Origin of the sequence: Aquimarina amphilecti, assembly GCF_900109375.1 — a bacterium.
GTDB classification, from domain to species: Bacteria; Bacteroidota; Bacteroidia; order Flavobacteriales; family Flavobacteriaceae; genus Aquimarina; species Aquimarina amphilecti.
This window is the reverse complement of sequence record NZ_FOAB01000004.1, coordinates 173014-230684: the sequence shown is the minus strand read 5'-3', so window position 1 is coordinate 230684 and position 57671 is coordinate 173014. Positions and strand designations below refer to the sequence as shown.

Annotated in this window: 61 protein-coding genes (1 of these 61 running past the window's edge); 46 read left to right on the top strand and 15 right to left on the bottom strand. The window is 31.6% G+C overall.

Features of this window, described 5'->3' with window-relative positions; all coding sequences use genetic code 11:
• Nucleotides 1-584 carry the 5' portion of a hypothetical protein gene (locus tag BMY33_RS11705; RefSeq protein WP_091408588.1) on the bottom strand. 40 nt of this gene lie to the left of the window's left edge, so the window shows 584 of its 624 coding nt (coding positions 1-584); its start codon is at nt 582-584; the stop codon falls past the left edge of the window.
• 2 nt (nt 585-586) lie between these two features.
• Nucleotides 587-1081: an RNA polymerase sigma factor gene (locus BMY33_RS11700; protein WP_091408586.1), complete on the bottom strand. Its 495-nt coding sequence runs from the start codon at nt 1079-1081 to the stop codon at nt 587-589.
• Nucleotides 1082-1290: 209 nt separating this feature from the next.
• Here BMY33_RS11700 and BMY33_RS11695 point away from each other — a divergent pair, with 209 nt between their 5' ends.
• On the top strand, nt 1291-2589 hold the full coding sequence (locus BMY33_RS11695) for an NAD(P)/FAD-dependent oxidoreductase (protein WP_091408585.1): 1299 nt from the start codon (nt 1291-1293) through the stop codon (nt 2587-2589).
• Nucleotides 2590-2606: 17 nt separating this feature from the next.
• Here BMY33_RS11695 and BMY33_RS11690 read toward each other — a convergent pair whose 3' ends face one another.
• From BMY33_RS11690 to BMY33_RS11680, 3 genes are all read right to left on the bottom strand, one after another.
• Nucleotides 2607-3470, bottom strand: a complete 864-nt coding sequence (locus BMY33_RS11690) for a GLPGLI family protein (protein WP_091408583.1) — start codon at nt 3468-3470, stop codon at nt 2607-2609.
• A 149-nt stretch (nt 3471-3619) separates the two neighbouring features.
• On the bottom strand, nt 3620-4495 hold the full coding sequence (locus tag BMY33_RS11685; protein ID WP_091408581.1) for a GLPGLI family protein: 876 nt from the start codon (nt 4493-4495) through the stop codon (nt 3620-3622).
• A 118-nt stretch (nt 4496-4613) separates the two neighbouring features.
• Nucleotides 4614-5420 (bottom strand): GLPGLI family protein, encoded by an 807-nt coding sequence (locus BMY33_RS11680; RefSeq protein WP_091408578.1) that lies wholly within the window; start codon nt 5418-5420, stop codon nt 4614-4616.
• A 198-nt stretch (nt 5421-5618) separates the two neighbouring features.
• Between BMY33_RS11680 and BMY33_RS11675 the strand changes: the two genes are divergently transcribed.
• The 15 genes from BMY33_RS11675 (at nt 5619) to BMY33_RS11620 (ending at nt 16555) form a co-directional block, all read left to right on the top strand.
• Nucleotides 5619-7772, top strand: a complete 2154-nt coding sequence (locus BMY33_RS11675) for a TonB-dependent receptor (protein ID WP_091408576.1) — start codon at nt 5619-5621, stop codon at nt 7770-7772.
• A 98-nt stretch (nt 7773-7870) separates the two neighbouring features.
• Nucleotides 7871-8491 carry a hypothetical protein gene (locus BMY33_RS11670; protein WP_091408573.1) on the top strand — a complete coding sequence of 207 codons (621 nt, stop codon included), beginning with the start codon at nt 7871-7873 and terminating at the stop codon, nt 8489-8491.
• 31 nt (nt 8492-8522) lie between these two features.
• A complete protein-coding gene (locus BMY33_RS11665) occupies nt 8523-9875 on the top strand; it encodes a 2TM domain-containing protein (RefSeq protein ID WP_091408571.1) in 1353 nt (450 codons plus the stop codon).
• Nucleotides 9847-10212, top strand: coding sequence for a 2TM domain-containing protein (locus BMY33_RS11660; protein ID WP_091408569.1), 366 nt, complete (start codon nt 9847-9849; stop codon nt 10210-10212). The genes BMY33_RS11665 and BMY33_RS11660 overlap by 29 nt, the downstream gene beginning before the upstream one ends.
• Before the next feature lie 10 nt (nt 10213-10222).
• Nucleotides 10223-10555, top strand: coding sequence for a 2TM domain-containing protein (locus tag BMY33_RS11655; RefSeq protein WP_091408567.1), 333 nt, complete (start codon nt 10223-10225; stop codon nt 10553-10555).
• Between the two features lie 11 nt (nt 10556-10566).
• Nucleotides 10567-10881 carry a 2TM domain-containing protein gene (locus tag BMY33_RS11650; protein ID WP_091408564.1) on the top strand — a complete coding sequence of 105 codons (315 nt, stop codon included), beginning with the start codon at nt 10567-10569 and terminating at the stop codon, nt 10879-10881.
• Between the two features lie 49 nt (nt 10882-10930).
• Nucleotides 10931-11245: a 2TM domain-containing protein gene (locus BMY33_RS11645; RefSeq protein WP_091408562.1), complete on the top strand. Its 315-nt coding sequence runs from the start codon at nt 10931-10933 to the stop codon at nt 11243-11245.
• A gap of 35 nt (nt 11246-11280) precedes the next feature.
• Entirely contained in the window at nt 11281-11586 is a 306-nt protein-coding gene (locus BMY33_RS11640; RefSeq protein WP_035084596.1) for a 2TM domain-containing protein, read from the top strand.
• Nucleotides 11587-11649: 63 nt separating this feature from the next.
• Nucleotides 11650-12789, top strand: coding sequence for an amidohydrolase family protein (locus BMY33_RS11635; protein WP_091408559.1), 1140 nt, complete (start codon nt 11650-11652; stop codon nt 12787-12789).
• Between the two features lie 13 nt (nt 12790-12802).
• Entirely contained in the window at nt 12803-13558 is a 756-nt protein-coding gene (locus BMY33_RS11630) for a LytR/AlgR family response regulator transcription factor (RefSeq protein WP_091408556.1), read from the top strand.
• Nucleotides 13559-13682: 124 nt separating this feature from the next.
• Complete coding sequence (locus BMY33_RS11625) at nt 13683-15305, top strand: AraC family transcriptional regulator (RefSeq protein WP_091408553.1); 1623 nt, start codon at nt 13683-13685, stop codon at nt 15303-15305.
• Nucleotides 15306-15449: 144 nt separating this feature from the next.
• Complete coding sequence (locus tag BMY33_RS23475) at nt 15450-15620, top strand: hypothetical protein (RefSeq protein WP_170837065.1); 171 nt, start codon at nt 15450-15452, stop codon at nt 15618-15620.
• A gap of 204 nt (nt 15621-15824) precedes the next feature.
• Nucleotides 15825-15977: a hypothetical protein gene (locus tag BMY33_RS23470; protein WP_170837064.1), complete on the top strand. Its 153-nt coding sequence runs from the start codon at nt 15825-15827 to the stop codon at nt 15975-15977.
• 68 nt (nt 15978-16045) lie between these two features.
• Entirely contained in the window at nt 16046-16246 is a 201-nt protein-coding gene (locus tag BMY33_RS23270) for a hypothetical protein (protein ID WP_139195641.1), read from the top strand.
• A gap of 126 nt (nt 16247-16372) precedes the next feature.
• Complete coding sequence (locus tag BMY33_RS11620) at nt 16373-16555, top strand: hypothetical protein (RefSeq protein ID WP_091408551.1); 183 nt, start codon at nt 16373-16375, stop codon at nt 16553-16555.
• A gap of 100 nt (nt 16556-16655) precedes the next feature.
• Here BMY33_RS11620 and BMY33_RS11615 read toward each other — a convergent pair whose 3' ends face one another.
• Nucleotides 16656-18071: a lactonase family protein gene (locus tag BMY33_RS11615; protein ID WP_091408548.1), complete on the bottom strand. Its 1416-nt coding sequence runs from the start codon at nt 18069-18071 to the stop codon at nt 16656-16658.
• A 562-nt stretch (nt 18072-18633) separates the two neighbouring features.
• Between BMY33_RS11615 and BMY33_RS11610 the strand changes: the two genes are divergently transcribed.
• Nucleotides 18634-19053, top strand: coding sequence for a hypothetical protein (locus tag BMY33_RS11610; protein ID WP_091408545.1), 420 nt, complete (start codon nt 18634-18636; stop codon nt 19051-19053).
• 118 nt (nt 19054-19171) lie between these two features.
• Here the strand turns inward: BMY33_RS11610 and BMY33_RS11605 are convergent, their stop codons facing one another.
• Both BMY33_RS11605 and BMY33_RS11600 read right to left on the bottom strand, forming a co-directional pair.
• Nucleotides 19172-19975, bottom strand: a complete 804-nt coding sequence (locus BMY33_RS11605) for a lysophospholipid acyltransferase family protein (RefSeq protein ID WP_091408542.1) — start codon at nt 19973-19975, stop codon at nt 19172-19174.
• A 167-nt stretch (nt 19976-20142) separates the two neighbouring features.
• Nucleotides 20143-20787: an NUDIX hydrolase gene (locus tag BMY33_RS11600; RefSeq protein WP_091408540.1), complete on the bottom strand. Its 645-nt coding sequence runs from the start codon at nt 20785-20787 to the stop codon at nt 20143-20145.
• Between BMY33_RS11600 and BMY33_RS11595 the strand changes: the two genes are divergently transcribed.
• Nucleotides 20781-21539 carry a peptidylprolyl isomerase gene (locus BMY33_RS11595; protein ID WP_091408537.1) on the top strand — a complete coding sequence of 253 codons (759 nt, stop codon included), beginning with the start codon at nt 20781-20783 and terminating at the stop codon, nt 21537-21539. The two genes, BMY33_RS11600 and BMY33_RS11595, sit on opposite strands and share 7 nt — an antisense overlap.
• 48 nt (nt 21540-21587) lie before the next feature.
• On the opposite strand, the gene BMY33_RS23465 is transcribed toward BMY33_RS11595, so the two are convergent.
• On the bottom strand, nt 21588-21749 hold the full coding sequence (locus BMY33_RS23465) for a hypothetical protein (RefSeq protein WP_170837063.1): 162 nt from the start codon (nt 21747-21749) through the stop codon (nt 21588-21590).
• A 78-nt stretch (nt 21750-21827) separates the two neighbouring features.
• Complete coding sequence (locus tag BMY33_RS11590; RefSeq protein WP_091408534.1) at nt 21828-22541, bottom strand: RDD family protein; 714 nt, start codon at nt 22539-22541, stop codon at nt 21828-21830.
• 36 nt (nt 22542-22577) lie between these two features.
• On the opposite strand from BMY33_RS11590, the gene BMY33_RS11585 reads away from it, so the two are divergent.
• From BMY33_RS11585 to BMY33_RS11555, 7 genes are all read left to right on the top strand, one after another.
• Entirely contained in the window at nt 22578-23549 is a 972-nt protein-coding gene (locus BMY33_RS11585; protein ID WP_091408531.1) for a stage II sporulation protein M, read from the top strand.
• Nucleotides 23539-24426, top strand: coding sequence for a hypothetical protein (locus BMY33_RS11580; protein ID WP_091408529.1), 888 nt, complete (start codon nt 23539-23541; stop codon nt 24424-24426). Before BMY33_RS11585 ends, BMY33_RS11580 begins: the two co-directional genes overlap by 11 nt.
• A gap of 1 nt (nt 24427) precedes the next feature.
• Nucleotides 24428-25180: a DUF4129 domain-containing protein gene (locus tag BMY33_RS11575; RefSeq protein WP_091408527.1), complete on the top strand. Its 753-nt coding sequence runs from the start codon at nt 24428-24430 to the stop codon at nt 25178-25180.
• Between the two features lies 1 nt (nt 25181).
• Complete coding sequence (locus BMY33_RS11570) at nt 25182-26396, top strand: DUF4350 domain-containing protein (protein ID WP_091408525.1); 1215 nt, start codon at nt 25182-25184, stop codon at nt 26394-26396.
• Between the two features lie 48 nt (nt 26397-26444).
• On the top strand, nt 26445-27536 hold the full coding sequence (locus tag BMY33_RS11565; RefSeq protein ID WP_091408522.1) for an AAA family ATPase: 1092 nt from the start codon (nt 26445-26447) through the stop codon (nt 27534-27536).
• Nucleotides 27537-27541: 5 nt separating this feature from the next.
• Nucleotides 27542-28873 carry a DUF58 domain-containing protein gene (locus BMY33_RS11560; RefSeq protein WP_091409455.1) on the top strand — a complete coding sequence of 444 codons (1332 nt, stop codon included), beginning with the start codon at nt 27542-27544 and terminating at the stop codon, nt 28871-28873.
• A 135-nt stretch (nt 28874-29008) separates the two neighbouring features.
• Complete coding sequence (locus tag BMY33_RS11555; RefSeq protein WP_091408520.1) at nt 29009-29428, top strand: DUF2141 domain-containing protein; 420 nt, start codon at nt 29009-29011, stop codon at nt 29426-29428.
• A gap of 85 nt (nt 29429-29513) precedes the next feature.
• On the opposite strand, the gene BMY33_RS11550 is transcribed toward BMY33_RS11555, so the two are convergent.
• Nucleotides 29514-29813, bottom strand: a complete 300-nt coding sequence (locus BMY33_RS11550) for a hypothetical protein (protein WP_091408518.1) — start codon at nt 29811-29813, stop codon at nt 29514-29516.
• 163 nt (nt 29814-29976) lie between these two features.
• Here BMY33_RS11550 and BMY33_RS11545 point away from each other — a divergent pair, with 163 nt between their 5' ends.
• Complete coding sequence (locus BMY33_RS11545; RefSeq protein ID WP_091408515.1) at nt 29977-30927, top strand: LysR family transcriptional regulator; 951 nt, start codon at nt 29977-29979, stop codon at nt 30925-30927.
• 18 nt (nt 30928-30945) lie between these two features.
• Here BMY33_RS11545 and BMY33_RS11540 read toward each other — a convergent pair whose 3' ends face one another.
• The 3 genes from BMY33_RS11540 to BMY33_RS11530 all read right to left on the bottom strand — a co-directional run bounded on the left by BMY33_RS11540 (nt 30946) and on the right by BMY33_RS11530 (nt 32656).
• A complete protein-coding gene (locus tag BMY33_RS11540; RefSeq protein ID WP_027392192.1) occupies nt 30946-31143 on the bottom strand; it encodes a hypothetical protein in 198 nt (65 codons plus the stop codon).
• A gap of 132 nt (nt 31144-31275) precedes the next feature.
• Nucleotides 31276-32076 carry a TIGR00266 family protein gene (locus BMY33_RS11535; protein ID WP_091408513.1) on the bottom strand — a complete coding sequence of 267 codons (801 nt, stop codon included), beginning with the start codon at nt 32074-32076 and terminating at the stop codon, nt 31276-31278.
• Between the two features lie 115 nt (nt 32077-32191).
• Nucleotides 32192-32656 (bottom strand): DUF4442 domain-containing protein, encoded by a 465-nt coding sequence (locus BMY33_RS11530; protein WP_091409454.1) that lies wholly within the window; start codon nt 32654-32656, stop codon nt 32192-32194.
• Nucleotides 32657-32810: 154 nt separating this feature from the next.
• On the opposite strand from BMY33_RS11530, the gene BMY33_RS11525 reads away from it, so the two are divergent.
• The 8 genes from BMY33_RS11525 to BMY33_RS11490 all read left to right on the top strand — a co-directional run bounded on the left by BMY33_RS11525 (nt 32811) and on the right by BMY33_RS11490 (nt 39311).
• Nucleotides 32811-33263 (top strand): DUF4870 domain-containing protein, encoded by a 453-nt coding sequence (locus BMY33_RS11525; protein WP_091408511.1) that lies wholly within the window; start codon nt 32811-32813, stop codon nt 33261-33263.
• 6 nt (nt 33264-33269) lie between these two features.
• The gene (locus BMY33_RS11520; RefSeq protein ID WP_139195640.1) at nt 33270-33803 is read left to right on the top strand and encodes a zinc metalloprotease; all 534 of its coding nucleotides are present in this window, start codon (nt 33270-33272) and stop codon (nt 33801-33803) included.
• 60 nt (nt 33804-33863) lie between these two features.
• Complete coding sequence (locus BMY33_RS11515) at nt 33864-34205, top strand: PadR family transcriptional regulator (RefSeq protein ID WP_091408506.1); 342 nt, start codon at nt 33864-33866, stop codon at nt 34203-34205.
• Nucleotides 34202-35962 carry a PspC domain-containing protein gene (locus tag BMY33_RS11510; protein ID WP_091408504.1) on the top strand — a complete coding sequence of 587 codons (1761 nt, stop codon included), beginning with the start codon at nt 34202-34204 and terminating at the stop codon, nt 35960-35962. Before BMY33_RS11515 ends, BMY33_RS11510 begins: the two co-directional genes overlap by 4 nt.
• Nucleotides 35963-36008: 46 nt before the next feature.
• Nucleotides 36009-36728: a head GIN domain-containing protein gene (locus tag BMY33_RS11505; protein WP_091408501.1), complete on the top strand. Its 720-nt coding sequence runs from the start codon at nt 36009-36011 to the stop codon at nt 36726-36728.
• Nucleotides 36729-36890: 162 nt separating this feature from the next.
• Nucleotides 36891-37436, top strand: a complete 546-nt coding sequence (locus BMY33_RS11500) for a hypothetical protein (protein ID WP_091408500.1) — start codon at nt 36891-36893, stop codon at nt 37434-37436.
• A gap of 21 nt (nt 37437-37457) precedes the next feature.
• On the top strand, nt 37458-38234 hold the full coding sequence (locus BMY33_RS11495) for a nuclear transport factor 2 family protein (RefSeq protein WP_091408497.1): 777 nt from the start codon (nt 37458-37460) through the stop codon (nt 38232-38234).
• A 216-nt stretch (nt 38235-38450) separates the two neighbouring features.
• A complete protein-coding gene (locus BMY33_RS11490; RefSeq protein WP_091408495.1) occupies nt 38451-39311 on the top strand; it encodes a GIN domain-containing protein in 861 nt (286 codons plus the stop codon).
• Nucleotides 39312-39375: 64 nt separating this feature from the next.
• Here BMY33_RS11490 and trxB read toward each other — a convergent pair whose 3' ends face one another.
• Complete coding sequence (trxB, locus tag BMY33_RS11485; RefSeq protein WP_091408493.1) at nt 39376-40344, bottom strand: thioredoxin-disulfide reductase; 969 nt, start codon at nt 40342-40344, stop codon at nt 39376-39378.
• 174 nt (nt 40345-40518) lie between these two features.
• Between trxB and BMY33_RS11480 the strand changes: the two genes are divergently transcribed.
• The 12 genes from BMY33_RS11480 (at nt 40519) to BMY33_RS11425 (ending at nt 57473) form a co-directional block, all read left to right on the top strand.
• Nucleotides 40519-41130 carry a trimeric intracellular cation channel family protein gene (locus tag BMY33_RS11480; protein ID WP_091408491.1) on the top strand — a complete coding sequence of 204 codons (612 nt, stop codon included), beginning with the start codon at nt 40519-40521 and terminating at the stop codon, nt 41128-41130.
• 11 nt (nt 41131-41141) lie between these two features.
• Nucleotides 41142-41555, top strand: coding sequence for a hypothetical protein (locus BMY33_RS11475; RefSeq protein ID WP_091408488.1), 414 nt, complete (start codon nt 41142-41144; stop codon nt 41553-41555).
• Between the two features lie 169 nt (nt 41556-41724).
• Entirely contained in the window at nt 41725-42918 is a 1194-nt protein-coding gene (gene fabV / locus BMY33_RS11470; RefSeq protein WP_091408487.1) for an enoyl-ACP reductase FabV, read from the top strand.
• Nucleotides 42919-43196: 278 nt separating this feature from the next.
• A complete protein-coding gene (locus tag BMY33_RS11465) occupies nt 43197-45086 on the top strand; it encodes an OstA-like protein (RefSeq protein ID WP_244543008.1) in 1890 nt (629 codons plus the stop codon).
• Between the two features lie 98 nt (nt 45087-45184).
• On the top strand, nt 45185-46393 hold the full coding sequence (locus BMY33_RS11460; RefSeq protein WP_091408482.1) for an aspartate aminotransferase family protein: 1209 nt from the start codon (nt 45185-45187) through the stop codon (nt 46391-46393).
• Between the two features lie 310 nt (nt 46394-46703).
• The gene (locus BMY33_RS11455; protein WP_091408479.1) at nt 46704-48101 is read left to right on the top strand and encodes a tetratricopeptide repeat protein; all 1398 of its coding nucleotides are present in this window, start codon (nt 46704-46706) and stop codon (nt 48099-48101) included.
• Nucleotides 48102-48224: 123 nt separating this feature from the next.
• Nucleotides 48225-49190, top strand: coding sequence for a DUF368 domain-containing protein (locus tag BMY33_RS11450; RefSeq protein WP_091408477.1), 966 nt, complete (start codon nt 48225-48227; stop codon nt 49188-49190).
• Nucleotides 49191-49193: 3 nt separating this feature from the next.
• The gene (locus tag BMY33_RS11445; protein WP_091408475.1) at nt 49194-50222 is read left to right on the top strand and encodes a DUF368 domain-containing protein; all 1029 of its coding nucleotides are present in this window, start codon (nt 49194-49196) and stop codon (nt 50220-50222) included.
• Entirely contained in the window at nt 50219-50947 is a 729-nt protein-coding gene (locus BMY33_RS11440; RefSeq protein ID WP_091408472.1) for a shikimate dehydrogenase family protein, read from the top strand. The genes BMY33_RS11445 and BMY33_RS11440 overlap by 4 nt, the downstream gene beginning before the upstream one ends.
• Nucleotides 50948-51086: 139 nt before the next feature.
• The gene (locus BMY33_RS11435) at nt 51087-53126 is read left to right on the top strand and encodes a DUF349 domain-containing protein (RefSeq protein ID WP_091408470.1); all 2040 of its coding nucleotides are present in this window, start codon (nt 51087-51089) and stop codon (nt 53124-53126) included.
• Between the two features lie 9 nt (nt 53127-53135).
• Nucleotides 53136-53762, top strand: a complete 627-nt coding sequence (locus tag BMY33_RS11430; protein ID WP_091408468.1) for a class I SAM-dependent methyltransferase — start codon at nt 53136-53138, stop codon at nt 53760-53762.
• A 267-nt stretch (nt 53763-54029) separates the two neighbouring features.
• Nucleotides 54030-57473 (top strand): starch-binding protein, encoded by a 3444-nt coding sequence (locus BMY33_RS11425; protein ID WP_091408465.1) that lies wholly within the window; start codon nt 54030-54032, stop codon nt 57471-57473.
• The last annotated feature ends 198 nt before the right edge of the window (nt 57474-57671 follow it).

Genomic DNA, 57671 nt, shown 5'->3' with positions numbered 1-57671 from the left:
AGCTTTCTTGTTAATATTCCGTAAATCAATCTATATAACAACGCTAAGAGTCCTATAAAAATAGCTAATACAATTACTGAGGTAATTATTATCAAATATACTGGGACTTCTTGATCTGCTGATTTACTGGTATATGAATCCGTATAAAATGCCATATAAGTGATAACAACCATTGTGGTCAATGCAAGAAAACTTATATTAATCCATACATATTGTTTTACTGTTCTTCTTGTATTTAAAATATTTTTCATCAAAACAGCTGCAGAATCTGTGGTTTGAATATTTCTATAATTTAGGTAAAACCTAATCATAAAATATATCAATATACCATATGATAATATCGTTGTAAATATCGAAAAACCTTCTAATCCAAAAACTTCTAATTCTTCATACTGACCACTTAATCTGACTATAATGTCAATTGAAGACCATAAAATAAATTCTAACACACTAATGATAAAAATCCATTTTACCATTGAAGAAGATTTCTTTAAAATCATCTTGTAGATCTCATTATATGATAATTTTGGAAGCGCTTCGTCTTGATTCTTCCAGTCTTTTTTTAATAATTCTAATTCATCCATACTTATGGGTTTAATATTTTTTTCAACTTCGTCTTCACTCTATTCATTTTCACTCTTGCATTTACTTCAGAGATCCCCATAGTCTCTGCTATTTCTTTATATGATTTGTCTTCCAGATATAAAAAAACTAACGCTTTTTCTATATCATTTAATTGTTTTACTGCTGCATACATCAACTTAAGTTGTTGTTCTATCTCATCATCGTATTCCTCCGCTTTAATTTTGAAATCCATCGCATCAAAATCAGAAGTCTTAATACTTCTTTTGGATTTACGATATAACGTAATAGCTGTATTCAAAGAAACCCTATACATCCAGGTACTAAACTTAGAATCTCCTCTAAATTTAGGATACGCCTTCCATAGCTGGATAGTTATCTCCTGAAACAAATCATTGTGCGATTCTGCATCATTCGTATATATCCTGCATACCTTGTGCACAATATTTTGATTTTGCTCAAGATTGGTTACAAAACTATGTTCTAATTCTTTATTCACTTCAGTTAGTTACACCTAATAAGTAGGTAATAAAACAAATACGTTACACATTAAAAATTAAATTTTATCCATATTCCGATTTTCTATTAACAAAACACTACAATATACTCTTAATAATCAGATAGTTTATCACATTAAAACAACAAAAATAAATATTCTGTAGGGTATATGATATTATCATTTTATCTTTGTAAAACAACACTTTATTTATGAACATTCCTTATACTAATTTACCAAGATTAGTGATTATTGGAGGTGGTTTTGCTGGAGTTGCATTAGCCAGAAAAATGGTAAAAGAAAATGTGCAACTTGTACTATTAGACAGACACAATTATCACACATTTCAGCCTTTATTATATCAAGTTTCTACTTCATCTTTAGAACCCGATTCCATTGCTTATCCGTTAAGAAAAATAATAAAACGTGGTAAAAACACATACTTTAGGATGACCGAGGTAACTTCTATAGATTCTAATGAAAAAAAAGTGCATACTGCTATTGGAAGCATTACCTATGATTACTTAGTGATTGCCACTGGAGCACGAACTAATTTCTTTGGTAATGAAACTATAGAAAAAAATTCAATGCGAATGAAAAATTTACCGCAAGCATTGAATTTACGAAGTTTGTTATTAGAAAACCTCGAACAAGCAGTTATTACAACTGATCCAGAAAAGAGAAAAGAATTATTACGTTTCGTATTAGCCGGTGCGGGACCTACGGGTGTAGAATTAGCAGGAGGAATTGCTGAACTACAACTTAATGTACTTCCTCGTGACTATCCTGATATGGATTTTAGCGAAATGGAAATTCATTTAATAGAAGGTGCAGATCGCGTTTTACCTCCTATGAGTACAAATGCTTCTGAAAAAGCTTCTAAATTTCTTGAGAAAATGGGAGTTCATATTCATACAAATACACAAGTAACTAATTATGAATCAAACTTGGTATCTACCAATACTGATCTTTCTTTAAAAACTGCAACTTTCATCTGGTCAGCAGGAGTTACTGGTGCTCCTGTAAAAGGTTTAAACGCAGATACTATTATTCCTAGAGCAAATAGATATAAGGTAAATGAATATAATCAAATCGAAGGTTATAATGATGTATATGCTATTGGGGATATTGCTTTAATGCAAACGGATGAATATCCAAAGGGACATCCTATGGTTGCGCAACCAGCGATACAACAAGGAAATCATCTCGTAAAGAACCTTAAAAGGCATCTAAAAGGAAAACCTATGGTTCCTTTTAAGTATTTTGACAAAGGCTCTATGGCTACTATTGGTCGTAATAAAGCAGTTGTAGATTTAGGTAAATTCCGTTTTGGTGGATTCTTTGCTTGGTTTGTTTGGATGTTTATTCACTTATGGTTCTTGGTAGGTTTTAGAAACCGTTTTGTAACTTTCTTTAACTGGACTTATAATTACATCAATTATGATAAGGCTGCAAGATTAATTGTAAGACCTTTTAAGAATAAAGAAGAAAATGCTATTGAGCGTGTTTAGTATTTAATCATACTGTTCTAGTACTGATTAAATAACTTAGAAGGTAAATCTTTAAGTTCTTCTCTAGTAATTTTTTCTCCTTCGGTTGGTGGTTTAATATCTATAGTATCCGAAGAAAGTAACTGAATCTTATGAAAACGGACTGTTTTTTTGCCTTCTTTTAATTCTAGAATAAGACCTGGTAATCCAAAATATCCTTTTGGACCATGATTAGCTTTAATATCCTTAGTATACCAGGCTTCTACCTTTTTATTATAGTTGTTTAGCACAGCTTTATAACATATATATTGATCAATTCTTTTTGTCTCTTTTGTTAGCGCCCACTCTTGCTTATCCAATACCTCTTCAATCAAAAATTCTCTTCCCCTAAAATCAAATTCATGTACTTTTAAATAGCTTGTTTTCTTATTTTGTGATTGGTCTATGTAAATTATTTCAGAGTCATAATAGTTAATTCGTACATTTTTAAAATTATTTCCTTTTTCATTAGTTCCTTCCTCTGAAATTGTATCATTACCCGCCTTATTCTGTGGATAATACAATGCCTTTTTGTTCTCTAATTTCAATACGGTAATATAATCGTACTCGGGTATTTTCAATGATTTTTGTTTATTTCTCACAGTATGGACCTTTAATTTCGATAAAAGATCTTGCATTTTTTGCTCATACACTTGAATAGAATCTTTATTTTTTTCTGCTTTCATTGCGGCTTTTAATTGTATTATCTCAATAGCAAGCAATTCAATTTCTTTCTCACCAGAATGATCATATCTCGTATTTACCTGAGACGGCATACGTTTCTCTTTATAAAATACAGTCATCTGCTGAGATTGCATAGTAATAGAGGATAAAACAATAATTAACAACAATAGTTTTTTCATTTTTTATTTTTGATGAGCTTAGAGATCGTTTAATCAATTTGGCTCCCAAAGCTGAAATAATTTTCTTTTTATGATTATGATTATGATTATGATTATGATAAAGTAATATGCGTTCTTAAATCCGAAGAAAATACTACCATAATATCTATTTAATACTGATTAAATAACTTAGAAGGTAAATCTTTAAGTTCTTCTCTAGTAATTTTTTCTCCTTCGGTTGGCGGCTGTATTTCAAAACCTTCTTCCGGAATTAAATGGATTTTGTGAAAACCGACTGTTTTTTTACCTTCTTTTAATTCTAAAATTAGACCTGGTAATCCATAATATCCTTTTGGGCCATGATTTGCTATAATCTCCTTAGTGTACCAAGCCTCTATCTTTTTATCAGAGTTGTTTAGTACAGCTTTATAACATATATATTGATCGATTTTTTTTGTCTCTTTTGTTAGCGTCCACTGCAACTCCATTAACTTTTCCTCTATCAAAAACTGTCTACCTCTCTGATCAAATTCATAAATCTTTAGCGAGCTAATTTTTTGATCTTTCTTATGATTTACATAAATAATTTCTGAATTATTATAATTAACCCGTTCATCTACAAATTCACGGCCTGTTTTATTTGTTCTGGTATAGGATACGGTATCATTACTAACCTTTTCTTGTGGATAATACAATGAATTTTCATTCTTGATTTTTAGAACAGTAACAAAATCATATGCTGGAATATCCAAAGATTTCTTCTTAGTTTCTTTAAAAATTTTCATAGCATGAGCAGACATTTTATTCGCTTGCTCCTGCATCATTTGACGAAATATATCAGTAGAATCTTTATCCTTATCAGCTATACTAGCAGCTTTGATTCTTTTTATTTCATCCATGTAAACCTTAAAATGTTCTGTATCCATCGGTGCATGACGTCTCGAAACCTGAGCAGGTTTTCTTTTCTCTTTATAAAAAACAGTAATTTCCTGACTTTTTCCTAAAAAGGAAATAAAGAAAATGATTAGGAATAGTTTAATTTTCATCCGTTTCTAATTTCTATTATAACTATAGTATATATCTAAGTGTTATATTCTTTAAAAATGTTACCCTTTAATACTTATAATTTACCTGTAACATCTATTTTACATTTAAAAAAATCAATCAATGTTCATTAAAAAGTAACATCGGAATATCTTCTAATTCTTCTCTAGTAATTTTTTCTCCTGTATTCGGTGGTTTTACTTTAAAGCCGTCTAGTGTATACAATATTCTATCTATAACGATAACTGCATCGTCCTCCACCACTTTTACTATTAATCCCGGTAAGCCCCAATATCCAGCTGGACCAAATGAACTATCTATATCTTCTGTATACCATACTTCTACAGGTTTTTGGTTTTTGGTAGTATATACCCCGTAAGATCCAGTAAATTCTTTTTTTAACGATTTAAACAATAATGCTTTTTTACAAGTATACCCAAACATTTTTTTGGTTTCATTGGTTTTTTTCCAATTTAATTTAGATAACTTTTCTTCAATTAAATATTCTTTTCCATACGCATATTCAACACTTGATTTTTTCTTCTTACGCTCATTGATATAAACAACTTTATACTCTTTTTCTGATGTTTCTCTACTTATAAAAACTCGCTTACCTCCTTTTCCATAAGTAACTGAATTGTTTATTGTGTCATTATATTGCCGTTCAATGGGATAATAGATTGACTTATTACCATCTATTCTTAGCACACTGCTGTATTCATAACTTTTCAATTCTTTACTATGGTCTTTTGCTTTATCTCTTATCAACGATATATCATCCTCTGTCCTTGGAATAATATCTAACATAGAAGATCTTAACTGACGATAATCTGCTTTTCGTACTTCGTTATAGAAAATGGTAAATTCTTGTGCATAATTCCCCATGCATGCAAACAGAAAAATTAATAATATACGTATAGTTTTCATAAAGAGATTTGTGATCAAAAAAACAAAACTAAGAAATTAGTTAAATGATTCAACTAATTTCTTAGTTTATTTTATTGTTATCATTTTTCCTGCAAACAACATTCCATCCCATTATTTCGACAGTTGGGTTCTATTCTGTTTTATCATCTAATCTTTTAGCTCAATTTTGGTGTATCAATCAAAACAATAAGCTAACAGATGAAATCAATATTAACCACAATCTTCCTACTCACAATAGCATTTTCAAATGCTCAAACCACAATTACAGGAATCGTTACAGATCCTTCAGGAAACCCTATTCCTGGCGCAAACATTTATTTAGAGGGTACCTACGATGGAGCATCATCAGCTGATGATGGCACGTTCACTTTTACAACCTCAGAAACAGGAGAACAAATGTTGGTAGTCTCTTTTCTTTCTTTCGAAACTTATGTATTCAGTAACTCTGTAAACAAAATGAAAGATCTAAAAATAGTATTAAGAGAAGATGTAAATTCTTTAGGAAGCGTTATTCTTAATGCAGGTACTTTTTCTGCAGGAGACAATAGTAAAGCATCGGTACTTACACCATTAGATATTGTTACCACCGCAGGTGCAGCTGGTGATTATATTGGTGCTTTCCAAACCTTACCAGGTACATCTACTGTAGCAGAGGATGGTCGGTTATTTGTTAGAGGTGGTGATGCTAATGAAGCTAATGTTTATATAGATGGGCTAAGAGTTTTTCAGCCTTTTTCGGCAACGGCTAATAATATTCCTACTCGTGGTCGTTTCTCCCCTTTTCTTTTTAAGGGAACCAACTTTTCTACAGGTGGATATTCTGCGGAATATGGAGATGCTTTATCGAGTGTACTGCTCCTCAATACAATTAATGAACCTGAACAAGAAAAAACTGATTTATCTTTTATAACTGTAGGTCTTGGTGTAGGAAACACACAAAAATGGGAGAAAAATTCCTTAAGTATCAACGCATTTTACCTTAATCTAAAACCATATCAGGAAATCATTTCTCAACGTGTAGATTGGATTAAACCTTTTGAATCCCTATCAGGAGAAGCTGTTTATAGACATCATTTTGATAATGGTTTATTCAAATTATATGGAGGACTAAATTATTCAGATTTTCAATTAATACAAGAAGATATAAATGTATCAGAAGGAATCAGTTTTGGTCTTACTAATAGAAATCTTTACTTAAATGCTTCTTATAAAGGGGATCTAAAGAATGATTGGTCATTGGCTACGGGTGTAAGTTTCTCTAATGATCATAATGACATAAAAATTGAAGAAACAAATATTGACAATGATGATAACAGTGCTCACATTAAAGTAAAACTTAGAAAAAGATTTAGTAATAGATTTAAACTAAGCTTTGGAGCAGAACAATTCTTAGGAGATTTTAAAGAGGATATAAATGCTACTTCTTTTGGAAACTTTCAGAGTAGTTTCAAAAACAATAGTACAGCAGCTTTTTCTGAGGCTAACATATTTTTCAACAAAAAACTAGCTATGCAAGTTGGAGTAAGAGCTACACATAATACATTACTGGATTTTACTAAAGTATCTCCAAGAGCATCTTTAGCATACAAAATAGCAGAGAAATCCCAAGTTTCTTTAGCATATGGTGATTTTTATCAATCACCTCAACAAGATATTTTAAAATACAACAGTTCATTAGATCCTGAAAAATCATCTCATTATATACTCAATTACTTATACCAAAATGATGGGAGAACTTTAAGAGCAGAAGCTTATTACAAAAATTATAATAGTTTGGTGAAATTTAATACTGAATTACCAGAATTTGATAGTTTTTACAATAACAATGGAGATGGATATGCTACTGGACTAGATATTTATTGGAGAGATAATAAATCCATTAAGAATTTTGAGTACTGGACGAGTTATTCCTATTTAGATACTAAAAGAAATTATAGAAATTACCCAGAACGTGCCACTCCCAATTTTGCCGCAAAACATAATCTATCCGTTGTAGGGAAATATTGGGCTGAGGATTGGAAGTCGCTAATTAGTGCTACTTATAACTTTGCTTCTGGTCGTCCATATACTGATCCAAACACCACGGATTTCTTGGGTAAAAAAACAAAAACATTCAATTCTTTAAATATGAGCTGGGCGTATCTTATTAGCCAACAAAAGATTTTATTTGTTTCTGTATCCAATGTTCTTGGTTTTGATAATGTATTCAACTATCAATATACTAATGCACCTAACGTAAATGGTGATTTTGCGAGGCGTGCTATTAGACCAACTGCTGATCGTTTCTTTATTGTAGGATTCTTCTGGACAATCAGTGATAATAAAAAAGATAATCAATTAAACAATCTGTAATACAATTCAGCATAAAAAAACTACAGTTCGGTACTATTTAATTCCAAAACACTGGGTTTTAAAAGATCTTTATACTATTAAACAAAACAACTGTCACTATGAAAACAATTCTTATGATACTTAGCCTTTTTACAATTAACACAGCTATTGCTCAATCAGCTTACGAAAAAGGAATGGGAAAAGCTTTTGAACTTTGGGGAAGTCAAAAAAATGATGAAGCTGCTAATTTATTTGAAAGAATTGGTCAAGCAGAAAAAGACAACTGGTTACCATTTTACTATGCTGCTCAGATCCATATTGTAAAGACGTTTGGAACTAAAAATGCAGAAGAAGTAGAATCTCGTTTAACAAAAGCGCAAAACTATCTTAACGAAGCTAAAACTCATTCTAAAAATAATGCAGAAATTCTAATTATGGAAGCTATGCTTAATACAGCATATGTAGTATATGATGGAGCAAAATATGGAATGACGCATTCTGCTAAAGTGGAGGAATTATATCAAATAGCAAAAAGTATAGAACCAGAAAACCCAAGAGCAGTATTATATCATGCCGAGTGGCAAATGGGCGCTGCAAAATTCTGGGGTAAAGACCCGAAAGCCTTTTGTCCTGAAATAGAAAAAGCTATCTTGTACTTTGAAAAAGCGTCTTCTACTATACCATTTTACCCTGATTGGGGAAAAGATCAAATAGAAAGAATACAACAAAACTGTAAGTAATAATTTACTGAAAAATAATTAAGAAAAAGATATGAAGGATACAAAAAGAATAGCCATTATTTCTATCGGTGTTTCCATTGGAATAGCAATAGTTACCTTATTTGCTAATGGATTTGAATTTGATAGATTTCTGACTATACAATATTGGATCATCAACCTTCTATATAGCTTTTTTCTTACCTATATCAACATCTTATATTTTAGATTAATTAATTACAAATTCGAATGGAAAAATAAAGGGTTACAACGCATACTAATAGGAACAGGAGGTTCAATTATCGTAACAATGATTGGGTATTTTCTTTGCGAGCTTCTAGCAAGTGTAGTGGTTTTACAAAGACAAACATTTGCAGAGTTCATTACAGATCAATCTTTTAAAAACTATCTATTCCCACTATTATTAACAGCAATAATTTCATTGTTTTTTCATACCGTTTATTTCTATAAAGCGTTACAAGAAAAAAAGGTCACCGAACAAAAAATAATTGCAGGAACAGCTTCTGCTAAGTTTGATGCTTTAAAAAATCAGCTAGATCCGCACTTTTTGTTTAACAGTCTAAATGTATTGACATCTTTAATAGATGAAAATCCTAGAATGGCGCAAAAATTTACTACATCGTTATCTAAAGTATATCGATACGTTTTAGAACAAAAAGATAAAGAATTAGTAACTATTGATGAGGAATTAAAATTTGCTAAAACCTATATGACTCTATTAAAGTTAAGGTTTGAAGATAGTATCATTTTTGAAATGCCCGAATCTGCAACTAATTCTGAAGCAAAGGTAGTACCACTATCATTACAGATTTTATTAGAAAACACGATCAAACATAATGTGGTTATGCCAGACAGGCCGCTTCATATAAAGATCTATGAAGATGATGGTTTTCTAATTGTAGAAAACAACTTACAACCTAAAGAAGTTATAAAGCAAAGTAGTGGCGTAGGTTTAGGTAATGTACAACAACGATACGGATTACTTACTAAAAGAGAGTTTTCTGTATTCAAAACAGAAACAGCTTTCATTGCAAAGCTTCCAATTTTAACAAAAAAAATAACATCAATCGATATGACAACATCACAAAATATAGAAATCGTAAAGGACCTAAAATATAAAAGAGCAAAGGACAGAGTAAAAAAGATTAAAGAATTCTATGGCAGTCTTACTGCGTATTGCATTGTAATTCCCTTTTTAATATTCATTAATTACAGAACTACTGGTTTTAGTCTACCCTGGTTTATATTCCCAATGGCTGGATGGGGATTAGGATTGCTTTTCCACTATTCTGAAGCTTTTGATCATCATCCAATATTTGGTAAAGATTGGGAAAAGAAAAAAATCAGAAAGTATATGGATGAATCTAATAGAAGGAATTATGAATGATCACGATAAGATAAAAGCATACAAAAAAGCAAAAAAAAGAATCGTCGAAGAAAGATCTTTTTACTCTCACGTTGCGATATATATAGTAATGAATATTGTCATCTTTATTTTTAAAATAAAGATTGGAGATTATGTAAACGATGAAGGCTATGACAATTACCTGCCCTGGAATTTAATTACTACTCCACTACTATGGGGCTTAGGTTTACTGGGACATGGATTATGGACATTTAGAGAAAAAAATGGATTAGGAAAATTATTTAACAAATCCATATTTAGCAAAAAATGGGAAAATCAAAAAATTAAAGAGTTCATGGATGAGCAAGACAACATTTAAAAAATAAAAAATGGAAAACTCCGAACTACAAAAAAAATATAGAAATGCTAAAAAAAGAGTTCAAGAAGAACAATCCTTTTATACTCATCTAAGTATATACATAGTTATAAATATTGCTATTATCATTGTAATTCTTCAACTAAAAGATTATTTCTATGATGGTTACTTAATCCCTAATTTAATTAGTTCTCCTTTACTATGGGGTATCTTCTTACTAGGTCATGGATTGTGGACATTCAGAAAGAAAAACGGCCTAGGACAACTTTTTAAAAAATCCATTTTCAGTAAAAAATGGGAAGAGAAGAAGATTAAAGAGTTAATAAACAATAATAAAAACCTTTAAAAGAACAGACAATGGAAAAATTTGAACGACAAACAAAATATAGAATAGCTAAAAAACGTGTTGAAGAAGAAAAAGGGTTTTATAACCATTTTACAGCGTATGTAATTGTAAATGTTTTTCTACTTTTTATAAATTCTGATTTCATCGATGAAGGATTCAATAATTGGCTAAACTGGAACTTATATATTACTCCTTTTTTCTGGGGAATTGGTTTATTCTTTCATTGGGTAAAGGTTTTTAATCCAAATATAATTTTTAGTAAGCAATGGGAAAAACGAAAAATCAAAGAACTAATGAATGAAGATAATACTATAGATTATCTATAGTGATCAAAATCATTAATCAAAAAACAACAACAATTTAAAACTATTCATTATGCAAGACTATGAAGAAAAAGACAGATATGAACTAGCTAAAAAAAGAGTGGATGATGAACGAGGTTTTTATACACACCTAACGTTTTATATTGTTATTAACATAGTTATATTAATCATCAACACTAATTCGGACAATCAAGGTTTTAAAAGCTGGTCACAATGGCACTTATACATTACCCCTGCACTCTGGGGAATAGGGTTATTGTTTCACGGATTAAAAGTCTTTAAACGTAATTTTATTTTTGGAAAGAACTGGGAAGAACAAAAAATAAAAAAGCTAATGGACGAGGATGATACTCTAGATGTATCATAAAAGCAATCAAAACTAACACTAAAAAACTAATCATCATGAAAGATTTCGAAGAGCAAAAAAGATATGAACGTGCTAAAGAGCGAGTAGACGAATTAAAGAAATTTTACAATAACCTATTTTCCTATGTTATTGTGATAGGCTTCTTAGCTGGTCTAAATTACTATCAAAATGAATGGCGTTATGCTTGGTTCTTATGGGCTGCATTTGGTTGGGGAATCGGTTTAGCTTTCCACGCTGTTAAAGCATATAGAATTAATCCTATGTTTGATAAAGATTGGGAAGAACGTAGAATCAGAAAATATATGGATGAAGAAGATAAAGAAAAGCAACTTTGGGAGTAAATTATGCTCTTCCTATATTGTTTATATAATCCAATTTTGATAATGAAATTAAAGTAGGTAAAAATGAAAACACTCATCCATCTTATTATTATATTTTTTATAGGTTTACTTAATGCTCAAGAATCCTTTATCATTAAAGATGTAACCATTTTTGATGGTGAGAAAGTGATCCCAAAAACATCCATTCTTGTAGAAAATGGAACTATCTCTAAAGTTGCCAAATCAATAAATCACAAGACTACTGTTATTGATGGAAATGGTAAATTTTTAATGCCTGCAATGACTAATTGTCACGTACACGCTTGGGGAGTTCCTATTTTACAACAAGCGGCAGGAGCTGGTGTATTTAATCTATTGGATATGCATGGTGTTGAACCATACCAAGGAATGATGAAGACCTATAGAGATTCTACAAATTATGCTCGTTTTTTTGTAGCTGGATATGCTGCTACCGCTCCGGAAGGACACGGTACACAATATGGTTTCCCTGTTCCTACCCTAACTAAACCAGAGGATGCATTAAAATTTGTTACTGATAGAATAAAAGCAGGTGTAGACCATATTAAAATCATTGTAGAACCTTGGAAACCTACATTATCTCACGAAACCGTAAAAGCGATTATTGATGAAGGTCATAAAAACAAAAAAAAGGTAGTAGTACACGTTTCTAAAATGAATGACGGATATCAAGTACTAACTAATAATGCCGATGGATTGGTACATATTTGGAGGGATACTCCAATGCCCGAAGATCAATTACAACAATTAGCTAAAGAAAAAGATTTTTTTGTGATCCCAACACTTCTTGTATCAATAGAAGTCCAAAAGAAACGAAGAAAAAAAACAGCAGAAGAAATTAAACAAGTAGAATCATTTTTAAAAAAAGAAGTAAAACGATTATACGATGCAGGAGTATCTATTTTGGCAGGAACCGATCCTCCAAATGTAGATATTAACTATGGAACCGATCTTTATAAAGAGTTAATCCTGATGTCAGAAGCAGGTATCCCAAATAAAGAAGTTCTAAAAGGAACTACCTCCTTACCTGCGGATAAATTCGAATTAGGAAAAATAGGATATGTAAAAGAAGGGTATATTGCAGATCTTTTATTATTAGATAAAAACCCAATAGAAGATATTAAACATATAAATACTATAGCTTCTATGTGGAAAGCTGGAAAAGAAGTACAAATAAAAAAGTAATTATAACCAAACTATGAATGTAATAATAATCGAAGACGAAAAACCAGCTGCTAGGAGATTAGGGCGCATGCTAGATGATCTAGATATTAAGATCGATACAATGCTTCATTCTGTAAGTGAGTCTATTGAATGGTTTAGTAATAATGAACATCCTGATTTGATATTTTTAGATATCCAATTAAGTGATGGTTTATCGTTCGAAATTTTTGATGCTATTACAATTAAAAGTTCGATTATTTTTACAACTGCCTATGATGAATATGCGTTAAAAGCCTTTAAGCTAAATAGCATTGATTACCTACTAAAGCCAATTGATGATGAAGAATTAGAAGCTGCTGTAAAAAAGTACAAAGATCAGATATCACCAGGTCAATCTATCCAAGTAGATTTTGAAGATATTAAGAAACTACTAGTCAACCCAATAGATCGTGTATATAAAAAACGTTTTACCGCTCGTGTCGGTCAGCATCTTAAAATCTTTTCTGTAGAGGATATTGAATGTTTTTATTCAGAAAACAAAGGAACATATCTCCATACTAAAGAAAATAGAAACTACCTTATCGATACTACATTAGAATCTCTTGAAGACGAATTGAATCCACAACAATTTTATAGAGTGAATCGCAAATTCTATATAAATATAAATGCGATAAAAGACATTATCTCTTATACCAATTCTAGATTACAAATCAAGTTGAATCATTTTAGTGAGCAAGAAATCATTGTAGCACGAGAACGTGTAAAAGATTTTAAGGATTGGTTGGAGTAAGTAAAAAATAGTCTTCATTTTTGAAATTAGGATAATATAAATCTGCTCTGTTTAACTCTCAATGATAGATAATATTCTAGAAAACAAAAGTATTGCTTACTTTTAGACATACACATCTATCAGAATGACAATTTACAGTAACCCTTTATTAGGTAAGTACCTTATTTTTTCTTTGTTTTTTTTCTGGCTAAATTCTTTCAATATTTCTGCTCAAGAATATGACACCAATGATCTTAAGGAGTTGGAAAAACAAGGAATGATATTCTACAAGACAGAAGAATATGAAAAAAGCATCGCAACCTATAACAAGCTAGAAACTACAGCAAAAAAATTGAATAATGCTTCACTAGTATGCATCTCTAATATAATGAAAGGGCATATATATTGTAGGAATGGAAAAAATAAAGAAGCTTTAGAAAATTACTATAATGCCCTCGATATTATTGAAAAAACAGGGAATGTAAAAAATGAAATCATAGTCAATTCTGGGCTTATTATTGTTCTTTCAAGAATGAATCAAAATACCAAAGCAAAAAAAATTGCACTGCGTTCTCTAAAAGCTATCCCAAGTACCACCTACCATAATAAAGAAAATCATGTTAGATTCTTAACTACTCTTAGTGATATATATCTAGATGCAGAGCAATATGACTCCGTATTACACTATGCCAAACAAGGTGTCGAGATGAGTAAGTCTCTTAAACTAGATGAATTGTATGTAGACCTTTTAATCAAGAAAGGGATGGTCTTCTATTACCAAAAAGAGTATAACAAATCTTTAGAATATTTGTTTGAGGCGAAAGAAATACTTAATAACAAACAAATTAACAACAAATCTTATCCAACTATTAGAACTAATTATTTTATTGCGAATTGTTATTATCAAAAACAGTCCTATGATAAAGCAATTAATGTATTACTAAATAGTATAAATTCCTTTGAAGAGAGTGATAAGTTTAAACCTCCTGCAATCAGATCACATTTATTATTAGTCAACTGTTACAACCAAAAGGGCGACTATAAGGAGGCAATGCTTTGGAATACTAAATATACAGCATTAAATGAATACTATCTAAAAGATAAAGACCAAACGGTGGATATCATTCATCAAAAAGAAACTAATAAACTTGAACAAGAAATAATAATCCTAGAAGCAAAACAAACAGAAGAGAGGCAAGCAAAAAATCGAATATTCTGGATTCTTTTAGGTACCGCAATAGCATTAATTTGTAGTGTCTTCTTATATTTTAGAAAGCTACGATCCAACAAAACGATATTTCACAAGTTAATGCAAGAAATCGATATTTTAGAAGCTAGCAAACAAAATCCAATTCACAAGGAAGAATTAAAAAAAGAAATCACTATTGATGATCAGAAGGTCAATGAAATCATCAAAGGATTAGAAAAACTAGAAATGCAGGAGTATTTTCTACGATCGGACTGCAATCTACGATCCATGGCAAAAAAGCTAAAAACCAATGCTACATATTTATCTAAAACAATCAACACACACAAAGAAAAAAACTTTACAGAGTATATCAATGACCTTAGAATTGAGTATGTGCTCAACAGATTAAAAGATGATAAAAAATTTCGATCATATGCCATTCAATCGATCGCTACAGAGATTGGATACAAGAGTAGTTATTCGTTAGTAAAGCATTTTAAAGCAAAAACAGGTATCAATCCGTCTTATTATATCAAAAGTCTTGATAAGCAATTTGAAGCATCAGAAATTAAGGTGTAACCTATGGCTATTTTAAACAATTTAGCCATGTGTTATTATTACAAATCCTTGAAATCAAATATATTTCTATGAAATACATTTTTTATTGCAAGTCATTCTCAGAAAACTGAAAAAAGACTTAACTAACAATTAAACAATCATAAAATGAAAAAAGACGGAACACAAAAAATCAAACTAAAAAAGTTAACAATAGCAAGGATTAACATAGATACCATGCGAAAAATAGAAGGAGGATCTAGTGGAACTACGTTACCAACAGACATTATCAATTTAGATGGAGAACCTTGGAATATTTGCGCTTTAGGTATTAAATAGTATTACTTTTTTTTGTACACTAATCACCCTGCCAATATGCAGGGTTTTTTTATGGCTATTTTGTTTAAAATAGTCAACCTTCCTTTTTAATTCCTCTGATCACGGTTTACTTTAGTATCAGCATCAAAATACAGATAGCCGTACATTTTGATCAAGGGGCAACCGAAAACCTTAATATAGAGTAGGTAGTTAAAACAAATCATTATGCTTAATAATATTTTAAACTTAAAAGGAGTATCTCAATTGAACAAAAAAGAACAACAAACGATTAAAGCCGGAACGTATTACGGAGATCTATGTCTTAGACTTTGTAGCGGAAGTTGTTCTTTCGGACATTGTTTTGAGCAAATTGATTAAATATTATTTCTCCCGAGAGTTCTTCTCGGGATTTTTTCATCGTATTTCTAATTTAAAAATAACGCAAAATGATTCACAAAATCTTAAACTTAAACGGAGTTACTATTCTTAAAAAAGAGCGTCAAAAATCAATCCACGGAGGTACATATGGTTGTCAGAACATAGCAAGAAGATGTATAGATGATAGTGATTGTTGTTCTGGAAGTTGTGGGGTAGAGAAAATCATCAACGGAAACATTATCACTCTCTCTATATGCTCATTTACCTAAACACTCTATATCTCTTTTAAAATAAGGCAAATGAAAAGTTCATAAACTCTAATCGAGAATAGACAGAAAACTGCAACTGTCTTAAAATGTTTGCTATTAAACTAAAATCACTTAATTTCTAACAAAATGAAAAAATTAATGCAACTAAAAGGAGCTCAGGTTTTAAATAAAAAAGAGCAAAAAACTATTAATGGAGGTAACACAGGCATGCAATGTCGTAGTCATTCAGATTGTAGTGCTCTAAATGGAATTCCTGGTTTTGAATATGAAGAATTCTTTTGTCATTGGGGATATTGTCAAATCATGTAAATATTATAAATATTTATAAGTTGTAATAAAAAAAGCCTGGAGTCAAATAACTTCCAGGCTTTTTCGGTAAATAATAATAAATAAAACTACAATTATTCTTCTATATCGCTACAATTCCTTGTGTATTCGTATCCGGAAGATTTCCTGACTCTTCTCCTATTGGGGTAAGCGTTTGTCCATTAACTCCAAAGATTCCAATAGTACCATCTAATCCATATAACTGGTATAAGAAAGCTCCATCATCAGAAATCCACATATCAATCCATCCTTCTGTAGTTCCGAATGCAGCTCCTGGATCTGTAGTATTACCTGTAGCTCCCACACCTTGAGCAGCTGTTTGATCTAACAAGGTTACGACACCATTAGTAAAGCTAAAGGATGCCAATCCAGCTTCTATAGCATTTGACACAAAAAATGTATTTTCATCTGACGTAAAATCTAACCAACAAGCTGTTCTTCCTGTATTTCCTTCACCTGATCGAACATCTAAGTTAACATCTACAAGTTGATCTCCATCAATTCTCCACGTAGAAACAGAACCATCTTGTAAAGCTGGGAATGCTGGTGGTGCTCCATTATATTGAAATTCTCTAGCTTCGGTAACAACTGCGTATAATTCTCCATCTGTTCCTCTAACAATTTGAGACCCAATTGCTGAAGGAAGGTTCCTTTGCTCTGCATTTCCTCGTAAAGTAGAAGTAGCACCATCTAATCTAGTAAGTGAACCTCCATTAATACCAAATAAAACTACTTCGTCTTGATTACCCACTGCAGTACTTCCTGTTCCTAAATTATCTGTAGCACCTACATCTAAACCAGCAGCTCCTGCATTAATAGAAGCAACGATCGCATACGCTCCACCAGGAGCAATATACACACAAGATGGTCTGTTATCTAGATTAACAGAAGCTCCAGCAGATTGAAAAGTTCCATCATCTAATAACCAAAAAGAATCTAAAGTACCTCTATGCATTGGCTCTCCTCCATCCAAAAACTCTGAGCGCGTAATATTGGTTACTAAAACCAAACTATTTACTCCTGTCATACTTTCTGGAGCAGGATAAGAATCTATACTATTTGGACCTTGGGCGGAAGTTGTCTGAAGGACAGGATTTCCTAAAGAGAAATCATCGTTTACTGGCAATGCAGAAATTGTATTACTACCTGCGTTTACTGCTAAAACAAATGCATTATCTCTTGTTTTGGTAATTGCATATGCTGAGATTAAAGGATCTAATCCTTCTCCTCCATCAAAATCACCACCATTTCCTCCTGTAGCAACGGGTCCTATCGGCGTAAGTGTCCCATCTACATTTCTACCATAAGTTACAATAGTATTAGGTCCCTGTTCTACCCCATCTACCTGTCCTTCTCCATTTGTCATTGCGTATACCGCTCCTACAAAATTATTAGTTTCTTCTCCCCCATCCGGAACGAAATTATCATCATCGTTACACGAAGTGAATATTAATGTTGAGGCCAATAGTATATATAAGCTAAATTTTAGATTTTTCATTTTGTTTCTTTTTTTGAGTTTTGAGTTTATGTTTACGTCAAACTTTGCACATTGCCTTTTCATAAAACAAGACAATGATTAATTGCTTTTACACACCTTTATTCGGCCGAATACAATGCAAAATCAAGAAATGAAGTATTTTAATTTTTAAGTTTCTTGACTGATATTTGGTACGCTTTATACTTTCCGTACTTACAAGTCTAAAAGAGTCTATCGAACATAAAAAGAAATTAAAAAGGTAACAACAAAACACGTAAAACCTTAAAAATCAAAATCTTAATTAAGAATAAAATATTTACACAAGAATTGTAAAATCTATAGTTTTTAAAATAACATTAACATTTATGTTAGATATCTTTAACAAATAAGTTTTCTTAGGAATGTTAGCTAGCTAACATAAGTCACTATCAATTCACCTTCAAAACATACTAATACTTAGAATAAAAAAGATTTTAATACAATCAAATAGAAATTCTTCTTTTTAAGTCTTAATATTCTAAGTAGTTCTAAAATTTTGCGCAACCATTTCAATTTTTCACATCTTATAAAAAAGCAAAAGACAATGAACAAACCATTCAAATTAATCGTTATCGTAATATCTTTATTATTAACGAATGTACATATGTCTTGTAATGATACTGATAATTGCGAAGAGGCAATTTGCACATTAGTTTTGGTTAGGATTTCAATATCAATAACTGATCAGGATCAAAAACCTGTTATTCTAGACTCCTACGAAGTGATTAACCTAGAGAATGGGGAAAACATTACTGTTTCACTGTCTCCAACAGAACAGGAACAAACATTCCAATCTGGACGATACCTATTAATAGAAGATAATGTTCTTGGAGTAAATCAAGAGCAACAAATTCAGTTTAGAGGATTTATTAATGATCAACAAGTTATTAGCAGTGATTATATTGTTAGTACTGATTGTTGTCACGTAAGTTTAGTTTCAGGAGATGTAGAACTTACTCTATAAATAATGTAAAAAAACAACTGATCAAATATTAATTAAGAACCAGCTTTAGAACCTTAGTTATTGATTTTAAATCTTAATTCTAGAATTTTTCATCAAATTGGAAATTTAAAAACAGAATCTAATATTCCCACTGCCTTTTCTTATTCAATTCTTCTTCTGCATCTAATTCTTCTTGCGGAATTACTTTAAGAAAAGAAGAATGTTGCTCAATAGCAAATTCTAATTTACTAACAATATCGTCTACAGTATCATTCTCGTAATCAAATTGCAGTGGTTCTTTAATAACCATTGATTGAAGAATACCCCGTTTTTTGATTCTAATACCTTTTTTATCAAAAGATCTTCTAAAACCGTCAATTACTATTGGGATTACTATAGGCTTATATTGCCTAATAATATGAGCAGTTCCTTTACGAATTGGTTTAAATGGTTTAGTAGTTCCCTGCGGAAATGTAATTACCCAACCATCTTCTAAGGCTCTTTTTATATTAGTAATATCACTCATCTTTACCTGACGATTGACATCCTGACCCTTATCTCTCCAAGTTCTTTCTACAGTAATAGCGCCTGCATATGCTAATATTCTTGCAAGTAAACCTGCGTTCATAGTTTCTTTAGCGGCTACATAATAAAGATTAAGTTTTGGTTTCCATAAATACCCAATATTTTTTATTGAATCCGTACGACCACTTAAACTAGCATTGAAAACGTGGAACATGGCCACTACATCCGCAAAATAGGTTTGATGATTAGAAACAAATAGTACATTATTATCAGGAAGTTCTTTAAAAATTTCACTTCCCTCTATTTGTAATTCATTAAAACCTCTATAACGACGATGCGTCATAGATCCCATAATTCTAATAAGCCATTTTTTCAGGAATAATATATGTCCAAAAGGATTTCTTTTAAATAATCCCATAAATAATTTTAGTTTATTAGCATCTATTATTTTCAAGCGGAAAACTTACCGCTTCTGATTATCAGTTAGTTATACTTAAAACTAAATACAATTAATTAAATAATAGATAACAATTCAGTTAAATTCTTCTAAATATTAAGAAGAAAATGGGAGCCAAATATACAAAATCATCGCTCTAACGCAGATTTTATAAACATTTTAAGTTCACTAAGCATCATCGCTGTAGCACCCCAAACAACGTAACCATTTAATTCAAAGGAAGGTACTTCGATATTTTCCGCATAAGAAGTTGACAATTTTTTAGAAATTACATTACTTTCATCTAACAATTGAGATATAGGTACCTCTATTATTTCAGCTACTTCTTCTTCTTGTTTTATGAAATTTGGTAATTCGTTGGAAACTCCCATGAACGGATGGACCCAAAAATTAGATGGAGGTATATATACTTTGGTCAACTGTTTTAAAACTTCGATTAAATCAGAATTTACCCCTATTTCCTCTCTAGTTTCACGTAATGCAGCTTCTTCATAGTTTTTATCAAACTCTTCTACCTTACCACCGGGTAAGGCCACTTGTCCAGAATGTACTCCTTCATATGTTGGGCGTAGAATTAATGCTAAATGTGTTATACCTTCTTTAGGGTAAAAAAGCATCATAACCGCTGCATTTCTTGGATTTCTCTCCTCTATCTTAATTTTATAAAGCTCTTGTTTTCTTATTTCTGGAGCCATAATAAAATGAGAAGATTCTCCAGGCACCGACATTTTCTGTATTTTTGAAATTAATTTTTTAAATGTTTCGAATGTCATTTACCCGAGTAATTTTAGTATTAGGTTTTGCTAGTCTTTTTATCTTCTATAGTTGTGAAGATACACAATCTAAAAAAACTAAACAGTCTGTTGTGGAAAATGAAAACGACATTTCTAAGGAAAGTACTATCAATCAGAAAGATTCACTAAAAAAGAAAAAAACAGAAAAAATTGAGACTGCTAAGGCTTTAGATGAAGAACCATTTAAACTTACTAACTCTAATATGAAGGAGTTCTTATTACAATATGGTAAAGAAAATCCTGAAACTCTAGTTCGTATAAGTACAAAATTTGGAGATATCCACATTAAACTTTATAAAGAATCTCCTATGCATCGCGCTAACTTTATTTATCTAGTTAAACAAAAGTATTTTGATGAGACTTTCTTTTACAGAGTGGCAAAAGGTTTTGTTATTCAGGGTGGAAATAGTGATCGTACTCAAATGGCTCAAAAGCGTCATGACATTGGGGATTACACATTACCTCAAGAACCAATAAAAGGTCTTAAACATAACCGAGGATCAGTAGCTTTATCCAAACAATGGGTTAACAACCCTTCTAATCGTTCTACGCCTTATGAGTTTTTTATTGTAATCGCCAAAGAAGGAGCTCCTCATTTAAATGGAGAACATACAATTTTTGGAAAAGTTGTAAAAGGTATGGGCGTGGCAGATAAAATCTCTAATGTTCCTGTAGATGGTAGTGAATGGCCCAAAGAAAATATATTCATAAAAGCAGAGGTGATTAGATAAATAGCTGCCTATAAAATCATCATCCTACAGACAGCTATTATCAATAGTTTAGCAAGGGTCAGCTATTGTTTCACACTGACAGGTATTACGAGTACCTACTGCATGCTTCACGCGCTCTTTATACGGTCCCATAGGATGTGCTAATCCTCCTTTTAACCTTGAAATAGTTTCTTTACGTAATTCTAAGTGCTTAAAATTCTTTGACTTCATGATATTTGATTTTATGATTTATATCAATATATCAATCATCCCAAAAAATTGTTACCCTAAAAAGAATAGATAAATATTCTATTTCTGGGTATAATAATTGTAATCCTCCAATACCTTAGATATAAATTGGATGGGTTTTTCTTGTGGAGTAACTTGCATAATACTGCTTACCTTATTAGAAAGCTGCAGAATAACGTTATGATTCCCATTTCTTTTTGCATCTTGGTAGATACCTTTAATTTTGCGCATCTCACTATCATCAAATACAGTTACCTGCGGATATAATGGTTTATAATCATCTGGAATATCGACTAAAATAGTTTGATGAAATTTCACCTTTTGTTTTTCACTAATTACTGTAGTTCCTGCGGCCATATCTCCTAGCCTTTGACCAGTTCCTTTAAATAAAATCGCCACAACTGCTATTCCTCCAGAAGCTAACGTAATATCTATCAATCGTAATAACCATCTTATCAAATAACCAGAAAAAGCTGGTCGAGATCCATCTAGACGCACAACTCGTATCTTCATTGTTGCTTTTCCGGGAGTTCTTCCATCCCAGAAAGTTTCCCATAATAGATAATAAAGAAAAGGGGGAAGACCAATTACCATCCAGAATGCCCATTCATCTGCCATTCCTAAATCTAAAGCGGCTACAATTAAGATTACAACAATAAAATAGGCGATGATTATTAACAAGTCTACTAAATATGCTAAGATTCGTTCCCCTATTCCAGCAGTATTTTGCTGTATACTCACATTTTGAGCTGTTTCTATTTGAAAATTATCCATTAATTATGTTTCTTTGAAGCTCCTAATTTTTGATCCATGCGTGAGGCGGCTTTTGTGAAGCAAAATAAAGATAAATGGTTAAAATTTGAAAGTGTTCTGCTTAATAATGCGCAAATTACTCCAGATGAACTCTCTAGTTTATATATTGAGATCACCGATCACCTAAGTTACGCAAGAACCTTTTACCCTAGTAGTCAAACATTTAACTACTTAAACGGATTAGCTTCTAACGCTCATCAAAAAATTTATAAGACTAAAAAAGAAAAAAAGAATCGATTTTATTCTTTTTGGGTTAAAGAGTTTCCTTTAGAATTTTACAACTATCAACGACAACTCCTTATTGCCTTTTTGATTTCGGCCCTTTTTACAGCGATTGGTGTTTATTCTTCCGCAACTGATGGCGCATTTGTAAGATCAATATTGGGTGACGGCTATGTTAATATGACATTAGAAAATATCGAAAATGGGGATCCAATGGCGGTTTATAAGAAAATGGAAGAAACTGATATGTTCTTAGGTATCACCATTAATAACATAAGAGTAGCTCTAAACTGTTTTATTCTTGGTATCCTTTTAGGCATTGGAACGATCTATATGTTAATGCAAAACTTCATTATGTTAGGTTCTTTTCAATACTTTTTCTACGAAAAAGGACTTCTTTGGGAGAGTGCTAGAACTATTTGGATACATGGAACCATAGAAATTTCTGTTATTATTATAGCTGGATGTGCCGGACTGGTAGTCGGTAATTCTATTTTATTCCCAAAAACTTATACCAGACTTACCTCTTTTGTAAGAGGAATAAAAGCAGGGTTAAAAATTGTAATAAGTACCGTTCCATTTTTTATCATTGCAGGCTTTTTAGAAGGCTTTGTAACCCGACATACTGAAATGCCAGATTGGTTAGCAATTTTTATAATCGCAACTTCTTTAGGCTTAATTTTGTTTTATTACGTAATCTACCCTAGACAATTATATAAAAAATCAATTTCTACAGATGAACAATAATTATATTGAATTTAAGAAGAAAAGAGAATTAGGTGATATTCTAACCGATGTTTTTGTGTTTTTAAGAACCAATTTTAAACCTCTATTTTCCGTCTTATTTAAGACAACAGGAATCGTTTTGGTTATCCTTCTTTTATCTATTGCATATTACACCCATGCAACTTCTAATTTCATGGATCCTTTTGCCCTTGGTGGAGGCGCTGGTAATCTAAACATGTTTAATTCTGGATCTTTTTTAATATCAGCTTTTGTAATGATAATTAGCATTCTAATCTTTTATGGATTAGTTTTTGGTACCGTTCTACATTACATAAAAGAATATACAGATAATCAAGGAGTAGTGTTACAACAAAATGTTATCGACGGAGTGAAAAAAGATTTAGGAAGTATCATAGGGCTTTCTATTCTTTCTTCTATAATGTTACTTGTAGGATTTATGCTGTGTGTGATCCCTGGAATATATTTATACGTGCCATTAAGTCTTATTTTCCCTATTTTAGTTTTTAGAAAATCTGCAGTTTTTGATACTATTAGCGAAAGTTTTGAATTAGTAAAAAATGAATGGTGGATAACTTTTGCTACGCTTCTTGTTATTGGGCTGTTATCTTACGTAATAAGTATGGTATTTTCTATCCCTGCCATTATGTATACATTCTTTAAAACCTTTACCGCTGCATCAGAAGGCAGTTTCTCGGATCCTTCTAGTATGTTTGATTGGGTTTTCATTTTATTAAACACAATCGCATCTGTTCTTCAATATATTATTATCTATCTCTTTACTGCAATTTCTACTGCTTTCATTTACTTTAATCTAAACGAAAGAAAGCATCATACAGGAACATTAGAACAGATTGATTCTTTAGGTAAAACCGAATAACTTGAAACAACTAAGCTACTTTCTTCTTTTTATAATACCTTTTTCTATTTCTGCTAAGATTCAGGACAGTACGTCTATAGAACAGGCAGAAGAGATTATTTATGATTTAGACTCTAGTAAAGAAATTAGAGAGTTTAATGCTGATAAAATTAAAGAGCTAAGAAATGAGGAAGATTTCAACTATACAGAATATGAAGAGCCCGATAATATTTGGACGCAATTTAAACGCTGGGTTGGACAACTATGGAGTCGGTTTCTACAATGGGTATTTGGTGTAGGAGAAGTAACTGGTTTCTGGGCTGTTTTATTCAAACTTTTACCTTATTTAGTTATTATAGGTGTATTATTTTTGTTAGGTTGGTTATTTATGAGAGTAAACCCAAGAGATATGCTTTTTGAAAAACAAGAGGCGCCTCAAATTATACTTACAGAGGATGAAGATATCATCCAAAATCAAAATATAGAACAATTAATCCAACAAGCTTTGAAAACTAATAACTATAGATTAGCTATCCGGTATTATTATCTATCTGTACTTAAACAATTATCCGAAAACGAATTAATAAACTGGGAGTCGCAAAAAACAAATACCGATTATTTAAAGGAACTAACTGATAATTCATTAAAAAATAAATTTCAGAATATCACAAGACTATATGACTTTATTTGGTACGGAAGTTTTGATATTAACCAAACATCGTTTGAACAAGCAGAACAAAAATTTAAATCGATTACTAATAGTATAAGATCCTAATTTGTTAACTAAAAAGACTAAAATATTCATTATTGTAATTATTGCCTTAATAGGTCTTCTTACTTTTTTGGAAGCTAGTGAACCAGAACCTATTAATTGGTTTCCTAGTTACGCTAAAACAGATAAAATTCCGCTAGGGACATTTGTCTCCTATAATATGATTAAAGAGACTTTTAATAAAAGTATATTAAAGGATATAAATCAACCTCCTTATGAGTTTTTATTAGACAATGATACGATTAGTGGGACATATTTTTTTGTAAATGGATCTATCAATTTTGATGAAGCTGAGTTAGACAGAATATTAAATTGGGTAGAGAAAGGAAATACATTATTTGTATCATCAAAATCTATTAGTGATAAACTATTAGACACTTTATCTATTAAAACAGACAACTTAGTATTCTTAGATGATATTTCTACACAACCAATGGTAGAATTAGTGAACAAAAACCTAAAAGTAGACAAACCATATCATTATGACCGTGATACATACAATCCTTATTTTAGTGAGATAGACACTACAAACACAACAGTTCTGGGACTTACTCAATTATACAATGATACATTACAAATTAAAGATCCAAAACTGAACTATATAAAGCAACCTTTTGGAGAAGGTGAAATACTGCTACACTCCTTTCCGGAAGCCTTTGGAAACTATTTTATGTTAACCGATAACAATTATGAATATACCCAAAATTTATTGAGCTATATTGACTTTAAAAAAGATATTCTTTGGGACAATCATTACAAATCAGGAAAAACATTCTATAGCTCTCCTTTGTTTTTCTTATTACAAAATAGATACTTAAAATGGGCTTATTACATCTTACTGATTGGAGTGTTACTTTTTGTGATTTTTGAAGGAAAAAGAAAACAAAGAAGTATCCCAATTATAACACCTCTTAAAAATCAGACATTAGCGTTTACTAGAACGATTAGTGCAATGTATTTTGAGAAGGAAAAGCATAAAGAAATTGTAGAAAAACAAAATCTTCTTTTCTTAGATTATGTTCATCATGATCTAAGAATACCTACAAATACTTTAGATGAAAAAACCTTGTTAGACATTTCTGCAAGAAGTAATAACGATTATGAAGATACCAAAACGTTATTTACATACTTTGAAGAACTTAGTAGAAAAAAATTGATAACAAAAGAGGAATTAATGCGACTATATAATATGATTAGCGAATTTAAAAGTAAATCATAATTAAAACGATATAAAAAAATACTCTTAAAAGAGAATAAATAAAATCATATGGAAAACGAAGAGTTACAAAATGATGCTTTAGCAAATGATGCTCAAAAAGCTGCCGAGGATACCACTCCTGTGAAAGCTTCGCAAGAGGATACTGTTTCTACAGAAGCTGCTTCAGAAAAAATCAGCTTTGAGAATCGTATTGATCTTAGCGAATTACAACAAGCAGTAGAAAAACTAAAATCTGAACTTGCTAAAGTAATTATTGGTCAACAGGATTTTATTGAATTACTAATCGTTTCTCTATTATCCAATGGTCATGTTCTTATCGAAGGAGTGCCGGGAATTGCTAAAACAGTAACTGCTAAGTTATTTGCAAAAACCTTAGAAACTAATTTTAATAGAATTCAATTTACTCCAGATTTAATGCCTAGTGATGTATTAGGAACTTCAGTACTCAATATGAAAACTAGTGATTTTGAGTTTAAGAAAGGGCCTATATTTTCTAACATGGTTTTAATTGATGAGATCAATCGTGCACCTGCAAAAACTCAAGCTGCTTTGTTCGAAGTGATGGAAGAACGTCAAGTCACTATTGATGGCATTAGATATGTTATGGAACCGCCATTTATGGTATTAGCAACACAGAATCCTATCGAACAAGAGGGAACTTATGCGCTACCTGAAGCACAATTAGATCGTTTTTTGTTTAAAATAAAAGTAGATTATCCTTCATTAGAGGAAGAAGTAAATATTCTAAAAACACATCACGAAAGAAAGACACTAAAACCATTAGAAATGGTTAATTCCGTAATGACTCCTGAAAAACTTGCAGAATACAAGAAAAAAACACAAGAGGTTATTATTGAAGAAAAGATCATAGGATATATTGCAGAAATTGTTACTAAAACCAGAACACATCCTCACCTCTATCTTGGGGGTTCGCCACGTGCTTCTATAGCTGTAATGAATGCTTCCAAGGCATTTGCCGCAATTAATGGTAGAGATTTTGTAACTCCAGAGGATATTAAAAAATCCCTGTATCCAGTTTTACGACACCGTATTATATTATCCCCAGAACGAGAAATGGAGGGAATGACTACAGAAGATGTTATTGAAATGATTATCCAATCAGTAGAAATACCTCGTTAATTGTGATCAAATTTTACAAATCCTTATATCTAAGTTCGCGAGTATTTTATATCCTCGCTATACTATCCGTGCTTTTTTTAGCATCTTATTGGTTCAATGTATTGTATCCAATAGCTTGGTTATTATTATGGGGATTAGTAGTTACCTTTTTATTTGATATTGTTATTTTATTTAACATAAAAAAAGGTATTGAAGCAAGTAGGTTGTTGCCCGAAAAATTTTCTAATAGTGATCTTAATGCAATACCTGTACGAGTTAAAAGTAACTATGCGTTTACAACATATACAGAAATAATAGATGAGATCCCTATCCAATTTCAAAAACGTGACTTTCTAAAAACTGGAGTAATACCTCCAAAATCAACTTTAGATTTTGAGTATTCGTTAAGACCGGTTAAAAGAGGTGAATATATTTTTGGTCATCTACACGTGTACACTATGACTAAAATCAATTTGGTCAAAAAAAGATATAGCTTTGATAAATCTGCTATGGTAAAGGTATACCCTTCCTTTATACAAATGAAAAAGTATGATTTTTTAGCTATTGACAACAAATTGACTCAATTTGGACTTAAAAAAATAAGACGCATTGGTCATACAATGGAGTTTGAACAGATTAAAGAATATGTAGTTGGTGATGATGTAAGAACGATCAATTGGAAAGCAACTGCAAAGCATGGAAATCTAATGATCAATCAATTTCAGGATGAAAAATCACAACCAATATATTCTATAATTGATGAGAGTCGAGTAATGAAAATGCCTTTTAAAGAGTTAAGTCTATTGGATTATGCAGTCAATAGCACATTAGCTTTTTCTAACATCGCTCTTAAAAAAAATGATAAAGTAGGAATGCTTACTTTCTCCAATTCAGTTAGCAACTTTTTACCGGCAAGTAGAAAGAAAACATATATTAATAATGTATCTGAAACCTTATACAATATTAAAACACAGTTTCTAGATTCGGATTTTGGATTATTATACACCCACGTAAAAAGACAAATCAATCATCGTAGCTTACTTTTATTCTACACCAACTTTGAACATATTTCGGCATTAAAAAGACAACTTCCTTATTTACAAGCATTAGCAAAAAAACATTTATTGGTAGTCATTTTCTTTGAAAATACCGAATTACATCAATTGATACACCAGAATGCGGAAGATATCCAAGCTATCTATGATCAAACTATTGCACAACAATTTGCATACGATAAAAAAATCATGGTAAAAGAACTACAAAGGCATGGTATCCAAACGGTTTTGACATCACCAGAAGATTTAACTGTAAACACCATTAATAAATATTTAGAGATCAAAGCTAGAGGGCTTTTATAATTACTCAATCAAACACTATTTACATTTCATCCATTAAATTCTACAATTGGGTGATATACTTTATAAGAGTATCCAAGATTTATAGACTTTTGAACCATCAAAACGAAATAATAAAAATCAAAAAACTAAACTCTTATGAAAACTCTAGTATTATTTTTAGCATTGACAGCCATACACTTTGTAACTAATGCTCAAGACACTAAAGGTATCTCAATCACAGTAACCGTACCTAATGTATCGAGCTCTGATGGTGCCGTACTTTTTGGATTATATGATGAAGCTACTTTTATGAAAGCTGCTCCGATTAAATCAACAAAAGGCGAAATAAAAAATGGTGTAGCCAAAATAACCTTTACCAACATTCCTGCTGGAGAATATGGTATCTCCTGTGTACACGATGCTAATAGCAATGAAAGAATGGATTTTGAAGAAAACGGAATGCCAAAAGAAAGTTATGGTGTATCTAATAACAATATGAGCTACGGGCCACCAATGTGGAGCGATGCAAAATTTGAAGTAGGTAACGAAGATTTAGAACTAGAAATTAGATTCTAATATCTAAATAACATATTCATCAATCAAAAAAAGGGTTTTACTTTATAATATAAGTAGAACCCTTTTATATAGTAACTACTAAATATTAATCTTCACAATTTGTTTCACTAGCATCTCTCAATGCTTCTTCCAAGTCAGCATCTTCAATAAGTGGACAATCGTCCAATGCACTCAAATATGCTATCGATGCAGCTTTTAAAGATTCACAATTTTCTACACTAGGATCATTTCCATATCGCTCTAGTGCAGCACTATAATTTTCAATTGCATTAATAGCGATACAACCTCCTGTAAGATCTTCTAAAATTTCTTCCTCTGAACAAGAAGTTAATAAAGCTCCAATACTTAATCCCAATATCACTAAAGATTTACTTACTATTTTCATTTGTTAAATTTTTAATTATTATAAGTTTTACTGTTTAGTATCATAAAATGAAAAGAGGTAAACATTTTTTTATAAAAACTTCAATAGAAAAAATAAATTTTTAGCATATCCTTAATAAGTTTTATCAATAGCTTTTCTATTTTTGTCATCCAAAATTAACAACATGACCATTACACAGCTACGATATGTATTAGCAGTTGCTGAACATCAAAACTTCACTAAAGCAGCAGAAAAAACTTTTGTTACGCAACCTACATTAAGTATGCAAATCCAGAAGTTAGAAGAAGAATTAGCGATTCTTATTTTTGATCGAAGTAAAAAACCAATCGAACTTACAGAAGTAGGAAAGAAACTAGTACAACAAGCTAGAAATATTGTTAATGAGAGTGAGCGAATTCAAGATATAGTTGATCAACAAAAAGGGTTTATTGGCGGAGAATTTAAGTTAGGAGTTATACCTACAGTAATGCCGACTTTATTACCGATGTTCTTGCATAATTTTATAAAAAAATATCCTAAAGTAAAATTAAAAATTGAAGAGCTAACAACTGAAGCTATTATGGAGCGTTTGCAAGATGGACATCTTGATGCTGCTATTGCTGCAACTCCTTTACAGAATGAAAATATAAAAGAACGTGTTTTATATTACGAACCTTTTGTTGGTTACATACCTCCTAGTCATCGATTAAATAAAAAGAATAAAATAGATATATCTGATTTAGATATAGACGACATGTTATTATTGGAAGATGGGCATTGCTTTAGAGATGGAATTGTAAACTTATGCAAAACCCAAAAGAGCTATGATGAAGATCATTTTCAGTTAGAAAGCGGAAGTTTCGAAACATTGGTTAAACTATCTAATGAAGGATTAGGAATGACATTATTACCTTACCTACATACTTTAGATATCAATGATAAGGAAAAAGGAAATCTACATTTTTTTAACGAACCTTCTCCTGCTCGAGAAGTAAGCCTTATTTTTCACAAAAGTGAGTTAAAAATGCAAATTATAGAAGCACTACATAGTACAATCGCCGGTGTAGTAAAAGGGGCAATTACTTTTCAGAATGTTCAGATTATAAGCCCTATATCAAAAATAAAAAGCGACTAAAAAGTCGCTTTTATAATTTTATGATTTTAAATAAATTAAACAAGGTTCTAACTCTGGTTTGTTTAGTGCCAAAGATTGAATCCAAAGTTTTAATTCTTCAATCTCGTGCGGTAGTAATCTGTTTAGTGCTTTAATTACTTCCTTTGTAAATAGATTTACATCAAAACTAACCTTTTTTAGTACAGTTTTGGTATAATCAAACATTGCTCTCGCCATAAATTAATAGGGGTTTAAATGTTAGGTTTAATACAAGTAATTGTAGGTTTATACTTACAGTTTTTAAAGTTGTTAGATCTAATATAGTCAAATAAAACCAAAAAACCGTCTTTTAACCCTTATTTAACTTTACTAAAAATTATTATCGCCATCCAAAAGATCTCCTAAACCACCTAAAATACTACCTTCTCCTCTACTTTTTCCTCCACCTCTTGGAGCCAATGCTAACACTCTATTTGCTAACCTACTAAAAGGTAAGGATTGTATATATACGACTCCTGGCCCTGTTAAGTTTGCAAAAAACAAGCCTTCTCCTCCAAAAATGGTGTTTTTAATACCTTTTACCATTTCTATATCATAATTAACACCTTTCGAAAAACCTATAATACAACCAGTATCTATTTTCAGTGTTTCTCCTACTTGCAATTCTTTACGAGCAGTAGTTCCGCCGGCATGTACAAACGCCATTCCGTCTCCTTCTAACTTCTGCATAATAAACCCTTCTCCTCCAAACAAACCTCTACCTAACTTTCTAGAGAACTCTATACCAACAGAAACTCCTTTAGCCGCACAAAGAAATGCATCTTTCTGACAAACGAATTTACCTCCATACTCTGTAAGATCAATAGGGATAATTTTTCCAGGATATGGCGAAGCAAAACTAACTTTCTTTTTACCTATAACTTCATTATAAAAAGCAGTCATAAAAAGACTTTCTCCAGTAAGTAAACGTTTCCCAGCACCAAAAATCTTTCCCATAAATCCTTGATCTTTCTGAGAACCATCTCCAAAAATAGTATCCATCTTAATACCATCATCCATCATCATAAAACTACCTGCCTCAGCAATTACTCCTTCTTGGGGATCTAGTTCTATTTCTACATATTGCATTTCTTCTCCATAGATAACGTAGTCAATTTCGTGTGCTGTCATATTTTATTATTTATTTTTATTGATTAATGAATAGTCTCAATATATAAGTTACAGATTACTGTAAAGTGTTACAGAATTTATTCTACAATAAATAAAAGTTAAAAAACAGAAATAGTTAAACCTGACTAGTTTTTAACTTAATCGTCCATTCAAAGTTAAACGTTGAAACCTCAACACCATCTTTATTAGTCCCTATAGATTTCATCCATACGGTCTGCCCTTCTCCGGTTTCTATTGTTTTCTGAATCGCCTCTTTAATCAAATGCCCATCACTACATATAAATGTGATTCTACCAGTAGCTTTTTTTGTAAAAGTTGCATTATTATTAGCCACTAACATAGATATTTTTTTGCCGCTTTTATGAATTTGACCAGAAACCATAGCTCCAGTACTCATTTCTGCTGCCATACCTTGCACCGCCCAAAACATGGAATTAAAAGGATTTTGATTCATCCATCTATGCTTAACACTTACAATACAGCTAGACTCAGTAATTTGTTTTACACGAACGCCACAGAGCCATGCAGAAGGTAACTTAAACATTGTAAAGGTGTTAATCTTTCTGGGAGTAATATTCATAATAAAGTATTTAGTTGGTCTAAAGTATTGAAAAAGAATGGACATACAAAACAAGTCTAAATCATAAATTTATGTTAAAATATGGTACTATGTTTTGCATAATACCTTCTTTTAACCATATATTTGTATAAGAAACTATTATATACTTTTAAAAATGTCAAATAACAACCACAAAAATATCGCAACATTTATGCACTTAGGAGTATTTACAAAATACTTCATTCCATTCGGGAATTTTATAGTTCCCATTTTATTATGGACTACTAATAAGGATAAATCAGAGTTTATAGACAACCACGGTAAGGAAGCTATCAATTTCCAATTAAGCGTGTTACTCTATACAATAATACTAGGAATGATATCTGTTCCATTTTTTATGTTTAATATACTTGGAGATGCATCATTGTTTGATGTTTTTAATCACAATGGATTAGATATTAACTTTTCTAGCGATGGAGGATTTAGAACATTAATAGGTGCTTCTTTTGTTGGAGTCATTGCTTTAATTGGTTTCTTTTTAGAAATCATTTTTATCATCTCCGCAGCAATAAAAGGAAATAAAGGAGAACGATATAAGTATCCATTAACAATACGCTTTATAAAGTAATTTAGAATGAACTCATCAATCAATATAAAATACGTTCTAATTACTGCTATAGCTGTGGTATCATCCTTCTTTTTTCACGAGTTAGCTCACTTCATCACTGGGAAACTCTTAGGATACGAAATGGGAATGACACTTAACTCTGCATTCTTATTAGAAGGAGAATACCGATCAGCTTGGCATCAGCAATTGGTTAGTGCCGCTGGACCTTTGTTTACAATCCTTCAGGCATTCGTAATCTTTTATTTCATAAAAAAAACGAATAATAGATATTGGTATCCTTTTTTATTCTTTGCTTTTTACTCTAGAGTACTAGCAATGATTATATCAATTTTTAACCCTAATGATGAAGCTCGTATTAGTGCTTGGCTAGGACTTGGATATTGGATGCTACCATTATTAGTAAGTTTTACATTATTAATTTTATTAATTAAAACATCAAAAGAACAGAGATACAATTTAAAATTTAACTTAATCAATTATCTTTTATCCACAGTTTTTATTGCTGGAGTTGTATTCTCAGATCAATATATATTTAAATAACATCATCAATCAATCAATCAATCAAAAAATGAACAGTTTAATTTTTTAAAAACCAGTTTTATGAAGATCGAAAACACAAAAGCGCAAATGCGCAAAGGTGTTCTGGAATATTGCATACTTTCAATTCTTAGGGATGACGACGCTTATGTAGCAGAGATTTTAGGGACCCTTAAAGACGCAAAGATGCTAGTTGTAGAAGGCACAATATACCCCTTACTAACTAGACTTAAGAATGCAGGATTACTCAGTTATCGCTGGGAAGAATCGACATCAGGACCACCACGTAAATATTATGGACTTACAGAAACGGGAAAACTTTTTCTGAAAGAATTAAATACCACTTGGGACGAATTACAAAATGCAGTAACCATTGTTACTAAACAAAAAAAGAAACAACAATGAACAAAACAGTCAATATAAATTTAGCAGGCATATTTTTTCACATAGATGAAGACGCTTATTTAAAGCTGCAGCGCTATATTCAGGCGATAAAACGTTCATTTACCGACTCTCAAGGTAGAGATGAAATTATCGCTGATATCGAAGCCAGAATAGCAGAGCTTTTCAGTGAAAAAATAAAAGATGAAAGACAAGTAATAGGCACTAAAGAAGTCGAAGAAGTAATCGAAGTTATGGGGCAACCCGAAGATTATAGATTGGATGAAGAGATTTTTGAAGATGAACCAAAATCATCATATCAAAGAACCACAAAATCTAAACAACTATTTAGAGATACTTCTAACTCATATGTAGGAGGTGTAAGTTCTGGTTTAAGTCATTACCTAGGTATAGACCCTATTTGGTTAAGAATAGCATGGATTCTTTTTACAGTATTCTCAAGTGGAGCATTCATTCTTATATATATCGCATTTTGGATTTTTGTACCAGAAGCAAAGAGTACAGCAGATTATCTAGCGATGAAAGGTGAAGCTGTAAATATCAGTAATATCGAAAAAAAAATCAAGGAAGGATTTAATGATGTAGCAGACAAAGTAAAAGATGTAGATTATCAAAAATATAGTAATAAAGTAAAAAATGGTTCTACTAGTTTCTTTGATGCACTTGGAGATGTATTATTAGTACTACTGAAAATATTTGTGAAATTTATAGGTGTACTACTTATAATAGTTGCAGGTGTTACCTTAATAAGCCTTTTTATTAGCTTATTCACGGTTGGTACTTTTGGGTTTATAGAAACACCATTTACTGAATATATTGATGTAGTTAATCATCCTAATATTCCTTTATGGCTAGTATCATTACTTACATTATTTGCTGTAGGTATTCCATTTTTCTTTTTATTCATTCTTGGGTTAAAAATTGTAATCAATAATTTAAAATCAATTGGTACACCAGCTAAATTAGCTCTATTAGCTTTTTGGATCTTATCTGTAATAGGATTAACTGTAGTAGGTATTCGTCAAGCAACTCAAGAAGCTTACGATGCAGAAGTAATTGAAGATTCGAGAAACTTAAACTTACAACCAAGTGATACACTAACTATAAAAATGGTTGGAAATAATAGATATGTAAGAGGTTTATATCATAGAAATGATTTTAAAATAAAAAGAGATGAAAATGATAATAAGGTAATTGTAATTCAGGATGTAGAAGTTTTCATTAAAGAAAATAGAGAAGATTCAATTCCTAAATTGATTATTAGAAAAAATGCAGAAGGAAGTAGTTATGATGAAGCAAAAGAAAGAGCAGCTGCAATCAAGTATAATTATGATATTAAAGGAAATACACTATTAATAGATGGATACGCAATCACGGATTATACAAACAAGTATAATGATCAAGAAGTTGAAATTATAATTTCTATACCTAAAGGAATGACAGTATATGCTGATAATAATACTTCAGGTTTTAATAACTCTTGGAAATATAATGATTACCTAACTATCGATGGTAAAGAAGGAAAATATCTAAAATTAATAGATGGACAACTTACTTGTCAGGATTGCCCAAAAGATCAATGGGAATATAATGAATGGGAAGACGATGATAATGATTCTGATAATGGAGTGAAAATTAATATCAATTCAGATGATGATAATGCGAATCTTAAAATTGACGAGGATGGAGTACAAATCAAAAGCGAAGAAGTAGATATAAAAATTGACGAGAACGGAATAAAAATCAAAACCGATAATTAATAACAATCAAAAAACGAACAGTTTAATAAATTAAATCACTCAGATTATGACAACACTAGCTAAAATAATTGTAACCTTATGTCTCACTGCACTATGTTGTTCTTGCAACATTGCCTTTGATGGAATTCGAGGTCAAGGAGAAGTAATTAAAAAAGAAAAAACTATTAATGAAAACTTTGACACTATTAAATCAAGTCGCGGTTTAGATGTAGTTTTAACTAATAAAAAAGATCGAAAAGTAATCATCGAAGCCAACGAAAACTTACATCAGCATATAGAAGTATATGTAGAAGGAGAAACTTTATACATAACTTCTGATAAAAATATTTATCAAGCAGATGAAAAAACGGTATACGTATCCTATGATAAATTAGGAAAAATATCAGCTACGAGTGGCTCTAGAGTAACATCTCAAGGAGCAGTTGTACAAAAAGATCTTGCAATTAGTGCAACTAGTGGAGCAGATATTGAACTCAAGGTGAAAGCAGAAACACTTACTACATCAGTAACTAGTGGAGCTATGATGGATTTATCTGGTAAAGTAAATAATCATACTGCAAGTGCAACAAGTGGAGCAGATATTAGAGCTAATGAGTTATTAAGTTTAGTGTCAGAAGCAAAAGCAACTAGTGGAGCTATGATTAGAATCCATGCTAAAGATCAATTTACCGGAAAAGCCACTAGCGGCGCAAATATCAATTATTATGGAGAACCTGGAAAAGTTGACGAAGTTGAAAATTCTGGAGGAAATGTAAAAAGAAACTAAATATATAAACAACCACCTAACCAATAAATTCAACCACCAACCACCACCAACCAACCAAAAATAGAACCACCTGAAAAGCTTCCATTGTTGACAGACAAGTTATTTAGATATTTATGCTTTTTGGGTGGTTTTCCTTTTTCATCATTTTAAAAATCAAAAAAAATGATCGCACAAAAAATAATTCAAAACAAACTACCTTTCATTGTTCTTGTTACATTTCTAGTTGGGCTTCATATCTTTTGGGAACATTATAATGGTGGAGTAACTACACATCATCTATTAGCACGAGAAGATTTACCCGGAATATCCAATTGGTGGGGATTACTATCAATTCCTTTATTGAGCTGGATTTTAATTTCCTTAAGTAAATGGTTACATAATAAAAACCCAACCACCTACGGCCTATCACAAATCACCAAGGGTTTTATTGGAGGATTGGTTTTCGGTATCCTAATATCGTTATTATGGGAGTTTAGATTAGAAAACATTTTACAATATGCCATTTGGTCACCAATAATTCTAGCTTTCTTCATTAGAATATATCTTCCAGGAAACTTACTTGGTTTCATATTGGGACTCACCTATACTTTCGGTGGAATCTTACCAATAGCTATTGGTCTAGTTCTCATAACAGTATCATTTCTGGTTTGGACCATTTTCAGAAAAGGAATTCCGTTTGTATTCCAAAAAATCAATCAAAAAAATTAATTAATCAAAAAACGAATTATCATGTTAAAAACAGTTTTAAGCAAAACCTATATATTCCTATTTATAGCGTTAACACCCTCACTCTTACTAGCTCAAAATAATTCTTCACTCGAAAAAACAATTCTTGAACTGGATAAAAAATTCTGGAAATCATATAACACATGTGATATTACTACATTTAAAACTTTTTTTGTAGAAGATTTTGAATTTTATCATGATAAAGGAGGATTAACTTCTGGACTTACCAAAATGATGTCCAGCGTAGAAAATGGATTATGCAATCCAGAAAATCCAAGAGTCCGTAGAGAGGTTGTAGAAGGTAGTGTAGAAGTATTTCCACTTAATAATTACGGGGCTATTATTACCGGAGAGCACGTTTTTTATGTATTAGAAAAAGGTAAAGAAGAAAGGCTGGCCGAAATAGCTAAGTTCACTCACGTTTGGCAACATAAAAGCGATCAATGGAAAATGACTAGAGTTCTTAGTTACGACCACCAACCTGCTCCGCAGAACACAGACAAAAAAGAAATCTCCGTAACTAAAGAAGTTTTAAATCAATACATAGGAACCTATCAAGCACCTCAAACCGGAACAGTCGTTATTACTATAAAAGATCAAACTTTAGAAATTAACGCAGGCAAAATGCACGCGATAGTATATCCACAAACAAAAACATTGTTCTTCCATAAACAAAGTCCATTAACTTTTGAATTCATAAAAAACACCAATGGAGTAGTATCTAAAATGATCGTTCGAGAAAATGGCCAGATTGTAGAAGAAGCTAAAAAAACAAAATAACGTAAAGAATATCATTTCTTACTTAACCCATTTTTGCGCTTCGCGGAGAAAAATAGCCTCTAATCTAAAAGAGGCTATTTTTTTGGTACGTGTTTTGAAATATAGTTCAAAACAATATTATATTTAATATATAATAGTGAGTTAAAGATTACATTTTTTAACTCATTATTATACTGAAACAAAAAAAACACAGTTTAAAATAAAAACTTTCATACTATGAGAACATTAGTGCTTTCTATATTATGTATAGCCGTTTTAAGTAACGTAAATGCACAAAAAGAAAAAATAAAAGGGAATAAGATTGTAGTTACAGAACAAAAGCCTGTGGATGCATTTCACACAATACAACTCTACGATAATTTTGAGGTAACATTACAAGAGGATAGTGATAATATAATATCTATTGAAGCAGATAGTAACTTACAAGAAATAATTAATATAAGTGTACAAGACAGTACTTTAATTATTAGATCCGATAAAAGGATAAAGCGTTCAAAAGCACTTAATATTAAAATAAATTATGCGCAAGATTTACAGAAAATAGTTTCTTATGATAAAATAAACCTTAAATCAAAATCACTTATAAAAACTCCCATTATAAGAATAGAAAGTAATGATAATTCTGATATATTTTTAAGTATTGAAGCTGATAAAACAACCAGTGTTACAAATGGTAAATCTAATGTTGATTTACACATTAATGCTAATGAAGCTTTCTATCAAATAAATGATGATTCTGAACTTAAAGGTATTGCAGATGCGGATAGCTTAAAAATTGATTTATATCAGAAAGGGTATGCAAAGCTAGAGGGAAAAACAACATCAATGCTTATAAGAGCTGATGGAAATACCGATTTTTATGGTGAAAAATTGACTGCAGAAAAAACTTCAATTATTGCGGAGGGCTCTAGTGATTGTTATGTGGTAGCTAATGAAGAAATTACTATTGAAGCCAAAGATGATACTGAAATATATCTTCTTGGAGAACCAAAAATTAATATGACTTTATTTGCCAATGAAGCCACATTATACAAGAAAAAAATAGATTACAGTCCAGGTTTACTTAAACTGAAATAGAAAAAATAAGCCTGATATGTTCTAAAACATATCAGGCTTATTTTTAGAATTATTTATGCATTTTTTATGCAGAAACTTCTTCGCTTGTTTCTATAGTAGCAAGATACCTTTCTGCATCTAATGCTGCCATACAACCAGTCCCCGCAGCAGTAACTGCTTGTCTGTACTCCTTATCTTGAACATCACCTGATGCAAATACGCCAGGGATATTAGTTTTTGTAGACTTACCTTCTGTAATAATATATCCGGTTTCATCCATATCAATCTGGTCTTTAAAAATATCAGTGTTTGGCTTATGACCGATAGCTATGAAAAGTCCTGTTATTGAAATTTCAGATTTATCTCCAGTTTGATTATTTACCATACGTAAACCCTCTACTACTTGATCTCCTAAAACCTCATCAACTTCTGTATTATAAAGTACTTTTAAATTTGGTGTATTATTTACACGATGCTGCATCGCTTTAGAAGCTCTCATATAATCTTTACGAACTAACATCGTTACGCTAGAACATATATTAGACAAATAAGTAGCCTCTTCTGCAGCAGTATCACCAGCACCTACAATAGCAACATCCTGACCTTTATAAAAGAATCCATCACAAACTGCACAGGCAGAAACTCCTCCCCCACGTAATTTTTGCTCACTAGGTAATCCTAAGTATTTTGCTGTAGCACCCGTAGAAATAATAACTGCTTCAGCTTCTATTTCTTTAGTGTTATCAACAGTAACCTTATGAATTCCTCCAGCTTCTTTACTAAAAACAACAGAAGTAACCATTCCTATTCGAACTTCGGTTCCAAAACGTTCAGCCTGCTGTTGTAATTGTACCATCATTGTAGGACCATCAATTCCCTCAGGATATCCCGGAAAATTATCTACTTCTGTAGTAGTAGTCAACTGCCCTCCTGGTTCCATACCAGTATACATAATAGGTTTTAGATCTGCTCTAGCTGCATATATCGCCGCAGTATAACCTGCCGGTCCCGAACCTATGATAAGGCATTTTATTCTTTCTATAGTATCTGACATAATCTTTTCTATTCTATTTAACTGATGTAAAAGTAGCAATTTGATGATAAACCTTACATTAAAGTTATTAAGAATTGTTATGCACATATAGATATCCTAAATAAATATCAAAAACATCAATCTAGAAATAATAATTTCAATTAGATATCCTAAATTTATTCCAAAATAAAGAGAATGACACTTTTCGATACTTTGGATATTTTAGGAACTATAGCTTTTGCCATTTCTGGAGCTTTAAGTGCTATGAATAGAAAATTCGACCTGTTTGGAATCTTTATTATCGCTTTTGTTACAGCTATTGGAGGTGGAACTCTAAGAGATATACTAATAGGTGCAACACCTGTTTCATGGATGCAAAACACCGTAAACATGTATTTAATTGGAGGAGTAACCATGCTCTCCATTATATTTAGAAATAAATTAGATTACCTAAAAAAGTCCCTTTTCTTATTTGATACTATAGGATTAGGTATTTTTACAATAATAGGAGTAGAAACGGGAATACAAACTGATTTAGCCCCTATCGTTTCAATAGCTTTGGGAGCGATGACAGGTTGTTTTGGAGGTGTTATTAGAGATATCCTATGTAATGAAGTACCAGTGATTTTTAGAAAAGAAATATATGCAACTGCCTCCATTGCAGGAGGAATATGTTTTATGATTTTACACACTTTAAATACTCCGATTAATATTATTTATATTATTACTACTCTATTAATTATTAGTATTCGACTTATAGTGGTAAAATATCAAGTGACATTACCAATGTTTTCTGTAAAAAATTAATTTCATTATAAATGAAGACACATTTTGATCTAGATGATATAGAATTTAAAACATCATTTGAAAATGGAACTTTGGATCCTTCTTTATTCAATCATGAAGCTCATTTAAGATTAGCCTGGATACATATCAAATTAAGCGGAGATGATATAGCTTGTGAAACAATAACTAATCAAATCTTATCGTATGTAACTAAACTAAATGCAATAGATAAGTTTAATAAAACATTGACCATCGCAGCAGTTAAAATTGTAAATTACTATATACAAAAATCTAAATCGAATAATTTTAAGGAATTTATTGCAGAATTTCCTGGTTTAAAAAACAACTTTAAAGGATTGGTAGATACTCATTATAGTATTGATATCTTTAATTCTGAAGAAGCAAAGACGAATTATTTAGCACCTGATTTAATACCTTTTTTATAATTATTCACAAATCTTATTGATTCTATTTTAGTGTAGGTTCTTTTAAAACATTAACGCACGTTTTATCGGATAGCTATTGAATCTTAAAATTTATCTAATCTCCTGTTATTTTCCTTGGAAATCGACTCTTTTTAGGCTATGTTCGTAGCTTCAGAAAAGAAATTACACAATGATTATCGAACCAAGAACTCGCGGTTTTATCTGCCTAACAGCACACCCTAAAGGATGTGAACAAAACGTTATAAATCAAATCAATTATATAAAATCTAAAGGATCTATCAATGGTCCAAAAAATGTACTAGTTATTGGTGCGTCGACTGGATTTGGTCTTGCTTCCAGAATTACTAGTGCTTTTGGTTCTAATGCTTCAACAATTGGAGTGTTTTTAGAAAAACCTCCTAAACCTAGCAGACCTGCATCACCTGGATGGTATAACACCGCTGCTTTTGAAAAAGAAGCACAAGAAGCTGGTTTGTATGCTAAAAGTATCAATGGAGATGCTTTTTCTAACGAGATCAAAGAGCAAACTATAGAACTTATAAAAAAAGATCTTGGACAAATTGATTTAGTTATTTATAGCTTGGCTTCTCCAGTACGAGTGCATCCTGAAACAGGAGTAAAACATAAATCTTCTTTAAAACCTATTGGAGGTTCATATACAAACAAAACTGTAGATTTCCATACCGGAGACATCTCACAGATTTCTATTGAGCCTGCCACAGAAGAAGATATAGAAAATACAGTTACCGTGATGGGTGGTGAAGATTGGAAATTTTGGATTGATGCTTTGCAAAAAGAGAATTTGTTGTCTCCAGAAGCTAAGACAGTTGCATATTCATATATTGGCCCAAAATTAACAGAACCTGTATACCGAAAAGGAACTATTGGTCGTGCTAAAGATGATCTAGAGGCTACTGCATTTGATATTACTAAATCGCTGAGCGCAATTAATGGAAATGCTTATGTTTCTGTAAATAAAGCCCTAGTGACTCAAGCTAGTTCAGCTATTCCTGTTATTCCATTATATATTTCATTATTATATAAGATAATGAAAGAAAATAATGTTCACGAAGGTTGTATTGAGCAAATGCAAAGATTGTTTGCGGATAGATTATATAACAACCAGGAAATTAAAACTGATGACAAAGGAAGAATACGTGTTGATGACTGGGAAATGCGTGAAGATATCCAAGCAAAGATAAAAGAATTATGGGATAGTGCTACCACTGAAACCCTAGGTACTATTGGTGATTTAGAAGGGTACAGCAACGATTTCTTTAACTTATTTGGGTTTAAAGTAGATGGAATCGATTATACCCAGGAAGTAAATGAAGTAGTTGAAATTCCAGGATTACAATCTTAATTCAATTTTATTTTTAATAAAACAATGATCCTCTATTACAAGATGTAATTGAGGATTTTTATTTAACTTAGATTACAAAATTAGGGGTGCTCTTTATATAAAAATCCTATTCCTAAAATATAATGCTATAAAACTTAATAACGACTAATAGAAAATTATAAGGATCAATTGATTTTATATCAAAAATGCAACAAAACTTAATTGCTTAAGTATTTATGCATGAACCCATACAATCATTACATACAATTTTCGTTATTTTGCAGACAAATTACAGATACTTGAAAAATACATTTTTCTATATAACTTTTATATTACTTTTTTCTACCATCTCCTTTGCTCAAGAAGGTAAAAAAATCAGGGTTCAATCAGATCGTACTATTAAAAATGAAGGACGTTTTCCTGGAGCAACAATTCTAGCCAAGGTGAACAAACAAGTTTATATCGAACATGAAGGTATTGAAATTTGGTGTGATCAAGCGATTCATTATGGAGAAGATAAGTTCATTAAAGCTCTTGGTAACGTAAAAATGAAACAGGGAGACACCCTAACCATGACCAGTGCTTATGCAGAATACAATGGTAATAGTAAATTTGCCTATGCGCGAGAGAAAGTCTTGTTAGAAACTCCATCAAATACATTAACCACAGATACGCTATTTTTTGATCGTTTACGACAACAAGCTTATTATAGAAGTGGGGGAACGGTAAGAGATTCATCGAATACGTTGACCAGTATAATAGGTAGGTATTTTATGGATAGAAAACAATATTCGTTTAATACAAAAGTAAAAATTGTTAATCCAGAAAATACAATAGATTCTGATCGTTTAGATTATTATACGGATAATGGACATGCCTATTTATATGGACCATCTACGGTAAAAGGAGAAGAAAGCACACTTTATTGCGAGCGCGGTTTTTATGACACAAAGGTAAAAACTGGATATGCTATTAAAAATGCACGAATCGATTATGACAATCGTACTGTATTTGGTGATAGTATATTTTATAATAGTGCCATACAATTTGCATCCGCAACCAATAATATTAAAGTATTAGACACAGCTAACAACTCTGTAATAACAGGGCATTACGCGGAAGTTTTTAAAGATAAAGATTCTGTATTTATTACTAAGAGAGCTCTAGCTGCAACATTACAAGAGAAAGATTCTATTTATATCCATAGTGATACCTTAATGGTAACAGGAAAACCGGAGCGTAGAATTATGAATGGTTTTTATGATGTTCGAATTTTTAAAAGTAATATGAGTGGTAAGAGTGATTCTATTAATGTTGATCAAACCACTGGATATACGAAAATGATTGGTAAGCCCATTATTTGGTCTCAACGAAATCAGATGACTGGAGATACTATAAAAATTATTTCAAATACGGAAACTGAAAAACTTGATTCATTAGTCGTATATCAGAATGCATTTTTAGTCCAAGAAGATACCCTAAAAGCTGGATATAATCAGGTAAAAGGTCAAACGCTGTATGGATTATTTAAAGACAATGAAATTTATCAAGTAGATATCGATAAGAATACAGAAACTATATTTTATCAAAGAGAAAGTGAAGGTGAACTTAAGCTAATTGGTATCAACAAAGTATTATCTAGTTCTATTAAATTATTATTAGAACAACGAGAAATTGTAGATGTCTACTATTACCAAAATGTAGACGGAACATTGTATCGAGAAATTGATCTACCTGAGAACGCCAGAGAATTGTCAGGTTTTAAGTGGAGAGGAGAAGAACAAATACTTAGCAAAAAAGATCTTTTTAGAGGAGAAACACCTCCCAAGCTGACAAAAATAACTGGGATACCACTTCCTAAAGAAGATGATGACTTCTTTGATGAAGAAACTATAAAACGTTTAGAAGAAAACAAATCTGAAGGTTCTAGATTATTAGAGCAAAAATTAGAAGATGCAGAATTAAAAGAAACTAATGAAGAGCTAGATGAAATTCTAAAACCAAAAAAAAGGAGTAAAGAAAATATAAAAGCGGAAAAGAAAAAGGATTCAACTTCTAAAAAAGAGTTGCCTAAAAAAGTAGCTTTTGTAGATCATGACCTTAATCGAAGTGCAAGACAACGAGATAGTATTACGGTAACGACATTAAAAAATCAAAAAGCTTTAGATAGTATTCAAAAAAAGAAATAAAAGACCCTACCGTTTTTCTAAATTATTTTTTTTCAGACAATCAAAATAAGCTATCAAGTTTTTAAATGTGTCTATTAGATTGACTTAACTTAACCCAGGTGAAAAAAGATTTTTTTACATATCAGGCCCAAACTACTCCACATCCTTTGGCTATGGAAATTTCACATGCTGAAGGAAGCTATATTTTTTCCGCAGAAAACAAAAAATACTTGGACTTTGTTGCAGGTGTATCTGCTTGTAGTCTCGGACATAAACATCCTAGAGTTGTAAATGCTATAAAAGAACAACTAGATAAATATCTTCATGTAATGGTTTATGGAGAATATATTCAAAAACCAGCAGTAGAACTCACTAAATTACTAGCTTCTCTTCTACCCGACCCTTTAGAAAAAACATACTTAACCAACTCAGGAACCGAAGCAATAGAAGGATCTTTAAAATTAGCAAGAAGGGTTACTGGAAGAAGTCAAATTATAGCAGCTAAACTAGCTTATCACGGTAATACAATGGGATCAATGAGCGTAATGGGTTTTGAAGAGCGAAAACAAGCTTTCAGACCATTGATTCCAGATATTTCCTTTATTACCTTTAATAAAAAATTAGATTTACAACATATAACGAATAAGACCGCCGGTGTAATTCTAGAAACTATACAAGGAGGCGCAGGTTTTATAGAACCAATAAACGGTTATCTAAAAGAAGTTAAGAAACGTTGTGATGAAGTTGGTGCTTTACTAATTCTTGATGAAATTCAACCTGGATTTGGTCGTACAGGTAAACTCTTTGGATTTCAAAATTATGATATCGTACCGGATATAGTAGTTATGGGAAAAGGAATGGGAGGAGGATTACCAATAGGTGCTTTTACAGCTTCTACCGAAATGATGGATCAATTACAAGACAACCCTAAACTTGGTCATATTACTACTTTTGGAGGCAATCCTGTCATTGCGGCTGCCGCTTTGGCAACATTACAGGAAATTACAGAAAGTGACTTAATGGCAGCAACGTTAAAAAAAGAAAAATTATTTAGATCCTTATTAATACATCCATTAATAAAAGAAATAAGAGGAACAGGATTAATGCTAGCTATTATAACGACCTCTGCTGATATAACAAATGAAATTGTTTTAAGGTGTCAAGACAAAGGACTTATTCTTTTTTGGTTACTTTTTGAACCAAAAGCTGTACGTATTACACCGCCTTTAACGATCTCAGAGGAAGAAATTCATATCGGTTGCCAAACAATCCTCGAAGTATTGAATGGAATTCTAGATTTTAAAAGTTCTAATAATGATAATATTTAATTCATATAAATTCCTTATCTTTAGTAAGCTATCTCACCGCATCACACTTCCAATAGTATTTAAAGGCTTTTATATAACAAAACTGTAAACCATTCATTTATAAATGGTACGCATTTTGTTAATTAGTTTGTTAACAAACAAATGATTTCCGAAGTAGTATTATACCAATTCATTTGTAATTTTAATACAGAGGAAATCAATAATGCTAAAATAAATTAGGTAAGGTGTTTTGTATTACTCTTAATTGTTGGGGAAAACAAAAAAGATTTACAACACATTTATGGTTTATGAGCATCTTTAATCAACGTGTATGAAATTTAACCACGAAGAATTCGAAGAAAATAATTTCTCAATTACTCGATACGAGTCTATGCTGAGATCTAATGATGTTAAATTTTTTGACTCTGATGAGTTTGAATCTATTATTCATCATTATCTAGAGAATGGAAAAATCGCTAAAGCCAAAAAAGCGATTTCTCTAGGACTTTCTCAGCACCCTTCTTCCGTTAATCTAAAATTATTACAAGTTGAAATTCTTGTTTTTGAAGATCGTTTAGACAAAGCTGATAATCTTCTTGCTCAACTCCACGCGCTGGAACCAGAAAATGAAGAAATATATATTCAAAAAGCAAATATTCTTTCTAAACAAAACGATCACTTAAAAGCTATTGAATTATTAAGTACGGCACTTCAGTACACTGCGGATGATGCAGATGTATATTCACTTATAGGAATGGAATACCTTTTCATGGATGATTTCGAAAATGCAAAAGTGAACTTTATGAGATGTCTAGAAAGTGACAATCAAGATTACTCAGCGTTATATAATATCATATACTGTTTTGATTTCCTTGAACAGCACGAAGAAGCGATCAATTATCTCAATATGTTTTTAGATAAAAACCCATATTGTGAAGTAGCTTGGCATCAAGTAGGTAAGCAATACTTTGATCTTAAAGATTACAAAAAAGCGTTAGCAGCATTTGATTTTGCAATTATTAGTGACGAGTATTTTATTGGCGCTTATCTAGAAAAAGGAAAAGTTTTAGAAAAATTAAAACGCTACAATGAAGCTATAGAAAATTATCGTATCACTTTAGAATTAGATGATCCTACTTCTTTTGCTTTATTAAGAATTGGAAAATGTTTCGAAAAATTAGGTAGTGATGATTTGGCTATCCAACATTTTTCTAAAACAGTACACGAAGATCCATTATTAGATAAAGGATGGATTGCGATCACTGATTTCTATTTGAGAAAGCGTAATTATCAGAAAGCTTTATACTATACCAACAAAGCTATTAGTATAGATTCTGAAAATGTTTTGTATTGGAAACGTTATGCTAAGATTAATAATCGTTTGGCCTTTTTCGAAGAAGCAGAAAGAGGATACCGAAAAGCTTTAGAGCTAGGTAATTACGAATTAGAAACTTGGTTGAATCGATCAGACATCTTAAAATTTATTGGTGAATCTGATGCTGCCATTCAGAATATACAGCAGGCTATTGAGTTTTATCCGGAAAATGCCGAAATACAATATAGACTAGCAGGTTTATTTTATGAAAAGCAAGAATTTACTAAAGGTGAATTTCATCTAAGAAAAGCATTGGAGTTAGATTTAGAATTTACCATTATTTTAGAAGAATTATTTGAACAAGTATTTAATCTTACACTAGTTCAGAATATAATTTCGGAATATAAAAGGTAAACAACCTACTTTTTGTTGATTTTGCAAATCAAATCCTTTACTTTAATTTCCTTACAGTAACAATAAAATTTACAACAAAAAATACATACATTTGTTTGTATAACACATGCTAAATCAAAAATAATGCAACGAAGTCTTAAGGACTATTTGGTAGTTTCGGTCAAAGGAATTGCCATGGGAGCTGCAGATGTTGTTCCTGGAGTTTCAGGAGGAACCATAGCTTTCATTTCTGGAATATATGAAGAACTAATTTCTACAATCAATAATCTAGATCTCAATTTTTTCAAGACATGGAAAAATGAAGGATTCGTAACCTCTTGGAAAAAATACAATCTTTCGTTTTTGTTAGCATTATTCTGTGGTATTGCGATTAGTATTCTTTCATTAGCCAAAATCATCAAATGGCTATTACACAACGAACCTTTATTATTATGGTCCTTTTTCTTTGGATTAGTTTTGGCCAGCATACTTTATATCGGAAAACAAATAACAACTTGGAATCCTAAGGTTCTTATAAGTATAATTTTGGCGGCAGTTATTTCTTATTTCATAACTATTGCAGAACCAATAGCATCACCAGAAAGCCTTTGGTACTTGCTCTTTTGTGGTTTCATAGCCATAATTGCAATGATTTTACCAGGAGTTTCTGGAGCGTTCATCCTATTAATTCTTGGAGCATATGAAACATTCATTGGCATACTAAATCAATTTAGAGAAGGACTGACATCCTTAGATTTTAATTTAATGTGGCAAGCTTTCTACAAAATACTTATTATAGCTGTTGGTGCAATCGCAGGTTTAAAACTTTTTTCAAAAATATTGAACTGGATGTTTAATAACCATAAGAATATGACCTTAGCTTTACTAACAGGATTCATGATAGGTTCATTAAATAAATTGTGGCCTTGGAAAAAAGTGCTTTCTTGGAGAACTAACTCAGAAGGTATTGAAGTCCCTTTTATCGAGAAAAGTATATTCCCTTCAAATTTTGATGGCGATCCAAGAATTATATTGGTACTTCTTTTTATTACTGTTGGGTTTTTCTTAATTCTAATGTTAGAACGACTCGCTACAAAAAAAGAGGATTAATATATGGCTCAAAACACCAGAACGTTTAGTGATAAGTTTTTTCTAGTCATAAAAGGTTTGGCTATGGGAGCAGCTAATAAAGTACCTGGAGTTTCTGGAGGAGTTGTAGCTTTTGTTGCTGGTTTTTATGAAGAATTTATTCATTCTCTTCAGAAAATAAACCTGAAAGCATTTAAGCTGTTTATCAATTTTAGGTTTAAGAGTTTTTGGAGGTATATAAATGGTAGATTTCTCGCCCTTTTGATATTGGGAATGCTAATCAGTTATTTTAGTGTTTCCAAAATCCTTGATTATCTAATCATTCATTATGAATTATATGTTTGGGCAGCATTTTTCGGAATGATCATTGGATCTATATATTATATAGTAAAAGATTTTGATGATTGGAGTAAACGCAATATTTGTTTTATTATCATTGGGACTATTGTAGGAATAAGTATTAGCTTACTGGAGCCTGCCAAGGAGAATGATAATTTATTCTTTGTATTCTTTTGCGGTATCATAGGAGTTTCGGGAATGACATTACCGGGGTTATCAGGTTCTTTTATCTTAATCCTATTTGGTAACTATGTGTTATTACTAGTGGATGCAGTTAACGCTCTATATGATACTATAGCCGACCTCATACAATGGGATTTATCTTTTATAGAAAATGCTAAAAGATTACGATTATTACAGGTACTTGTTGTATTCAGTCTAGGCTCCATTACTGGTTTAGTTACATTATCTCATTTTTTAGGCTATGTTTTAAAACACTATAAAAATGCAACCTTTGCCGCTATTATCGGTTTTATTACTGGGTCTTTAGGAGTTGTTTGGCCTTGGAAGCACAAAATGTATAAAAAAAATAATCTAGGAGAAATATTGATAGATGCACAAGGAAATCCAATACTTGATAATTACGATCGTTATCTTCCTGATCTCACAATAATACCAACCTATGCTGCTTTCTTTTTTGTGTTAGTGGGTATAGGAATTGTCCTCTGGTTGGAATGGTATGGAAAAAAAACACTAAAAACCAAACCAACATGAATACATACGGATTATTAGGTAGAGATATTGGTTACTCATTTTCTAGAAACTATTTTTCTAATAAATTCAAAAATGAAAATTTAGACTGTTCCTATCAAAATTTTGATCTTAAAACAATTGAAGAATTAAAAACTATAATACAAGATAAAGGAATCAAAGGAATGAATGTAACTATTCCGTATAAAGAAGAAGTAATACCTTTCTTAGATTCATTAGATCCAACTGCAGAAGAAATTGGTGCAGTTAATGTAATTAAGTTTGGTAAAGATGGAAAACTAACTGGATACAATAGTGATCATTACGGTTTTACTGAATCTCTAAAACCATTATTAAATAAAAAGATTAAAAAAGCCTTAATCTTAGGGACAGGAGGGGCATCAAAAGCAATTGCTTTTGCATTAAACAAATTAAACATAAAGTACAATTTCGTCTCTAGAAATCCTGATTTCAAAGAACTTAGCTACAATGATATTGATGAGGATATTATAAGAGATTTTAAGTTAATTATTAATTGCACTCCATTAGGCACACATCCTAATACAGAAAATCATCCAAATATTCCTTTTGAATATTTAAGTGAACATCACGTTTTGTATGATCTTATTTATAACCCAGAAGAAACAACCTTTATGAAAAAAGGAAAAGAACATGGAGCAAAAACTTGTAATGGTTTACGCATGTTAGTGCTGCAAGCAGAAAAATCTTGGGATATTTGGAATCAATAAATTTTTATTTCTAATATCAAAATTATATTACATTTCCTACAAATGTAACTCCTAAAACAGAGCAATTGCTTTGACTTTATATAAGATGTTAGTATCTTAGTCAATCGTTAAGCTCAGACAAACAAAAACATTTTATATAATGTCCACACACGATAACCTGCCAAAAGCAGATGGAAATGAAGAGAATAAGGCTAAAACTGTAGATGAAAATTCCGCAAATCAAATTACAGAAGCACCTATCTCTCAGGAGTCTCAAGATAACTCTTCTGAAGAAAATACTGAAGAAGAAAAAGTTAGTACAGATATAGTTTCGACTGAAGAGTCTTCTACCGAAGAAAATACTGTTCCTGAAGAAACAAATAATACAGAAGTGGTTTCTGAATCTGATAACGAGATCCTAAATGAAATGGATGAAGCTGTAGCAAAGGACAGTGAAGATGAAAGCAAGTTAGAGCGACACGATATAGAAAAGAAAGATTATCATGCAATGAGCAAAGAAGAGCTCATATCTGAATTACGTCATCTAGTTAAAAGTGAAAAAATACAGGCAATTAAAGAGCATGTTGAAGAAATAAAAACTGAGTTTAATGCCAAATTTAATGAAGAAGTAGAACAGAAAAAAGATGAATTTTTAGCGGATGGTGGTAATATAATAGACTTCTACTACTCTACCCCACTAAAAAAAGAATTTAATTCTGTTTACTTTGATTATAAAGAAAAAAGGAATGCTTACTACCAAAACCTTAAAAAAGACCTTCAAGTTAATCTTCAAAAAAGATTAGATATAATTGAAGAGTTAAAAGGTTTATTAAATGTAGAAGAAAATATAAACACTACATATAATCACTTCAAGGATATAAAAGAAAGATGGCATAATGCTGGTCCAATCCCTAGAGATAAATACAACACGGTTTGGAACACCTACCATCATCACACTGAAAATTTTTATGATTTTCTTCATCTTAATAGAGATTTTAGAGATCTAGATTTTAAGCACAATCTAGAGCAAAAACTTAAAATCATAGAACGCGCAACAGAATTAGCGCAGGAAACTGATGTAAATAGAGCATTTAGAGAATTACAAATTCTTCATAAAATGTGGAAAGAAGATTTGGGACCTGTTGCTAAAGAATATAGAGAACCGATCTGGGAAAAATTCAGTGCGCTTACTAAAAAGATTCACGAAAATCGTCAAGATTTCTTTAAAATACAGGATAAAGTTTATGAAAAAAACTTAGAAGTAAAACAAGAAATCATTGCTAAGATTATCACTGTTGCTTCCGAACATCCTAAAAATCATGGAGGATGGCAACAAAAGATTAAAGAAATAGAAGCACTTAGAGAAGAGTTTTTTCAAGCTGGAAAAGTACCTCCTAATTCAAATGAAGAAACCTGGAGTCAATTTAAGAGTGCGGTAAGAGATTTTAATAGAAATAAAAATGCTTTCTATAAAGGTCTTAAAAAGGATCAGTTCGAAAATTTGAATAAGAAAATGGAACTTATCAAAATTGCTGAAGATAATAAGGACAGTGATGACTTTTCTGTTACCACTCCATTGATGAAAAAAATCCAAGCAGATTGGAAAAAAATAGGTCACGTTCCTAGAAAAGATAGTGATAGAATTTGGAAAAGGTTTAAAGATGCCTGTAATTCTTATTTCGATCGAATCCACGCAGAAAAAAATGAAGCTAATAAAGAAGAAATAGTTTCTTACGAAAAAAAATTAGCTCACATAGAGTCTCTTAAAGAACTAAAATTATCCGGTGATCCCGAAGCTGATCTTAATACTATCAAAGAAAATATTAATATTTGGAAGAGTTTAGGCCGAGTTCCATATAAAAAGCGAAATATAGAGTCAGATTACAACAAGGTCTTAGACGGCTTTTTTGAAAAACTCAACCTTAGCAGACAGCAAATCGAAATGATTAAATATGAGAACAAACTCAGTTCTCTTGCTAATCAATCAGATGATAGAGCACTTAGGAATGAGCAAAATTTCATTCGTAAAAAGATAGATGAAGTTCATGGCGAAATACGTCAGCTAGAAAATAATCTACAATTCTTTAAACATGCGGATGACAACAACCCTCTAGTAATAGAAGTAAAGAAAAACATCGGAAAACATAAAGAGAATTTACAAGTCTGGAAAAACAAGCTAAAGAAAATCAAAGAACTCTAATAGCTATTTATGAATTGTGCTCTTTGCGGTTCTAAAACCGTAAAATTTTCTGTTACCAAAAAAAGAGCATACCATAGGTGCACCAATTGTGATGGAATTGGAATGCATCCCAGTTATTTTCTTTCTAATACAGATGAAAAAGACCGATATGAAACTCATAATAATGATGTTACAGACCTCGGTTATCAAAACTTTGTTTCTCCCATAGTGAACACCATCATCGAAAACTATGGAGAGGAACATAAAGGTTTAGATTTTGGGAGTGGCAGTGGTCCAGTAATTACTTCTATGCTCAGAAATACTGGTTATATTATTTCTACGTATGATCCGTTTTTTGATCCTAACTCAAAAGCACTACAACAAACCTATGATTACATTGCCTGCTGTGAAGTGATGGAACATTTTTACCATCCAAATCATGAATTTAAATTGTTACACTCCTTGTTACGAGAGAAAGGAAACTTATACTGTAAAACTTACCTTTATGATGATTCTATTGATTTCAATTCTTGGTGGTACAAAAATGATCCTACCCATGTATTTTTCTACACAAAAAAAACATTGAATTGGATTAAAAATAAGTATCATTTTAGTGAGCTATTAATTTCCAATAAATTGATTAGCTTCAAAAAGTAAGTTTCTGTAATACAAGTAATAACATTCACTTATTATGCTACTTTAAAAACTGATCTACAAATCTTATTAACACGAAAACGTTTGAGTGACAAAACATTCAAATTAATGCTCGATTATTCCCTAAATTGCTAATTCATTACTTTTTATACTAAAAAAGTATCAGCTTATTAACAATACTTAATTAATTATATCAATATGACAATTTAATAATCGACTTCTGAAAGAAGTATAAAATTTCACAAAAACACAATTCAAACACTAAAACTTATGAAAAACTCACTACCTAAACTTCTAGGCATTATATGTCTATGGAGCTTATTTCTCAATTCTCATGTTTTAACTGCACAGACGGACTTTAGAGAAGAAACAATTTATTTTTTAATGACTTCTCGCTTTTTTGATGGAGACTCCAGCAATAATGCACCAACAGAATGGTCTTCTTACAATCCAGATCCAACTATTAACCCTACAATTACGGATCCAGATGATGTAACCTGGAAAGGAGATTTTAAAGGATTAATTCAGAAATTAGATTACATCAAAGACCTTGGATTTACAGCTATCTGGATAACTCCAATCGTACATAACCGCAGCCCTTTAGATTATCATGGATATCATGCGTGGGATTTCACGAAAGTTGATCCGCGTTTAGAATCTCCCGGAGCTACATTCCAAGATTTGATAAATGAAATTCACGCTCGTGATATGAAAATAGTTCTCGATGTGGTAACCAATCATGCAGGGCGTTTCGGAATAAAAGACGTAGCCGAAATAAAATATAATACAGATCCAACAAAACCCTGGTACGCTGCTGACAATCCCAACTGGGAGTATGATGGATTAACTCCCAATCCAGAAGATGGATTAATATGGAGTAGAGCTAATCTAGAAAAGATGCCTCCACCATATAATCAAGACCTATCAGCATACAATTTTCCAGGTAAAGAAAGTTATGTTGATACTTCAAATCCAGATTGGTATCATCATTCTGGAAACGGTTTTGCACAAGGTTTTGATGATGTAGAAAATTTACAAAATAGAGCCTTAGCTGGTGATACACCTGATCTTAACACAGGAAGTCAGGTTGTTAGAGATTATCTCGTAAATGCCTATTCAACGTACATTAATATGGGAGTAGACGCTTTTCGCTGGGATACTGTTAAACATATGAGTAGAGAGGATATTATATATTTTTATGATGCTTTTAAAGCTATCAATCCAGATCTATTCATTTTTGGAGAAGTAGCACAAAAACGTCACGAATTACATCCTGTAGAAGAAACTAATCCACATTACTATACTTGGAGAGGAGAAGTTAATAACTCGGCCCCTCTAGATCTAGCTGTAATTGATTTCTTTGGAGAAGCTACCTTTCATGGAACTTTTGAAGAAGGACAATCTTTTCCTACTGTAAAAGCTGCCGCTCGATATGACAATCTATATAGTGATCCATCAACATTAGTTACTTGGTTAGACAATCATGATTTTGGACCAAATAATGACTGGAATAGACGTTATGGTGGTTCCGACGAAAATCTAGCTGCTTGTATGAACTTTATGTTTACTTGGCGAGGAATTCCTACAGTATATTACGGAACAGAAATGCGATTTAAAGCCGGAGAGTTTAATGATATCCATGATGCATCAGGAATTGAAAAATCTATTAATGAGACTGGCAGGGCTTATTATGGAGAAGTTATTGATCAAGCTTCTAATCATCAAATATACCAACATATTAAAAAGCTAAACGCTATAAGAAAAGCAGTCCCAGCGTTACAAAAAGGAAGTTGGGATTGGAAAGAAGCTCCAGGAAATGCTGTATCCTATCGCAGAGTACATCAAAATAATGAGGTTGCAGTTGGGTTAGCAAAAGACGGAGGCGCATCATTCAGTATTTCCGGTATGACAAATGGTTTATATAGAGATGCCGTTACTGGTCGTGAAATTGCAGCACAAAATGGAGTGCTAAATTTTTCAGTAACTTCTGGATCGGCAGGAATCTATGTATTAAATGGACCTGGACTTATTGGAGGCTGTGGAGGTGGTTTCTTTGAAAACTGTGTAAATGGTCCTAGCAATCCAGTAGTAGTTATCAACCCCAACACTACAAACTCTGAGGATCCTATTCAGGTTATCATAGACGGAATAGGTGGTGCAGGAGCTCCTTACAGCATTTATTATACAACCGATGGATCAAACCCTAGTGCTTCTAGCATAGCTTATACTAATTCATTTACTATTACACAGTCCACTATAATAAAGGCAATTGCTTTTGATAGAGATGGTACTGCTTCTGATATTATTACAAAAAACTATCGAATTGGTCCAATAGAAGGGTTACACGTTTATTTTAAAAAACCATCTTCATGGTCACAGGCAAATGTGCATTATTGGAATGAATCCCCAGATATATTACCTTCCAGTAATTGGCCAGGACCGCAAATGAATCAGATCGACAACTCAGAATGGTATGAATATATTTTTGAAGGAGTACAAAGTACTAACTTATTATTTAACGATAATGGCGGTGCTAAAACTGATGATTTAAGTAGGAATAGTGATGGGTGGTTTGATAATGGCGTATGGTATGACACTGATCCAAGAATAACAGAAAACACTCCTCCAACAATATCAATATCACCAAATGGCGGATCATTTATTATCGATGAAACTGTTAATATATCATTAAGCGCCACAGATAACAACCCTCAAGGAATAGAAATTTATTATACACTTAATGGTGATGAACCTTCTACTTCTTCGAATAGGTATACTTCTCCAATAGCTATCACATCAGATATCACAATAAGAGCTATTGCCTATGATGCTGAAGGATTACCGTCACAAGTTATAAGTAATTCATTTACTTTCTCAGAAGGGACATCCGATTCAATGACTATATATTATAAAGGACCATTAGCTAATCCAAATATTTATTACTGGAATACAACCCCAATTGACATTACAATTTCATGGCCAGGCACTAGCATGACTAACTTAGGTGATGGATGGTATTCTTTCAAACTTGAAGGCATTAATTGCACTAATATAATTTTTAGTAACAATGGTGCGTCGCAAACATTAGATCTTCAAAGATGTGGAGACGGATGGTATTACAATGGAACTTGGTATGATCGTAAACCTGAAGAAAATCAGGACTTAACTGTGTATTTTAAATCTGACTCATATACAGCTCCTACTATTTATTTTTGGAGCACAGAAGCACCAGGAACTACGACTACTTGGCCTGGAGAATATATGACCTTGGATACAAATGGCTGGTATCAATATACATTATCAAATACTTCTTGTTCTAATTTTATTTTCAGTAATAGTGGAGCTTCTCAAACTTCTGATCTTAATCGCTGTCAAGATGGATGGTATTACAATGGAACTTGGTACGATCAAAACCCTGATACGATAAGATTAAAAGATACTACCATAAAAGATGAAACCTTTAGTAATATTAAAGTTTTTCCAAATCCTATAACAGAAAACTCAATATTACAACTAGAAATCGTCAAAGATAAAAGTCATGTTAGAATAGAATTTATTAATCTATATGGGGCATCCCAAACTATTATCAATACAAAAGTAAATCAAGGACTGCACCAATACAGACTTGGAGAAAGATCCTTAGCAAGTGGTATTTATTTCTGTAAAATTACAGTAGACGGCAAATCTTCTACTAGGAAGATTTTAAAAAGGTAACTGCTCAATTATAATTTTTATTACATACAAATCACCCACTTAAACCATCGTATTTAAGTGGGTGAACTTTTGGGGTACAAAAAGATATGTACAATCTTCGGTTCTATTTTTTTAAAGATTAAAACTGCCCAGAAAATTATTTTGAATTAGATTATTGCCCATTCCTTAGATATCCTCTAATCCAATTTCTAGGCAGTT

What these genes read in the sequence shown, in the direction of transcription:
- BMY33_RS11640 (WP_035084596.1), top strand. Translation starts at nt 11,281, where the DNA reads ATGAAAGATTTCGAAGAGCAAAAAAGATATGAACGTGCTAAAGAGCGA.
- BMY33_RS11440 (WP_091408472.1), top strand. Translation starts at nt 50,219, where the DNA reads ATGAATACATACGGATTATTAGGTAGAGATATTGGTTACTCATTTTCT.
- BMY33_RS11505 (WP_091408501.1), top strand. Translation starts at nt 36,009, where the DNA reads ATGACAACACTAGCTAAAATAATTGTAACCTTATGTCTCACTGCACTA.
- BMY33_RS11450 (WP_091408477.1), top strand. Translation starts at nt 48,225, where the DNA reads ATGCAACGAAGTCTTAAGGACTATTTGGTAGTTTCGGTCAAAGGAATT.
- BMY33_RS11620 (WP_091408551.1), top strand. Translation starts at nt 16,373, where the DNA reads ATGAAAAAATTAATGCAACTAAAAGGAGCTCAGGTTTTAAATAAAAAA.
- fabV (WP_091408487.1), top strand. Translation starts at nt 41,725, where the DNA reads ATGATTATCGAACCAAGAACTCGCGGTTTTATCTGCCTAACAGCACAC.
- BMY33_RS11655 (WP_091408567.1), top strand. Translation starts at nt 10,223, where the DNA reads ATGGAAAACTCCGAACTACAAAAAAAATATAGAAATGCTAAAAAAAGA.
- BMY33_RS11695 (WP_091408585.1), top strand. Translation starts at nt 1,291, where the DNA reads ATGAACATTCCTTATACTAATTTACCAAGATTAGTGATTATTGGAGGT.
- BMY33_RS23470 (WP_170837064.1), top strand. Translation starts at nt 15,825, where the DNA reads ATGCTTAATAATATTTTAAACTTAAAAGGAGTATCTCAATTGAACAAA.
- BMY33_RS11675 (WP_091408576.1), top strand. Translation starts at nt 5,619, where the DNA reads ATGAAATCAATATTAACCACAATCTTCCTACTCACAATAGCATTTTCA.
- BMY33_RS11515 (WP_091408506.1), top strand. Translation starts at nt 33,864, where the DNA reads ATGAAGATCGAAAACACAAAAGCGCAAATGCGCAAAGGTGTTCTGGAA.
- trxB (WP_091408493.1), bottom strand. Translation starts at nt 40,344, where the DNA reads ATGTCAGATACTATAGAAAGAATAAAATGCCTTATCATAGGTTCGGGA.
- BMY33_RS11590 (WP_091408534.1), bottom strand. Translation starts at nt 22,541, where the DNA reads ATGGATAATTTTCAAATAGAAACAGCTCAAAATGTGAGTATACAGCAA.
- BMY33_RS11615 (WP_091408548.1), bottom strand. Translation starts at nt 18,071, where the DNA reads ATGAAAAATCTAAAATTTAGCTTATATATACTATTGGCCTCAACATTA.
- BMY33_RS11585 (WP_091408531.1), top strand. Translation starts at nt 22,578, where the DNA reads ATGCGTGAGGCGGCTTTTGTGAAGCAAAATAAAGATAAATGGTTAAAA.
- BMY33_RS11630 (WP_091408556.1), top strand. Translation starts at nt 12,803, where the DNA reads ATGAATGTAATAATAATCGAAGACGAAAAACCAGCTGCTAGGAGATTA.
- BMY33_RS11690 (WP_091408583.1), bottom strand. Translation starts at nt 3,470, where the DNA reads ATGAAAAAACTATTGTTGTTAATTATTGTTTTATCCTCTATTACTATG.
- BMY33_RS11510 (WP_091408504.1), top strand. Translation starts at nt 34,202, where the DNA reads ATGAACAAAACAGTCAATATAAATTTAGCAGGCATATTTTTTCACATA.
- BMY33_RS11525 (WP_091408511.1), top strand. Translation starts at nt 32,811, where the DNA reads ATGTCAAATAACAACCACAAAAATATCGCAACATTTATGCACTTAGGA.
- BMY33_RS11555 (WP_091408520.1), top strand. Translation starts at nt 29,009, where the DNA reads ATGAAAACTCTAGTATTATTTTTAGCATTGACAGCCATACACTTTGTA.
- BMY33_RS11665 (WP_091408571.1), top strand. Translation starts at nt 8,523, where the DNA reads ATGAAGGATACAAAAAGAATAGCCATTATTTCTATCGGTGTTTCCATT.
- BMY33_RS11430 (WP_091408468.1), top strand. Translation starts at nt 53,136, where the DNA reads ATGAATTGTGCTCTTTGCGGTTCTAAAACCGTAAAATTTTCTGTTACC.
- BMY33_RS11625 (WP_091408553.1), top strand. Translation starts at nt 13,683, where the DNA reads ATGACAATTTACAGTAACCCTTTATTAGGTAAGTACCTTATTTTTTCT.
- BMY33_RS23465 (WP_170837063.1), bottom strand. Translation starts at nt 21,749, where the DNA reads ATGAAGTCAAAGAATTTTAAGCACTTAGAATTACGTAAAGAAACTATT.
- BMY33_RS11645 (WP_091408562.1), top strand. Translation starts at nt 10,931, where the DNA reads ATGCAAGACTATGAAGAAAAAGACAGATATGAACTAGCTAAAAAAAGA.
- BMY33_RS11550 (WP_091408518.1), bottom strand. Translation starts at nt 29,813, where the DNA reads ATGAAAATAGTAAGTAAATCTTTAGTGATATTGGGATTAAGTATTGGA.
- BMY33_RS11545 (WP_091408515.1), top strand. Translation starts at nt 29,977, where the DNA reads ATGACCATTACACAGCTACGATATGTATTAGCAGTTGCTGAACATCAA.
- BMY33_RS11520 (WP_139195640.1), top strand. Translation starts at nt 33,270, where the DNA reads ATGAACTCATCAATCAATATAAAATACGTTCTAATTACTGCTATAGCT.
- BMY33_RS11565 (WP_091408522.1), top strand. Translation starts at nt 26,445, where the DNA reads ATGGAAAACGAAGAGTTACAAAATGATGCTTTAGCAAATGATGCTCAA.
- BMY33_RS11660 (WP_091408569.1), top strand. Translation starts at nt 9,847, where the DNA reads ATGAATCTAATAGAAGGAATTATGAATGATCACGATAAGATAAAAGCA.
- BMY33_RS23475 (WP_170837065.1), top strand. Translation starts at nt 15,450, where the DNA reads ATGAAAAAAGACGGAACACAAAAAATCAAACTAAAAAAGTTAACAATA.
- BMY33_RS11435 (WP_091408470.1), top strand. Translation starts at nt 51,087, where the DNA reads ATGTCCACACACGATAACCTGCCAAAAGCAGATGGAAATGAAGAGAAT.
- BMY33_RS11635 (WP_091408559.1), top strand. Translation starts at nt 11,650, where the DNA reads ATGAAAACACTCATCCATCTTATTATTATATTTTTTATAGGTTTACTT.
- BMY33_RS11595 (WP_091408537.1), top strand. Translation starts at nt 20,781, where the DNA reads ATGTCATTTACCCGAGTAATTTTAGTATTAGGTTTTGCTAGTCTTTTT.
- BMY33_RS11680 (WP_091408578.1), bottom strand. Translation starts at nt 5,420, where the DNA reads ATGAAAACTATACGTATATTATTAATTTTTCTGTTTGCATGCATGGGG.
- BMY33_RS11535 (WP_091408513.1), bottom strand. Translation starts at nt 32,076, where the DNA reads ATGACAGCACACGAAATTGACTACGTTATCTATGGAGAAGAAATGCAA.
- BMY33_RS11445 (WP_091408475.1), top strand. Translation starts at nt 49,194, where the DNA reads ATGGCTCAAAACACCAGAACGTTTAGTGATAAGTTTTTTCTAGTCATA.
- BMY33_RS11670 (WP_091408573.1), top strand. Translation starts at nt 7,871, where the DNA reads ATGAAAACAATTCTTATGATACTTAGCCTTTTTACAATTAACACAGCT.
- BMY33_RS11530 (WP_091409454.1), bottom strand. Translation starts at nt 32,656, where the DNA reads ATGAATATTACTCCCAGAAAGATTAACACCTTTACAATGTTTAAGTTA.
- BMY33_RS11600 (WP_091408540.1), bottom strand. Translation starts at nt 20,787, where the DNA reads ATGACATTCGAAACATTTAAAAAATTAATTTCAAAAATACAGAAAATG.
- BMY33_RS11500 (WP_091408500.1), top strand. Translation starts at nt 36,891, where the DNA reads ATGATCGCACAAAAAATAATTCAAAACAAACTACCTTTCATTGTTCTT.
- BMY33_RS11650 (WP_091408564.1), top strand. Translation starts at nt 10,567, where the DNA reads ATGGAAAAATTTGAACGACAAACAAAATATAGAATAGCTAAAAAACGT.
- BMY33_RS11605 (WP_091408542.1), bottom strand. Translation starts at nt 19,975, where the DNA reads ATGGGATTATTTAAAAGAAATCCTTTTGGACATATATTATTCCTGAAA.
- BMY33_RS11610 (WP_091408545.1), top strand. Translation starts at nt 18,634, where the DNA reads ATGAACAAACCATTCAAATTAATCGTTATCGTAATATCTTTATTATTA.
- BMY33_RS11455 (WP_091408479.1), top strand. Translation starts at nt 46,704, where the DNA reads ATGAAATTTAACCACGAAGAATTCGAAGAAAATAATTTCTCAATTACT.
- BMY33_RS11540 (WP_027392192.1), bottom strand. Translation starts at nt 31,143, where the DNA reads ATGGCGAGAGCAATGTTTGATTATACCAAAACTGTACTAAAAAAGGTT.
- BMY33_RS11685 (WP_091408581.1), bottom strand. Translation starts at nt 4,495, where the DNA reads ATGAAAATTAAACTATTCCTAATCATTTTCTTTATTTCCTTTTTAGGA.
- BMY33_RS11480 (WP_091408491.1), top strand. Translation starts at nt 40,519, where the DNA reads ATGACACTTTTCGATACTTTGGATATTTTAGGAACTATAGCTTTTGCC.
- BMY33_RS11490 (WP_091408495.1), top strand. Translation starts at nt 38,451, where the DNA reads ATGAGAACATTAGTGCTTTCTATATTATGTATAGCCGTTTTAAGTAAC.
- BMY33_RS11425 (WP_091408465.1), top strand. Translation starts at nt 54,030, where the DNA reads ATGAAAAACTCACTACCTAAACTTCTAGGCATTATATGTCTATGGAGC.
- BMY33_RS11580 (WP_091408529.1), top strand. Translation starts at nt 23,539, where the DNA reads ATGAACAATAATTATATTGAATTTAAGAAGAAAAGAGAATTAGGTGAT.
- BMY33_RS11495 (WP_091408497.1), top strand. Translation starts at nt 37,458, where the DNA reads ATGTTAAAAACAGTTTTAAGCAAAACCTATATATTCCTATTTATAGCG.
- BMY33_RS11475 (WP_091408488.1), top strand. Translation starts at nt 41,142, where the DNA reads ATGAAGACACATTTTGATCTAGATGATATAGAATTTAAAACATCATTT.
- BMY33_RS23270 (WP_139195641.1), top strand. Translation starts at nt 16,046, where the DNA reads ATGATTCACAAAATCTTAAACTTAAACGGAGTTACTATTCTTAAAAAA.